At 66.6% G+C, this 57,671-nt stretch carries 48 protein-coding genes and 1 tRNA gene (2 of these 49 running past the window's edge); 11 read left to right on the forward strand and 38 right to left on the reverse strand.

Features of this window, described 5'->3' with window-relative positions:
• From AC1RJ5_RS05575 to AC1RJ5_RS05630, 12 genes are all read right to left on the reverse strand, one after another.
• Positions 1-1,636, reverse strand: partial view of a glycoside hydrolase family 2 protein gene (locus AC1RJ5_RS05575; protein WP_493112156.1) — the 5' portion only. Its footprint begins 359 nt before the window's first position; 1,636 of the gene's 1,995 nt are visible here — the first part of the coding sequence; it begins with the start codon at positions 1,634-1,636; its stop codon lies off the left edge, out of view.
• An 11-nt stretch (positions 1,637-1,647) separates the two neighbouring features.
• Positions 1,648-3,933, reverse strand: a complete 2,286-nt coding sequence (locus AC1RJ5_RS05580) for a GH92 family glycosyl hydrolase (protein WP_493112158.1) — start codon at positions 3,931-3,933, stop codon at positions 1,648-1,650.
• A 165-nt stretch (positions 3,934-4,098) separates the two neighbouring features.
• Complete coding sequence (locus AC1RJ5_RS05585; protein ID WP_493112160.1) at positions 4,099-4,419, reverse strand: hypothetical protein; 321 nt, start codon at positions 4,417-4,419, stop codon at positions 4,099-4,101.
• Positions 4,420-4,494: 75 nt separating this feature from the next.
• Positions 4,495-6,171: a GMC family oxidoreductase gene (locus tag AC1RJ5_RS05590; RefSeq protein WP_493112162.1), complete on the reverse strand. Its 1,677-nt coding sequence runs from the start codon at positions 6,169-6,171 to the stop codon at positions 4,495-4,497.
• Between the two features lie 22 nt (positions 6,172-6,193).
• Positions 6,194-7,039 carry a sugar phosphate isomerase/epimerase family protein gene (locus tag AC1RJ5_RS05595; protein WP_493112164.1) on the reverse strand — a complete coding sequence of 282 codons (846 nt, stop codon included), beginning with the start codon at positions 7,037-7,039 and terminating at the stop codon, positions 6,194-6,196.
• Positions 7,036-7,605, reverse strand: coding sequence for a gluconate 2-dehydrogenase subunit 3 family protein (locus tag AC1RJ5_RS05600; RefSeq protein WP_493112166.1), 570 nt, complete (start codon positions 7,603-7,605; stop codon positions 7,036-7,038). Before AC1RJ5_RS05600 ends, AC1RJ5_RS05595 begins: the two co-directional genes overlap by 4 nt.
• Positions 7,602-8,423 (reverse strand): 3-keto-disaccharide hydrolase, encoded by an 822-nt coding sequence (locus AC1RJ5_RS05605; RefSeq protein ID WP_493112168.1) that lies wholly within the window; start codon positions 8,421-8,423, stop codon positions 7,602-7,604. Before AC1RJ5_RS05605 ends, AC1RJ5_RS05600 begins: the two co-directional genes overlap by 4 nt.
• The gene (locus tag AC1RJ5_RS05610; RefSeq protein WP_269574751.1) at positions 8,420-9,358 is read right to left on the reverse strand and encodes a hydroxypyruvate isomerase family protein; all 939 of its coding nucleotides are present in this window, start codon (positions 9,356-9,358) and stop codon (positions 8,420-8,422) included. Before AC1RJ5_RS05610 ends, AC1RJ5_RS05605 begins: the two co-directional genes overlap by 4 nt.
• Positions 9,355-9,747: a c-type cytochrome gene (locus tag AC1RJ5_RS05615; protein ID WP_269574750.1), complete on the reverse strand. Its 393-nt coding sequence runs from the start codon at positions 9,745-9,747 to the stop codon at positions 9,355-9,357. Before AC1RJ5_RS05615 ends, AC1RJ5_RS05610 begins: the two co-directional genes overlap by 4 nt.
• Positions 9,744-10,892, reverse strand: coding sequence for a Gfo/Idh/MocA family protein (locus AC1RJ5_RS05620; protein ID WP_493112171.1), 1,149 nt, complete (start codon positions 10,890-10,892; stop codon positions 9,744-9,746). The genes AC1RJ5_RS05615 and AC1RJ5_RS05620 overlap by 4 nt, the downstream gene beginning before the upstream one ends.
• Positions 10,893-10,926: 34 nt before the next feature.
• Positions 10,927-11,991, reverse strand: coding sequence for a sugar phosphate isomerase/epimerase family protein (locus tag AC1RJ5_RS05625; RefSeq protein ID WP_493112173.1), 1,065 nt, complete (start codon positions 11,989-11,991; stop codon positions 10,927-10,929).
• The gene (locus AC1RJ5_RS05630) at positions 11,988-13,181 is read right to left on the reverse strand and encodes an MFS transporter (RefSeq protein WP_493112175.1); all 1,194 of its coding nucleotides are present in this window, start codon (positions 13,179-13,181) and stop codon (positions 11,988-11,990) included. Before AC1RJ5_RS05630 ends, AC1RJ5_RS05625 begins: the two co-directional genes overlap by 4 nt.
• 185 nt (positions 13,182-13,366) lie before the next feature.
• Between AC1RJ5_RS05630 and AC1RJ5_RS05635 the strand changes: the two genes are divergently transcribed.
• A complete protein-coding gene (locus tag AC1RJ5_RS05635) occupies positions 13,367-14,365 on the forward strand; it encodes a LacI family DNA-binding transcriptional regulator (protein WP_342249474.1) in 999 nt (332 codons plus the stop codon).
• A 9-nt stretch (positions 14,366-14,374) separates the two neighbouring features.
• On the opposite strand, the gene AC1RJ5_RS05640 is transcribed toward AC1RJ5_RS05635, so the two are convergent.
• The 6 genes from AC1RJ5_RS05640 to AC1RJ5_RS05665 form a co-directional block, all read right to left on the reverse strand.
• Positions 14,375-15,319, reverse strand: a complete 945-nt coding sequence (locus AC1RJ5_RS05640) for a DMT family transporter (RefSeq protein WP_493112177.1) — start codon at positions 15,317-15,319, stop codon at positions 14,375-14,377.
• Positions 15,320-15,389: 70 nt separating this feature from the next.
• Positions 15,390-16,340, reverse strand: a complete 951-nt coding sequence (locus tag AC1RJ5_RS05645; RefSeq protein ID WP_269574744.1) for an alpha/beta hydrolase — start codon at positions 16,338-16,340, stop codon at positions 15,390-15,392.
• Positions 16,340-17,461 (reverse strand): hypothetical protein, encoded by a 1,122-nt coding sequence (locus AC1RJ5_RS05650; RefSeq protein WP_493112180.1) that lies wholly within the window; start codon positions 17,459-17,461, stop codon positions 16,340-16,342. Before AC1RJ5_RS05650 ends, AC1RJ5_RS05645 begins: the two co-directional genes overlap by 1 nt.
• A 52-nt stretch (positions 17,462-17,513) precedes the next feature.
• Positions 17,514-18,650 (reverse strand): hypothetical protein, encoded by a 1,137-nt coding sequence (locus AC1RJ5_RS05655; protein ID WP_493112182.1) that lies wholly within the window; start codon positions 18,648-18,650, stop codon positions 17,514-17,516.
• A complete protein-coding gene (locus AC1RJ5_RS05660) occupies positions 18,647-21,565 on the reverse strand; it encodes a glycosyl hydrolase 115 family protein (RefSeq protein WP_493112184.1) in 2,919 nt (972 codons plus the stop codon). Before AC1RJ5_RS05660 ends, AC1RJ5_RS05655 begins: the two co-directional genes overlap by 4 nt.
• Positions 21,566-21,608: 43 nt before the next feature.
• Positions 21,609-22,670, reverse strand: coding sequence for a family 43 glycosylhydrolase (locus AC1RJ5_RS05665; RefSeq protein ID WP_269574740.1), 1,062 nt, complete (start codon positions 22,668-22,670; stop codon positions 21,609-21,611).
• A 97-nt stretch (positions 22,671-22,767) separates the two neighbouring features.
• Between AC1RJ5_RS05665 and AC1RJ5_RS05670 the strand changes: the two genes are divergently transcribed.
• The 4 genes from AC1RJ5_RS05670 to AC1RJ5_RS05685 all read left to right on the forward strand — a co-directional run bounded on the left by AC1RJ5_RS05670 (position 22,768) and on the right by AC1RJ5_RS05685 (position 28,531).
• A complete protein-coding gene (locus AC1RJ5_RS05670) occupies positions 22,768-23,610 on the forward strand; it encodes a FadR/GntR family transcriptional regulator (RefSeq protein WP_493112186.1) in 843 nt (280 codons plus the stop codon).
• A 135-nt stretch (positions 23,611-23,745) separates the two neighbouring features.
• Positions 23,746-26,496, forward strand: a complete 2,751-nt coding sequence (locus AC1RJ5_RS05675; RefSeq protein ID WP_342249468.1) for a TonB-dependent receptor — start codon at positions 23,746-23,748, stop codon at positions 26,494-26,496.
• Positions 26,497-26,756: 260 nt separating this feature from the next.
• The gene (locus tag AC1RJ5_RS05680; RefSeq protein WP_493112188.1) at positions 26,757-27,884 is read left to right on the forward strand and encodes a sialidase family protein; all 1,128 of its coding nucleotides are present in this window, start codon (positions 26,757-26,759) and stop codon (positions 27,882-27,884) included.
• An 80-nt stretch (positions 27,885-27,964) separates the two neighbouring features.
• A complete protein-coding gene (locus tag AC1RJ5_RS05685) occupies positions 27,965-28,531 on the forward strand; it encodes a hypothetical protein (protein WP_493112190.1) in 567 nt (188 codons plus the stop codon).
• Between the two features lie 69 nt (positions 28,532-28,600).
• On the opposite strand, the gene AC1RJ5_RS05690 is transcribed toward AC1RJ5_RS05685, so the two are convergent.
• From AC1RJ5_RS05690 to AC1RJ5_RS05710, 5 genes are all read right to left on the reverse strand, one after another.
• Positions 28,601-29,767 carry an SGNH/GDSL hydrolase family protein gene (locus AC1RJ5_RS05690; RefSeq protein ID WP_269574735.1) on the reverse strand — a complete coding sequence of 389 codons (1,167 nt, stop codon included), beginning with the start codon at positions 29,765-29,767 and terminating at the stop codon, positions 28,601-28,603.
• 47 nt (positions 29,768-29,814) lie between these two features.
• Positions 29,815-30,852 carry a glycoside hydrolase family 43 protein gene (locus AC1RJ5_RS05695; protein WP_493112193.1) on the reverse strand — a complete coding sequence of 346 codons (1,038 nt, stop codon included), beginning with the start codon at positions 30,850-30,852 and terminating at the stop codon, positions 29,815-29,817.
• 94 nt (positions 30,853-30,946) lie between these two features.
• Positions 30,947-31,576, reverse strand: a complete 630-nt coding sequence (locus AC1RJ5_RS05700) for a 2-dehydro-3-deoxy-6-phosphogalactonate aldolase (RefSeq protein WP_269574734.1) — start codon at positions 31,574-31,576, stop codon at positions 30,947-30,949.
• Complete coding sequence (locus AC1RJ5_RS05705) at positions 31,573-32,442, reverse strand: 2-dehydro-3-deoxygalactonokinase (RefSeq protein ID WP_269576591.1); 870 nt, start codon at positions 32,440-32,442, stop codon at positions 31,573-31,575. The genes AC1RJ5_RS05700 and AC1RJ5_RS05705 overlap by 4 nt, the downstream gene beginning before the upstream one ends.
• On the reverse strand, positions 32,433-34,118 hold the full coding sequence (locus tag AC1RJ5_RS05710) for a sodium/sugar symporter (RefSeq protein WP_493112195.1): 1,686 nt from the start codon (positions 34,116-34,118) through the stop codon (positions 32,433-32,435). Before AC1RJ5_RS05710 ends, AC1RJ5_RS05705 begins: the two co-directional genes overlap by 10 nt.
• Before the next feature lie 155 nt (positions 34,119-34,273).
• Between AC1RJ5_RS05710 and AC1RJ5_RS05715 the strand changes: the two genes are divergently transcribed.
• The gene (locus AC1RJ5_RS05715; protein ID WP_269574732.1) at positions 34,274-35,011 is read left to right on the forward strand and encodes a FadR/GntR family transcriptional regulator; all 738 of its coding nucleotides are present in this window, start codon (positions 34,274-34,276) and stop codon (positions 35,009-35,011) included.
• 3 nt (positions 35,012-35,014) lie between these two features.
• Here the strand turns inward: AC1RJ5_RS05715 and AC1RJ5_RS05720 are convergent, their stop codons facing one another.
• The 5 genes from AC1RJ5_RS05720 to AC1RJ5_RS05740 all read right to left on the reverse strand — a co-directional run bounded on the left by AC1RJ5_RS05720 (position 35,015) and on the right by AC1RJ5_RS05740 (position 41,046).
• Positions 35,015-35,941, reverse strand: coding sequence for a family 43 glycosylhydrolase (locus tag AC1RJ5_RS05720; RefSeq protein WP_493112198.1), 927 nt, complete (start codon positions 35,939-35,941; stop codon positions 35,015-35,017).
• Entirely contained in the window at positions 35,941-37,080 is a 1,140-nt protein-coding gene (locus AC1RJ5_RS05725; protein ID WP_269574730.1) for a cellulase family glycosylhydrolase, read from the reverse strand. The genes AC1RJ5_RS05720 and AC1RJ5_RS05725 overlap by 1 nt, the downstream gene beginning before the upstream one ends.
• A 143-nt stretch (positions 37,081-37,223) precedes the next feature.
• A complete protein-coding gene (locus AC1RJ5_RS05730; RefSeq protein ID WP_269574729.1) occupies positions 37,224-38,378 on the reverse strand; it encodes an aldose epimerase family protein in 1,155 nt (384 codons plus the stop codon).
• Positions 38,379-38,389: 11 nt separating this feature from the next.
• The gene (locus AC1RJ5_RS05735; RefSeq protein ID WP_493112201.1) at positions 38,390-39,244 is read right to left on the reverse strand and encodes an SMP-30/gluconolactonase/LRE family protein; all 855 of its coding nucleotides are present in this window, start codon (positions 39,242-39,244) and stop codon (positions 38,390-38,392) included.
• The gene (locus AC1RJ5_RS05740; RefSeq protein ID WP_269574727.1) at positions 39,244-41,046 is read right to left on the reverse strand and encodes an IlvD/Edd family dehydratase; all 1,803 of its coding nucleotides are present in this window, start codon (positions 41,044-41,046) and stop codon (positions 39,244-39,246) included. The genes AC1RJ5_RS05735 and AC1RJ5_RS05740 overlap by 1 nt, the downstream gene beginning before the upstream one ends.
• 120 nt (positions 41,047-41,166) lie before the next feature.
• On the opposite strand from AC1RJ5_RS05740, the gene AC1RJ5_RS05745 reads away from it, so the two are divergent.
• Entirely contained in the window at positions 41,167-42,087 is a 921-nt protein-coding gene (locus AC1RJ5_RS05745; protein WP_493112203.1) for a Gfo/Idh/MocA family protein, read from the forward strand.
• Positions 42,088-42,185: 98 nt separating this feature from the next.
• On the opposite strand, the gene AC1RJ5_RS05750 is transcribed toward AC1RJ5_RS05745, so the two are convergent.
• Together AC1RJ5_RS05750 and AC1RJ5_RS05755 are read right to left on the reverse strand one after the other, a co-directional pair.
• Positions 42,186-44,048, reverse strand: coding sequence for a family 43 glycosylhydrolase (locus tag AC1RJ5_RS05750; RefSeq protein ID WP_269574725.1), 1,863 nt, complete (start codon positions 44,046-44,048; stop codon positions 42,186-42,188).
• Positions 44,049-44,149: 101 nt separating this feature from the next.
• A complete protein-coding gene (locus AC1RJ5_RS05755; RefSeq protein WP_493112205.1) occupies positions 44,150-46,939 on the reverse strand; it encodes a TonB-dependent receptor in 2,790 nt (929 codons plus the stop codon).
• 398 nt (positions 46,940-47,337) lie between these two features.
• Between AC1RJ5_RS05755 and AC1RJ5_RS05760 the strand changes: the two genes are divergently transcribed.
• Positions 47,338-48,909 carry a sulfatase family protein gene (locus tag AC1RJ5_RS05760; RefSeq protein ID WP_493112207.1) on the forward strand — a complete coding sequence of 524 codons (1,572 nt, stop codon included), beginning with the start codon at positions 47,338-47,340 and terminating at the stop codon, positions 48,907-48,909.
• 61 nt (positions 48,910-48,970) lie between these two features.
• The gene (locus tag AC1RJ5_RS05765) at positions 48,971-50,098 is read left to right on the forward strand and encodes a hypothetical protein (RefSeq protein WP_342249455.1); all 1,128 of its coding nucleotides are present in this window, start codon (positions 48,971-48,973) and stop codon (positions 50,096-50,098) included.
• Between the two features lie 80 nt (positions 50,099-50,178).
• Here the strand turns inward: AC1RJ5_RS05765 and AC1RJ5_RS05770 are convergent, their stop codons facing one another.
• A complete protein-coding gene (locus tag AC1RJ5_RS05770; protein WP_493112209.1) occupies positions 50,179-51,936 on the reverse strand; it encodes an arylsulfatase in 1,758 nt (585 codons plus the stop codon).
• 150 nt (positions 51,937-52,086) lie between these two features.
• Here AC1RJ5_RS05770 and AC1RJ5_RS05775 point away from each other — a divergent pair, with 150 nt between their 5' ends.
• Positions 52,087-52,362 (forward strand): HU family DNA-binding protein, encoded by a 276-nt coding sequence (locus tag AC1RJ5_RS05775; protein ID WP_269574720.1) that lies wholly within the window; start codon positions 52,087-52,089, stop codon positions 52,360-52,362.
• Between the two features lie 66 nt (positions 52,363-52,428).
• Here the strand turns inward: AC1RJ5_RS05775 and AC1RJ5_RS05780 are convergent, their stop codons facing one another.
• The 7 genes from AC1RJ5_RS05780 to AC1RJ5_RS05810 all read right to left on the reverse strand — a co-directional run bounded on the left by AC1RJ5_RS05780 (position 52,429) and on the right by AC1RJ5_RS05810 (position 57,406).
• Positions 52,429-53,034, reverse strand: coding sequence for an NADPH-dependent FMN reductase (locus tag AC1RJ5_RS05780; protein WP_493114653.1), 606 nt, complete (start codon positions 53,032-53,034; stop codon positions 52,429-52,431).
• A gap of 130 nt (positions 53,035-53,164) precedes the next feature.
• A tRNA-Arg gene (locus AC1RJ5_RS05785) sits at positions 53,165-53,241 on the reverse strand.
• 43 nt (positions 53,242-53,284) lie between these two features.
• Positions 53,285-54,772, reverse strand: a complete 1,488-nt coding sequence (locus AC1RJ5_RS05790) for an ABC transporter permease (protein WP_269574718.1) — start codon at positions 54,770-54,772, stop codon at positions 53,285-53,287.
• The gene (locus AC1RJ5_RS05795) at positions 54,772-55,680 is read right to left on the reverse strand and encodes an ABC transporter ATP-binding protein (RefSeq protein ID WP_342249451.1); all 909 of its coding nucleotides are present in this window, start codon (positions 55,678-55,680) and stop codon (positions 54,772-54,774) included. The genes AC1RJ5_RS05790 and AC1RJ5_RS05795 overlap by 1 nt, the downstream gene beginning before the upstream one ends.
• Positions 55,681-55,861: 181 nt before the next feature.
• Positions 55,862-56,323: a DUF1178 family protein gene (locus AC1RJ5_RS05800; protein WP_342249450.1), complete on the reverse strand. Its 462-nt coding sequence runs from the start codon at positions 56,321-56,323 to the stop codon at positions 55,862-55,864.
• Between the two features lie 11 nt (positions 56,324-56,334).
• Complete coding sequence (grxC, locus tag AC1RJ5_RS05805) at positions 56,335-56,592, reverse strand: glutaredoxin 3 (protein ID WP_269574715.1); 258 nt, start codon at positions 56,590-56,592, stop codon at positions 56,335-56,337.
• Between the two features lie 34 nt (positions 56,593-56,626).
• Positions 56,627-57,406: a ComF family protein gene (locus AC1RJ5_RS05810; RefSeq protein WP_493112213.1), complete on the reverse strand. Its 780-nt coding sequence runs from the start codon at positions 57,404-57,406 to the stop codon at positions 56,627-56,629.
• Positions 57,407-57,415: 9 nt separating this feature from the next.
• On the opposite strand from AC1RJ5_RS05810, the gene AC1RJ5_RS05815 reads away from it, so the two are divergent.
• A protein-coding gene (locus AC1RJ5_RS05815) for a class I SAM-dependent methyltransferase (protein ID WP_342249449.1) crosses the window boundary here: on the forward strand, positions 57,416-57,671 show its start. The gene runs 590 nt beyond the window's last position; only the first 256 of its 846 coding nucleotides appear in the window; it begins with the start codon at positions 57,416-57,418; its stop codon lies off the right edge, out of view.

Consider the following 57,671-nt stretch of genomic DNA (forward strand, 5'->3'; position numbering starts at 1 on the left):
CGCTATGGCGTGCCGGCGTGTGCGGCACGTCCTCATAGGTGTGGATGTCGAACACGTCGGAATCGCGGCCCGCCACGTCCAGCCAGCCGCTGTCCGAATTGACCAGCCGGCTCGGGTCCATCCCGCGCACGAACCTGGTGAGCGTGGCGGAGTCATATTGCCCCCACCCCTCGTTGTTGACGACCCACAGGACGATCGAGGGGAAGGCACGCAGGTCGCCGATCATGTGCGACAGCTCGAACTGCTGCTGCGCCATCACTTCGGACGACAATACCGCCTGGCTCTGGCTGGTGCCGGCGAGGAACTGATCCTCGCCGCCGCCCGAGGGCATGTCCTGCCAGATCAGCATGCCCATGCGATCGGCGTCGTAGTAATAGCGGTCCGGCTCGACCTTGATGTGCTTGCGGACCATGTTGAAGCCCGCCTTCTTCAGAAACTCCAGGTCGTAGCGCATCGCGGTTTCGGAAGGCGGGGTCAGCAGCCCGTCCGGCCACCAGCCCTGGTCGAGCACGCCATTGTGGAAATAGGGCCTGTTGTTGAGCAGCAGCGCCGGCTGGCCATGTACCCTGCCCGGCCCGACCGAGACCTTGCGCATCGCGAAATAGGCCTTGGCGATGTCGCGCGCGGCGCCTTCCACCTGCGCGGCGGCATAGGCCTGCCCCTCGCCCACGGTGAAGCGCGAGTCATAGGCGGCGCGGTCGCGCTCCTTCCGGTCGGCATAGGGATCGCGCACCGTCACCAGCTCGGCAACCAGGTCGTAGAGGAACGGGTCCTCGGGCGACCACAGATGCGCGTCGGGGATGGCGATGCTGGCATGGCGATTGGCGCGGATGATCGTCGAGCCGATCGTCTTGCCCTGCGAGCGCACGCTCAGGCGCACCGCGTCGGTGTCGCTCGCCCAGGCCGAAAGCGCGACATCGACTTCCACCGTGCCGCGATCGATGTCCGGCGTCGCGCGCACATCGGCGATGTGCAGCGCGGGCACCGGCTCGAGCCATACGGTCTGCCAGATGCCGCTGACCGGCGTGTACCAGATGCCGTCCGGGTTCAGCAGCTGCTTGCCACGCGGCTGGCTGCCGGCGCTGGTCGGGTCGGCGACCTGCACGACCAGCTCGTTCGCCCCGGGCTTCAGATACGGAGTGATGTCGAAGCCGAAGCGGCTCGACCCGCCCTTGTGCGCACCGACGACCGCGCCGTTCACCCAGACATGCGCCTCGAAATCGACCGCGCCGAAATTGAGCATCACATTCTGCCCGGCCCAGTCGGCGGGCACGGTGAAGCTGCGGCGATACCAGACCCGGTCCTCGGGCTGCACCTTGCGCGCCACGCCCGACAGGCGGGATTCGACGGCGAAGGGCACCAGGATCTTGCCGTCCATCTGGGTCGGCTGCGGCATCGGCGCCGCCGCCCCGGTGATGGCATAGTCCCACTGGCCATTGAGGTTCAGCCACTTCTCGCGCTCGAGCTGCGGGCGCGGATAGCTGCGCCAGGCATTCTCCGGCGTCACATCGCGGCCCCAGCGGGTAATCATCGCACCGCCGGTATAGGTCGCATCCGCGTGGGCAGCTGGCGCCTGCTGGGCCAGTGCCTCGGTCGCGGCACCCGACAGCAACAGGGCGAGCATCATGGTACGCATCGTCAAACTCCTCAGTGCCGGCTCAGCGAAGGCGGCGCATCGGCCGGGCTGCTGCCCCAGGCCGGGTTGGGCTTCGCGCCCATGGTCAGTTCCAGCACGGCGCCGTTCGCGATGTCGGCGTGGCGGAACCACGGCTTGGTCCAGCTTTTGCCGTTCAGCGTGGCGGACTGGATGTAGAGGTTCGTCGCCGAATTGTTCTTCGCGACGATCTCGAGCGTCTTGCCATTGCCCATCCTGAGCGTGGCGCGATCGAAGATCGGGCTGCCGAGCACATAGACGTCGCTCGCCGGATCGACCGTGTAGAAGCCCAGCGCGCTCAGCACATACCAGGACGAAGTCGCACCCTGGTCGTCCATCCCCGGATAGCCATAGCCGGCGGCGTCGCTGCCATAGAGGTCGCGCAGGATGCGGCGCGACAGCGCCTGGGTCTTCCAGGGCTGGCCGCTCCAGGCATAGAGATAGGGGGCCTGCTGGTCCGGCTGGTTGCCCTGCACATATTGGCCGATCACGCCGGTGCAGTCGCGGCAGATGCCCGTGGGGTTGTAGGGCCTGGTGAAGAATTCATCGAGCTTGGCGTTGAACGCGGCCCGGCCACCCAGCGCGGTGATCAACCCCTGCACGTCCTGCGGCACCAGCCACAGGGTCGACCAGCCCGACGCCTCCTTCATCATGTGGTTGTAATAGGGCTCGGCCGGATCGAAGGGTGTGAACCACTTGCCGTCCTCGGTCCGCCCGCGGACAAAGCCGATCGAGCGGTCGAACACGTTGCGCCAGTTGCCCGCGCGCTTGCGGAACAGCGTGGCATCCTGCGGCTTGCCCAGTCGCTCGGCCATATCGGCGAGCGCGGCGTCGTCCCAGGCATATTCGAGCGTCTTGGCAGCACCCGCCTTGCCGTCCGCATGGGGCGGACTCGGGTTGCGGTCCGGCACCACGTCCGAGATCCAGCCGCGCGCCATATATTCGTCGAGGAAGTGGCGCGGCCCCTTGGGATCCAGCGCATTCTTGCGGAGATACTCGTACGCTGCCGCATAGTCGAACGCGATGCCACGCCGCATCGCGCCGAGATAGAGGAACACCGCATTGTCGCCGTGGAACGAGGTGTTCATGAACCCGCGCTCGCGGGCCATGTCGAGCTCGGACTGCATCACGTCGCGGGTCAGTTCGGGCTCGAGCAGCTCGAGCAGCACGATCTGGTTGCGGCCGGTATCCCAGAAGGGCACCGGGCCGTAGCGGTCATAGCTGGCGACCTGAGTCTTGCCGTTCGTATCGGTGAAATGCTCGCCCTTTCGCGCCACCAGCCGCGGGCTGGCGAAGGACTGGAACAGCGTCGAATAGAACAGCATCCGCTGCTTCTCGGTGCCGCCGCTCACCCGGACGCGGTCGAGGAGCTTCGCCCATTCGGCGCGCGCGGCACCACGGATGCGGTCGAAATTCCAGTCCGGGCTTTCCTGCCGCAGCCGCCGCGTCGCCGCCTCGTAGCTCGGGCCGTACGCGATGCGGACCAGCACCCGCTCGCCGTCGCGCGTGGTGAAATCGGCATAACTGCCGGCGAACGCCCCCTCGATCTGCCGGGCATCGGGCTGCACGTCCTTGTCGCCGATGCCATAGCCGCGGGCATTGCCCGGAGCCTTGCGAAAAGTGCCGAAACGCTTGAAGGGCTTGGAGAATTCCGCGACGAAATAGCGTCCATCGCGCGCATCGTTGTCGTTGCGGTCGCCAATGATGCCGCGCACCGTACGGTCGCCGACCACTTCGACCTGGCCGCCCCGCCCCTGCAGGTTCAGGATCACATGCGCCCGCTCGGTCGCCTGGAAGGTGAACCGCATCAGCGAGGTCGCCTGCGTCGCGGTCAGCTCGACCTTCGTCTTGAAGCTGTCGAGGAACACCGAATAATAGCCCGGCGCCGCGACTTCATGCGCCTTGTCGTACCAGGCCTCGGTATAGACCGGCGGCACCGTCCAGTCGCCGACGATCGGCATCAGCATCGGCGTGGCGCGCGCACCATAGGTAGGGCCGCCGCCACCGGTGAAACCGATCATCGTGGGATTGGTGTAATAGTATGGGGTCGCTACGCCCCAGGGATAGCTCAGCTCGACATTCGAATTGACCGGTGCGGCCTCGACTGCACTGTGCGGCAGGCGCGCACCGGGTGAAGTCAGGCCGGAATAGAGTGGTTCGCCTGCGGGCGGCGCGTTGCCGATGAACTCGGGATTGTCCAGCGGCGCCGTACCCACCAGCGGGTTGGCGATGTCCACGGGGGCCTGCCCCGCATCCGCACGTCCGGAATCCTGCGCCATCCCCGATGACCCGATGGCCAGCAGCGATGCCGCTCCGGCCAATGCGGCGAAACGCGTTACACGGCGATGTACGAGATTGCCGATCGCGCGGCGACGTGCGCGATCCCCGGCCCGCAGAACGGAAGGCCCCATCTATCCTCTCCAAGAGAACGGCATCTCCACCGTTCATTGCGTTCCGCCTTTGCGGCGGTAACGAGTCGGAACTTCGATTAAATAAATCATTTTGTCAAATGAACTCGCGCACTCGAGGCGCAGGCCGACGCGCCCAGTTGTCCGCCTGCGCCAATTCTCCTGATAAATCAGATCGATGCCCCGCGGTGCCTCGACGGACATTTTGCCGCTGGTTTTCGGGTCGGCGAAAATCGGATTTCGACCGCTTCTTGCAGGATCGAATGGCGCGAAGCACTCGTCGCGGAAGGACACGCGCGAGATTCGGCGCGGCCGGCCTGGCCGCAAGCCAAAACGATCCGTGCCGGCACGCTCCATGGAAGCGCACCGGCACGGATCAACTAGATTGGCAGACCTCTCCCGGCCCTCAATGCGAGCCGGAAGGAAGCAGCCTCACCCGCTCGCGAGTTGCTTGACGGCGTGATCCGCCGCCCGCGCCGTGAGCGCCATGAAGGTCAGCGAGGGGTTCACGCAGGATACGGATGCCATCTGAGCGCCGTCGGTGACGTAGAGATTCTCGGCGTCGTGCGCCTGGCTCCACTTGTTCAGGACCGAGGAACGCGGATCGGCGCCCATACGCGCGCCACCCATCTCGTGGATGGCGTCGCCGGGGACGTGCTCGTCCTCATAGCTCTTGACGTTGGTCAGCCCCGCGGCCTTGAGCATCGCCTCGCCCTGTGTCCGCGCGTCCGCCATCATCCGCAGCTCATTCTCGCGGAAGCGCACGTCGAAGCGCATCAGCGGCACCCCGAAGCGATCGACCTTGTCGGGATGCAGCGAGACGTGATTGTCCTCATAGGGCAGGCATTCGCCGAACGCGCCCATGCCGAACTTCCACCCGCCATATTTGCGCATCCCGTGCTTCATCGACGCGCCGAAGCCCACCGGCGGCGACGGCTCGCGCCGCGCGCTGCCCTGATAGCCATAGCCGCGCTTGAAGCCGACGCCCTCGTCCCCGCCATTGTTGCGGAAGCGGGGAATATAGACCCCGCCGGGCCGCCGGCCATATTCGATGAACTCTTCCATCCCCGGGATGTCGCCATCGATCGACACCCGGAAGATGTGGTCCATCACATATTTGCCGAGCGTCCCGCTGCTGTCGAAATGGCTACGCCCGCTGCCCGCTGGCCGCGAGTTGAGCAGGATCTGGTTCGATGCCATCGCCGAGGCGCAGAGGAAGACCAGCCCGGCATTGACCACTTCCGCCTGCCCGGTCTTCGCGTCGATGAACCGGACCCCGGTGACGCGCTTCTTCGCGGCGTCATATTCGAGGTTGGTCACCACCGCATCGGCACGCAGCGTCAGCCGCCCGGTCGCCCGCGCCGCCGGCAGCGTCACCGCCTGGGTCGAGAAATAGGCGCCGAACGAGCAGCCATTGCCGCATTGGTTGCGGAACTGGCACTTGGTCCGGTTCTGATCGGGCTTGTCCTCGGTCATGTTGGACAGGCGCGTGTTGATCAGCTTGCGCCCCGGAAACTCGCTCTCCAGCCGCTGCTTGAGCCATTTCTCCGCGATGTTCATCGGCATCGGCGGCTGGAATTCGCTGTCCGGCAGATAGGGCAGGTTCTCGCGCGATCCGGACACGCCGATATATTTCTCGACATAGCTGTACCAGGGCGCGAGGTCGTCATAGCGGATCGGCCAGTCGCCATCGATCCCGTCACGCTTGTTCGCCTCGAAATCGGCCGGACTCCAGCGGAAGGTCCACCGCCCCCAGATCAGCGATTTGCCGCCGACCGCACCGGGCCGGATCCAGTAGAATTTGCTGCCTTCGTCAAAGGCATAGGGGTTCAGCCGGTCGTCATTGTAGAAGGCCCGGTTGCTCGGCTGCACATAGCCGTGCTTGGCGATGAAATAGTCGCTGTCGCGCAGGCCCGGCGGCATCATGTTGCGCGCCGGCACCTCGAACGCCGGCTTGCCGTCATAGGTATAGCCTTCCCCGTGCTCGACCATCACGCCCCGGTCGAGCATGAGGACGCGCAGTCCCTTTTCGGTAAGCTCCTTGGCGGCGAACCCGCCGCTTACGCCGGAACCGATGACGATCGCATCGAACCTGTTGGTCGAAGCCATGTTCTTCCCTCCCGAACCCTGATCAGAAACGCAGCGCGCGCAGCGTCTGGAAGCTGGTGGTGATGTCGGGCAGATAGGGCGCCGGCGCCTGATCATTCTCGACATAGAAATGCTGGACGCCGGCGCTGCCCTTCCGCTTGAAGAGCGCGGCGAAATCGATCGTCCCCTGCCCCACTGCGGTCATGCTGCGATCGGCACGCATGTCCTTCACATGATAGGCATAGAGCCGCTTCGACAGGCGATCGATCAGCGCGCCGGGATCCTCGCCGGCATGCGCCGCCCAGTAGAGATCGAGCTCGACCTTCACGAGCGCCGGATCAGTCTCCTTGAGGAACCGCTCGTACAGGCTGATGCCGCCCGGCTTCGTGGTGAACTCGAAATCATGGTTGTGATAGGCGAAGCCGAGCCCGGCTTTCTTCAGGTCCTTGGCGAAGCGATTGAAGTTCGGCAGCGCCGCACTCCAGCCCTGCTCGGTGCGGTGCTCGTCGGTCATGTAGGGCAGCACCACCGTGCCGGCGCCGAGCGTCTTCGCCATCGCCACCGACTTGTCGAACTGCCCGAGCAGCGCGTCATAGCCGATGTGCAGCGACGGCGACTTTAGGCCGAGCCGGTCCATCGTCCTGCGCAGCAGCGCATGATCCATGGTGTCATAGCCGCCACCGCCAAACTCGACCTCGCGATAGCCGATCCGCGCGACCTGCTCGAGCGTGCCGACCGGGTCCTTCTGGAAGATCTCGCGGACCGTATAGAGCTGGAGGCCGATCGCCTTCAATTGCGCGGCGGATGCCCGTGCGATCGCGAAGTCGGCAAGCGAAAGTGCTGCGACGCCGCCCGCGCCGGCGAGCAGATTCCTGCGGCTGATCATCATGCGGAATACACCTTGTTGACCTGAGAATAGGGAAACGCGCCGTTATACTCGCCCGGCACCGGCAGATATTCGCGCTCCTGCGTGATGCCGACTTCGGACGTGTAGTAGCCGGCGATGACGAGCTGCCGGAACGCTTCGAAGAACACGCCGCCCGAGGGCAGCTGGCCGTTCATCGCGAGGGTGAGCAGCGCGTCCTGCTGCTCCGCCGTCGCCTGCGCGCCGGACACCTTGTAATCCTGCTGGCTGCGCGCCTCGATCGCGTCGAGCCCGGCGAGGATCGGCACCCGGTCGGTCGGCCGCGCCCAGTCCGCCAGCATCTTCTCGATGAACGCCGGAACGCCTGCCGCGATCGCGCCCGGCGTATCCGTGGCCGGCAGGATGCGCTCGCTGAGCGCGGTCATCAGCGCGCGCTGCGCGGGCGTGAACACCGCCACGCTCGGCGGCCCCTCGCTGATCACCGGGATGTTCGAAGCCTTGCCCGCACCGGCGGCGCGGGCGAGCGGCGCGAAGGTCGCCGCGCCGAACATGGCGACGACCCCGGCAAGCGCGGTTCTCCGGTCGATCACTTCGCGCCTCCCGGCAGGTCCTGCGCGATCGCCGCCTCGGGCAGCGGGCGCACCCAGATGTTGCGGTACGAGACCGGCGAACCGTGATCCTGCAGCTGCAGCGGCGCCGCATCACCATGCGCCTGGTAGCTGGCGACCTTGCGCCAGATCGTCGTGCCGAGCAGCGCCTGGTGGTTCTGCACCACCACGCCGTTCAGGAGCGCAGTGACATAGGCCGGGCGCACCAGCTTGCCGTCCGCCGCGAAGCGCGGCCGCTCGAAGATGATGTCGTAGCTCTGCCACTCGCGGGGCTTGCGCGCGGCATTCACCAGCGGTGGCTTCCAGCCATAGACCGCGCCGACCGTGCCATCGGCATAGGTCGGGTTCTGATAGCCATCGAGGATCTGCACCTCGTAGCGCTGCATGAACCAGACGCCACTGTTGCCGCGATCCTGCGAATTGCCCTTGGGCGGATTGGGCGAGCGAAACTCGAGATGGAGCTGGACGTCGCCGAAGCTCTGCTTCGAGACGAGGTTGCTCTCCTTCGCGCCCTCCGCGCGCGCCGGCACCGTCATCACGCCGCCCGCGACCTGCCAGGGCGCCGTCTCGGCCTGCCAGGCATCAGGTGCCAGCACGATCGCGTCGGAAGGCGCGCCGCCCGGTGCCGCCGCCGGCGTGGTCACCGTCGGCGCGGGCCGGTCGGCATCATGGACGAGCCATTTGCCGTCCGGCAGCTGCGGCGTGTCCTTGAAGCCGGGCTTCTCCTGCGCGAAGGCGAATGCGCCCGTGATCGCGATCAAGCCGGCGGCAACGCATCCCGCCATGCGCATGCGCGTCATAGTCCCTCTCCCTGTGTATCGATCTTGCGATAGGCCGCGATCAGCCGGTCCTCGCCGGCCCGGCCCTTCACCGAATTGCCATGCTCCATGCCGATCACGCCGTCATAGCGCCGCGCGCGGAGCCAACGGACGATCGAGGCATAGTTGATCTCGCCCGACCCCGGCTCGTTGCGGCCCGGATTGTCGCCGAACTGCAGATAACCGATCTCGCTCCAGCACATCTCCAGCGCCGGGATCAGGTTCCCCGACTGGATCTGCTCGTGATAGAGGTCCGCCAGGATCTTCACCGCCGGACTGTTCACCCCGCGCGCGACGGCGAAGCCCTGCGCGATCGTCTGCATGTAGACGCCCGGATGGTTGGTCCGCGTATTCAGCGGCTCCATCACCATCGCGATCCCGTGCGGGGCGACGATGTCGCCGGCCTTGCGCATCACGTCGATGACCCGCGCGGTCTGGATGTCGAGCGGCACCTTCTGATCGAGGAAGCCGGTGACCACCGTCATGCGCGTGGCGTTGAGCCGCTTGGCGACGTCGATCGAGGTGCGGATATCGGCAAGGAACGCCTCGCGCTCGGCATCGTCACTGCCGCCGAGCAGCGGCCGCGACTGCGCCCATTTCGGCATGCTGGCGACGAAGACGCCCATCTTCATGCCGCGCTGGGCGAAGACCTTGGCCATCTTCTCCTGCTCGGCCACCGGGCGACTGCGCGCCTCATTGTCCTCCCAGGCCCTGAAGCCCTGGTCGGCGGCATAGGCGATCTGCTCGAACAGACCGCCGCGGCTGGCGAAGCTGCCCTCGTGCGGCGCATAGCCGAGCGAGAAATAGGCGGCGTTCGAGCCTTGCCCGCCCGTACTTCCGCCCATCGCCATCGCCGAGGATGCAGCACCCACGGCCCCGGCCGCGAGCACCGTCCGGCGGGTGACCGCGCCGGTCACTTGCCGCTCCCGGCCTTCAGGAAGGCGATGATCGCGGCACGCTTGGCCGGATCGGGCATGCCGATCGGCATCCGCGAGCCGGGGACCTTCTTGCCCGGCCCGGCGAGATACTCATCGAGCGTCTTCTCGTCCCAGCGCAGCTTCGAGTTCTTCATCGCCGGCGAATAGTTGAAGCCCGGCGTCGCACCCGCAGTCCGCCCGACCACGCCGTAGAGATTGGGCCCGACGCCGTTCCTGCCGCCCTTTTCCACCGTATGGCAGGCGCGGCAGGCATTGAATGCTGGCGGCGGCGCGGTGGGGGCCGCGGTCTGCGCGACAGTGGGTACGCTGACGAAGAACTGGGCCGCCCCAGCGGCACTCAACGCTCCCAGGCACACGAGAAGCTTCATTCTTTCTCTCCCGGATCAACCATTGTCCATTTCGCGTCCGACGCCGCATTGGCGACGACCGCCTCGATGAAACGCATTGTTCGAAGTCCATCGGCGACGCCGGGAAACCAGCGGTCGCCATCGCCTCGGATCGCAGCGGCAAAGGCACGATAGAGGTTGGCAAAGGCCTCGACATAACCCTCGGGATGGCCCGAGGGCGTGCGCAGCAGCGCTGCCGTGCTGTCCTGCAGGCCCGGCCCGCCGGCGCGCACGATCTCCGCCGGCCGGTCGAGCCAGCGCAGGGTCAGCGTGTTCGGCTCCATCTGCGCCCATTCCAGCCCGCCCTGCTCGCCATGGATGCGCAGCTTGAGCCCATTCTCCTCGCCGGCCGCGACCTGGCTCGCCTTGAGCGTGCCGCGCGCACCGCCCGTAAAGCGCAGCAGCGCGCTGACATCGTCGTCGAGCCGGCGGCCCGGCACATGGGTAGTCAGCTCGGCGGACACGGAGTCCACCCGCAGCCCCGAGACATGCTCGGCGAGCTGGAAGGCATGCGTGCCGATATCGCCCAGGCAGCCGCCGAGCCCGGCGCGCGCCGGATCGGTGCGCCACTCCGCCTGCTTGTTGCCCTGCTCGTCGATCGGCCGGCTGAGCCAGCCCTGGAGATACTCGACCTGGACCAGCCGGATCGCGCCAAGATCGCCCCGCGCGATCCGCGCCCGCGCCTCCTCGACCAGCGGATAGCCGCTATAGGTGAAGGCGAGCGCGAAATGGCGTCCACTGGCCTTGGCCGCCGCGCCGATCGCCTCGGCCTCCGCGACGCTCATCGCCATCGGCTTCTCGCAGAAGACGTGGAAGCCCGCCTCCAGCGCCGCGATCGCCATCGGGGCATGGAGATGGTTGGGCGTCACGACGGCAACCGCGTCGATCCGCTCGCCCTCGGGCAGCGCCCGTTCGCCCGCCAGCATCGCATCGAACGAGGCATAGACGCGCTGCGGCACCAGGCCGAGCGCGTCGCCGGTCCGCTGGTTGCGCCCCGCATCGGTGCTGAACGCACCCGCGACGAGCTGCCAGTCGCCGTCGAGCGCCGCCGCCATGCGATGGACCGCGCCGATAAAGGCACCCTCCCCGCCGCCAACCATGCCGAGCCGAAGCGCGTGTCGAACCATGGAACGCCTATTCCCTCAACCGACGAGTTCGAGTTCAGTCCTGCTGCGGCGAAAGCCCCAGCAGCGCACGGATCGCCGCCCGATCGACTCCGCTCGCGGCGAAGTCGTCAAAGGGCCGGTCGGTCACGTGGATGATGTGGTCGCGGATGAACGGGGCGCCCTCGCGCGCGCCGTCCTCGGATCGCTTGAGCGCGCACTCCCATTCGAGCACCGCCCAGCCGGCGTAGCCATATTGCGCCATCTTGCTGAAGATGCCGACGAAATCGACCTGACCGTCGCCCAGCGAGCGGAAGCGGCCGGCGCGGTTCACCCAGCTCTCATAGCCGCCATAGACGCCGGTGCGCCCGGTCGGGTTGAACTCGGCATCCTTGACGTGGAAGCACGAGATCCGGTCGTGATAGCGGTCGATGAAGTCGAGATAGTCGAGCTGCTGCAGCACATAGTGCGACGGATCGAACAGGATCCGCGCGCGCGGATGATTGTCCACCGCCTCCAGGAACCGCTCCCAGGTCGCGCCGTCATGGATGTCTTCGCCGGGATGGATCTCATAGGCGCAGTCGACGCCCGCTTCCTCGAACACGTCGAGGATCGGGGTCCAGCGCCGGGCGAGCTCGGCAAACGCTTCCTCGACCAGCCCCGCGGGCCGCTGCGGCCAGGGATAGACATAGGGCCAGGCGAGCGCGCCCGAGAAGGTCGCATGCGCATTCAGCCCGAGATTGGCGCTCGCCTTGGCCGCGAGCTTGACCTGCTCGACCGCCCAGGCCTGGCGCTCGGCCGGCTTGCCGTGCAGCTCGGCCGGCGCGAAGCCGTCGAACAGCTGGTCATAGGCCGGATGCACCGCGACGAGCTGGCCCTGCAGGTGCGTCGAAAGCTCGGTCGGCTCGACGCCGAACCTGGCGAGCCTGCCGCGCAGGTCGTCGCAATAGGCCTTGCTCTCGGCGGCGAGCTTCAGGTCGATCAGCCGCGGATCGCAGGGGATCTGGACGCCGACATAGCCGAGCCCGCCGGCCCATTCCGCGAGACCATCGAGCGTGTCGAACGGTGCGCTGTCCCCCAGAAACTGGGCGAGGAAGATCGCGGGGCCCTTCATCGCGTTCATGCCGAGGTCTCCGTCCGGCTGTCGTCGCGGAAGAAGAGCTGGAACAGCACCGCGATGACCGCGGCGGCGATCGCCGGATACCACCACATCTGGTGCCAGTCGGCGATGGTCGAAGCCTCGGGCAGCTGCGCGTAGAGCAGCCCGCCGATCTGCGAGCCGAGCAGCATGCCGACGCCGTAGGTGAACAGGGTCAGCATGCCCTGCGCCTGCGCGTTGACGCCCTTGGGCGAGGCGATGGTGCCGGTATAGATCGCACCGGCGACGAAGAAGAAGTCGTAACACACGCCGTGCAGCGCCACGCCAAGATAGATCGCCCAGAGCGAGCTGCCGCCGTCACCGATCGCGAACAGCGCATAGCGCAGCGCCCAGGCGATCATGCCGACCAGCAGCAGTGGCTTCACGCCGAAGCGGCGATACAGCCAGGGCATGGAGAACATGAACACCAGCTCGGACATCTGCCCGATCGCCATGGTGCCGCCGACATTCTCGATCCCCGCCACGCCGAGATAGGCCGAGGCATAGGCATAGTACATCGCGAGCGGGACCGAGATCAGCGTCGCCGCCAGGATGAAGATCAGATAGGAGCGCTGCCGCATCAGGCCGAACGCCTCGACGCACAGCACCTGGCGAACCAGGCTCTCGTCACGCGGCGCATCGGGCGCGACATTGGGAAGCGTCAGGCTGTACAGGCCGAGCGCGATCGATACGACCGCCGCGACGCGGAAGATCTCGGGGCTGGCCGACAGGCCGACCCAGCCGATGATCAGGCCCGCGACGATCCAGCCGAGCGTGCCGAAGGCGCGGACGAAGGGGAAGCGGTCCGCGCGCTCGCCGAAGCTCTTCAGCGCGATCGTGTTCGCAAGGCCGACGGTCGGCATGTAGAGGATCATGTAGCCGAGCAGCACCCAGACGAAGGTGGTGCCGTTCTCCGGCGTCACCAGCGCGGGCATCACCAGCAGGATCGCGCCGCCGACCAGATGCAGGATCACCATCAGCGCCCTGGGGCTCAGATAGCGCGTCGCCGCCATGCCGAGCAGGAAGGAACCGGCGATCGAGGCGATCGGACCTACCGAGAAGGCGTTGGCGATGAGGCTGCCGATGCCGACGGTCTGCATGACCAGGCCGAGCGTGACGTTCCACGCCCCCCAGACGAAAAACTGCATGAACATGAGCGCGCTAAGACGCCCCATGAGCGGCCCCGATACCGGGCGCTGCGATGCCGCAAGCGCGTCATTGCCCAAAGTGGCCACGAAGCCCCTCTCCCATTTTTTGCTGCAGTTTTCCTGCTTGTCGGGACTCAGGCTACGCAGGTCAAAAGCCGATGTAAAGGATTACATTACTCGACATGTCGCTGTAACGAGTTACATCAATGTCAATGCCGACCATCATCCAGGTCGCCGCGATGGCGGGCGTCTCCACGGCCACCGTGTCGCGCGTCCTGAGCCACCCGGACCGCGTCGCCGAGCCGACCCGCCTGCGCGTGCTCGAGGTGGTCGAGTCGCTCGGCTACAAGCCGAACGTCGCCGCCCGGACGCTGCGCACGCTCCGCGCCGCCAAGATCCTCGTCACCGTCCCCGACATTTCCAACCCCTTCTTCGCCAGCGTGATCCGCGGCGCGGAGGAAGCGGCGCGCGATGCCGGCTATGCGGTCGTCGTCGGCGACACGCGGCACGATCCTTCGATCGAGGATCAATATGCCGCCATGCTCTCCAGCCGCGAGGTCGACGGCCTGATCTTCCTCGGACACCGCCTGCCGGACAATCTGCGCCCGCTGATGTCGAAGCAGGGCGCCCGCGCACCCGTGGTCAATGGCTGCGAGTACAGCCCCGATATCGGCGTGCCGAGCGTGCATATCGACAATGCCGCCGCCGGCTGCGACGCGCTCGAGCATCTCATCGCGCTCGGGCATCGCGACATCGGCGTCATTACCGGCCCGCATGTCAGCCCGATCAGCCGCGATCGCCTCGCCGGCGCGATGCAGGCGGCGAAGCGCCATGGCCTTGCCGACCGGCTGCGGGTCCGTGTCGGCGACTATTCCGCCCAGTCCGCCGCCGACCATGTGCCGGACCTGATCGCACAGGGCGTGACCGGGCTGTTCTGCTTCAGCGACGAAATGGCGATGGGTGCGATCAGCGCGATCCGCCAGGCCGGCCGCATCTGCCCCGACGACATCTCGGTCGTCGGCTTCGACGATCTGCCGCTCGCCCGCTTCTTCCAGCCCGGCCTCACCACCATCGCCCAGCCGAAGGGGGATATCGGGCAGCAGGCGGTCGAGCTGCTCGTCGACATATTGCGCGGCGACGACAGTCCGGTGAGCCAGATCACCCTGCCCCACGAACTCATCATCCGATCCAGCACCAAGCGGCTCGGCTAGCGGCGCGGGCTATGGGCTTGCGGTCGCCTGCCGGCTGCGCCGCCCCGCCATCGCCGGGATCAGGATCCCCGCCAGGATGATAGCCATCCCGGCAAGGTGATATCCGTGCAGCGCCTCGCCCAGCAGCGGCACCGCCAGCAGCGCGCCGAACAGCGGCTGCAGGCTGATCACCTGCCCCGCCGCGCCCGCACCAAGCTCGCCCACCGCCTTGTTGTACAGGAAATAGGCCACCACCGAGGGCAGCACCGCGACATAGGCATAGGCCCCCAGCACGCGCGGCGTGAAGTGCAGCGGGAAGCTCCGCAGCTCCGCGATCGCGAACGGCAGCATCGCCAGCACGCCGATCGCGAAGGTCAGCGCGAGGAAGCTCAGCGGATCGATCGGAGGCCGCAGGCGCAACAGGGCGGTGTAGAGCGACCAGGCGAGGACGGCGCACGGCACCAGGACATCACCGATGTTGAAGCTGAGCGACAGCAGCGCAGCGGGGTCGGCCTTGAGGATGATCGTCAGCACCCCGATCGCGGCGATCGAGACGCCGGCGATCTGCGCGGCGCGCGGCCGTGCCTTGAACAACAGCCCGTCGAAACAGAGCACCAGCGCCGGTATCGCCGCCTGGATCAGCAGTCCGTTGGTGGCGGTCGTGTAGCGCAGGCCCGAATAGAGCAGCGCGTTGAACGCGCCGATGCCGATCAGCCCGAGCAGAAGGATCTTCCCCCAATGCTGCCGCACCACCGGCCAGTCGGCGATCACGCGCCGCCAGGCGAAGGGCGCGACCACCAGCAGGGCGCCGGACCAGCGCCCGAGCGCCAGGGCAAAGGGCGGGATCTCGGCATGTACGGCACGGGCGACCATCGAATTGCCCGCCCAGAGCAGCATCACGAGCGTCAGCATCGCATACAGGGCGCGGACTCGGGCGGGGCTCGGGCGATCCGGAGCGGTACTGGACGGGCGCATGGCCCATCCTCCTATTTCCAGATCCCCGCCCAGGCCACCGCCTTCTCACGCACGCTCCGTGCCCGGCGGCTCACATCCCGTGGTTGCGGGCAAAGCGCTCGAACAATGCCGGCCAGGGATGGTCCCTGCCCGCTTCCTTGAGCGGCAGGCCGTGGCCACCCTTCTCGAAGATGTGCAGTTCGGACGGGATCCTGGCGGCTTGCAGCGCCGCGAACATCGCCAGGCTGTTGCCCGGGCTGACCACCGGATCGTCTGCGGCATGCGCGACCAGGGTCGGTGGCATGTCCGCCGGCAGGCCGTTCTCCGCCGAGAAGCGTGCGATCCGCGCCGGGCTGGCGTCGCTCCCCAGCAGCTCGCGCTTCGAGGCGGCATGCGCCACGGGGTCGGCCATGGTGATCACCGGGAAGAACAGCCCGGCGACGATGGGGCGCGCCGATTGCGCATCGGCATCGTCGACCGGGTCATAGGTCCTGAGCGCCGCGCGGCTGGCGAGCCGGGCAGTGAGATGGCCGCCCGCCGAGAAACCCATCGCCGCGACCCGGGCCGGGTCGATCCGCCACTTGCCCGCCCGCGCCCGGATCAGCCGCATCGCGCGCTGCGCGTCCTGCAGCGACACGTCCGGCCCCGCCGCCCAGCCGTCGCGCGGCAGGCGGTAGAGCAGCTCGAACACGGTGAAGCCCCGCGCGGCGAAGGCACGGGCGATCCCCGATCCCTCGCGTCCCACCGCCACCCGGGCATAGCCACCGCCGGGGACATAGAGGATCGCGCCGCCATTGGGCTGGGCCGCGGGCACGACATTGAGCATCGGCGTCGCGACATGCGGCCAGGCGATGTCGTCGGCCGGCCCATTGACCGAGCGCCGGACCGTCTCGTCGCGCACCGTGAGCCCCTCCCCGCCCGGCGGCGATCCCGGCCAGATCGGAAAGCGCTCGATCGGTGCCGCCGCCACCGCGCCAAGCGGCAATGTCGCGACCAGCGCCGATCCGGCGATCAGGGTTCGGCGAGTGAGATCCACGTCCATTACTTCTGCAGCGCCTTGAAGTCGTCGATCCACGCATAGTTGAACGCCGCGCTGCCGTCCGGATTGCGCTTGGCGGAGCGCCGGACGACGACGCTGTTCAGCTGCCAGGCAGCCGCGCCCGGGCTGAGCTTGTCCGCCGGCGCGGCGCCCTGCGTGAACGCGATGGTCGCAACCGCGAGCCGGCCGGTATCGCGGAAGACCTGCATCTGGTTCGCCACGAAATGCTTGCGGCTCTCCAGCCAGGGGCTCTGCGACAGGAACTCGTCCCACTGCGCCTTGGAGAAGGGCGTCTCCAGCGACGCCTTGACGATCTGCCAGTTCTGCGCGGTCCGCGGCGCGCCATATTTCTCGGCGAACGCCTTGGGGATCGCGCCCTGCATGTTCTCCGTCCAGGTCTTCACCAGCGAGAAGTCGGTGACGACGAACTTCTGCTCGGGGCGCATGCGCGGCAGGATGTATTTCAGATAGGCCTTCGAGTCCTCGACTTCGGCGACATGCGTCTGGATCGCCACCCCCTCGATCTCCGGGGTCGCCTTCACGAAGCTCATCCAGCGCTCGACCACCTTGCTCCGTTCGGCCGGCATCTCCAGCCGGACCAGCGCGCCCATGTAGAGGCGCGTCCGGCAGTTCGCGGCGCAGGTCTTCGCACGGTGTGCGATCACCTGCCGCGCGACCGCCTCGTAATAGGCGTTGAAGCTCTCGTCCCGGTTCTTCTCGGGAACCTCGAGGAAGGGATCGTTGCCGATCACCAGCACATCGACCTTGCCCGTCACCAGCCCCAGCACCGCATCCAGCCGCGCCACGTCCTTCAGATACGCATCGCTCCCCACCTGCGGCGGGATGGTGCCGACATAGCCGAACTTGAGCGACAGCACGGTGCTGTATCCCCGCTCCGAAGCCTCGAGGATCTTGTTGAGCACGCCATTGCTGCCGACGCCGCGGTCGAGCTGCGGCAAGGGCAGCGACATCCGCACCCATTTCGCGCCGGACTTCTCCAGGTCGCGATAGTCGAGCTCGCCGAACTGGTCGTTGTAGCTGGCACCGAGCGCGCCCTGGGCATGCGCCGCATCGGCGGTGGCGGCGCCCAGCAGCGCGGCGCCGATCATCAGGACCTTCAACATGTTGCCTCCCCCTTTTGCGATGATGTCGATAAGCCGCGCGATCTGCGGTCGGTTATTGCAGCGCCCTGAAATCCTCGATCCAGGCATAGTTGAACGCGGCGCTGCCATCCGGATTGGGCCGGACGGTGCGCGCGGCGAAGACGCAGTTGAGCAGCCAGGGCGTGGTGGCCGGGCCGAAATTGCGGCTCATCGAGCTGCCCTGCCTGAACCCGTAATTGGCGACCGCCAGCCGGCCGGAATTGCGGAAGATCGCCATCTGGTTGCGCAGATAATGCTTCCGGCTCTCGAACCACGGGCTCTGTGCCAGGAACGCATCCCATTCCGCCTTGGGGAACGGACTCTCAAGCGCCGCCTTGATCACCTGCCAGTTCTTCGTCTCGCGTGGCAGGTGCCGGGCATCGGCGAAGCCCTGCGGGATCGCCGCCTGCATGTTCTGCTCCCACCAGCGGACGATCGAGAATTCCGTGGCGAGGAACTTCTGGTCGGGGCGCATCCGCGCGACGACATAGTCGACAAAGACCTGCGAGCCCTCGATCGCCGGCAGATGCGGATGGATGTCGACCCCGTCGATCTCCGGCGTCGCCTTGACGAACGCCATCCAGCGCTCGGTCGAGGGCGTCCGGTTGATCTCCAGGTCGAGCCGGTTGAGCGCGCCCATGTACAGCCGCGTCCTGCACGCCCTGGCGCAATGCGCCTTCCGGTACGCGATCGCCCGGTTCGCCATCGCCTCGTAATAGGCGTTGAGGTCGAGGTCGCGGTCCTCGCGACGGCTCTCGATATAGGGCTCGTTGCCGATCACCAGGATATCGACCTTGCCCATCACCAGCGGCAGCACCTGGTCGAGCCACGCCATTTCCCGCGCCATCCCGGCGCTGCCCGGCTTCGGGAAGTCCTGCCGGTTGCGCGGGAACTTCAGCGAGAGGATCGTGCCATAGCCGTGCCTGGCCACGTCGAGGATCGTCCGGACCGCGCCATGCTCTGCGGCCGGGCTCCGCTCCAACTCGGGCATGGTGAGGAACAGCCGGACCCAGTGCGCGCCGGCCTTGTCGAGGTCGCGATAGTCCACGTCCTCGAAATGCTCGTTGTAGTTCGCGCCCAGCGCACCCTGCGCCTGCGCCTGCGCCTGCGCCGCGCCCGTGCCGAGCAGAACCGCGCCGAGCGCAAGCAGCCCCTTGGTCCGGCGGCTCATTTCGCAATGGTCTCCGGCGGCGCGAGATAGGCGGTGGCAAGGCCGCCCAGGTCGAGGATCAGCGAGTCGAGCACCACCCCCGGATCGAGCGCATAGATGCGCAGGCGATGCTCGCCCGCCCCCAACGCCGGCCAGCTGGTGACCGAGGTGATCGCATTGCGCTCCACCCCGTCACTCCAGTCGCGCTTGGCCTCGGCATCGACCAGCTGGGTCGGGCCGCCATCGATCGAGACCGCGTAGCGCAGCTTGTTCTCGGCATTGAGCGCGAAGCTCGGCATCAGCGTGGCGCGCAGCTTCGCGTCGCCGGCATGCGTCACCCGGAAGCGATATTCGGCATAGGGCGCCCCGGCCGGATCCGCCGCGCTGGCCAGCGCGACGCTGCTCTGCAGCGCCTGTCCCGATCGCCCAAGCCCCGGCACCGCCTGCCAGCCGAGTCCGCCGACCGGCTGGAGCTTCGCATAACGCTGCGCCGAGAAGGCGATGATGCCATTGTCCTCGACCAGCATGCCCCTGGGCGCCGCGACATTGCGGGCCGAGACCGCGATGCTGCGGCTGGCGCCGGCGGCGGAAATTGTCACGCTGCCGCTAGCGGTCTCGCCGGCCTTGAGCTCGCGCCAGTCGATCGACACCCACAGCCGCTGGTCGCCGCCCGGCTGGTCCTCGCGCTCGATCCGGATCCAGGGCGCCGAGGCCGTGGCGGACACGTCGAGCGTACCGGTGCCGGTGTTGAACGCATCGATGAAGTGGCGCGCATCGGTCGCCCGCTCGAACACCGGGAGCCGGTCGGCAGGAGCCGAGGCGGTACGCCAGCGCTGCACGCGCAGGCTGGCATCCGCGGCATCGGCGGCCCTGGCGGGATGCTCCGCCCAGGCATCGATCGATCCCTCGACCGCGACGCCCAGCCCCGGCGTAGCGGACGGCGTCACCCGGCCGAGCGGCGGCATGTTGAACACCGCCTGCATGCGCGGTTCGTCGCTCATGAAGTGCGACCATTGGCCGCCACCCACGGCGTTGTACGCCTCGGTCGCCTGCTTGATCCGCTTATAGGCATCGACCGCGGCATCGGCGTGGAGATTGGCGCTGGCCCGGCCCTGATGCGCGTAGAGGAAGCTGCGATCGGCGTTCAGCATCTTCACGTTCATCATCGCGCTGCCGCGCACCGGATAGAGGACGAGATGGTAGAAGCCGTCGCGCTTCTCCGCCGGCAGCTTCGCGGCGATCGCCTCGGCGCGCTTGTCGAGATCGCGGAACTCGGCGGTGCGCCTGCCCGCCTCGTCGCCATAGGCGACCGGCGAGAACTCGGTCGGCCGCGGCGCGGTCTCGGCGTCGTTCCAGCCCATATGCTCGGGCTTGCGGTCATAGTTGAGCCGGTAGAAATCGCCGAGCAGCGCGGCGATCGCATCGGCCTGTTCGGGCCCGAAATTCCCGGTCGCCCAGCGCTTCAGCCAGCCCTGCTGGCCCAGCTTCGCGGTGCCGTCATAGTCATAGGCCAGGTCGAGGAAATAGTTCAGGCCCTTCTCGCCCGGCTTGATGTCGCCGACATTGAGCACCCAGAGGCGGCGGGAATTGGTGGCATAGGCCTTACCCATCTCCTCGCCGATCAGCGCGGGCGGCGTGGTGTCGAGCCACAGATAGTCGTTGGGCACCCCCCAATAGGAGATGTGGTAATAGACGCCGCCGCCGCCGGGGCGCTGCTGCTCCGCCTTGGTCGAGAGCTGGCGGATATAGCCGTAATTGTCGTCCACCCAGGCGAGGGTGACGTCGTCGGGCACCTTCATGCCCTTGCGGTAGATGTCGAGCACTTCCTTGTAGGGCACGAAGATCTGGGGGACCTTTGTGGGGTCCTGCCCCACTTCGCTGAGCAGGCCGCGCTGGTCGCTCACCACCTTCTCGAGCAGCCGGACGCCGTCGAAGCCCTTGTTCATCTCCGCCGGGCTGTCGTGGATGCCGCGCATGCCGACGGTGTAGACATTCTCATACTGGTGGTTGGCCTTCACCCGGTCACGCCAGTAGTCGAGGATGTTCCTTCCGTTCTTGGCGTAGTTGAATTCGCCGCGCTGCTCGAAATTCCATTCGGCGACATTGTCGCGCAGCATCGGCTCGGCATGGCTGGCGCCCATCACGATCGCATAGCGGTCCGCCATCTCGGCATTGCCCGCGACCTGGTTGAACGCCGAACTGACCTTGTGCATCGCCGGCCACAGGAAATTGGCGCGCAACCGCAGCAGCAGTTCGAATACATGCGCATAGGTCGTCGGCCCCATGTCGCCCGTCGGGTCGATCCGGGTCGCCCAGGGGCGGATCGACCAGTCCTCGTCATTGATGAACAGGCCGCGATAGCGGACCGAGGGCGAGCCCTGGACGACTGTGCCGGCGTTCAGCCGCACGCTGCTGCGCCGGGCCGGGGTCACATTGGCCCACCACACCCAGGGCGAGACGCCGATCTGCTCGGACAGGCGGAAGATGCCATAGGCGGTGCCGCGCCGGTCCGCCCCGATCACGACCAGCGCGCGATCGACCCCGGGCACCGGCTTGTCGACCAGCGCGATCGTATAGGCCTCGCTCTGGCCCGCCACCTCGTCGACCGCGATGCGCTTGTCGGCGATCAGCCTGTCGATCACCGGCGAGCCGCCGATCGTCCCCGCCAGGATCGCCAGGCGCCCGCTCGGCGCCGCTTCGGAAACCTGCGGCTTCACGCCCGACACACGCTCGACATCGCCGGCAAAGGCACGCGCCGCGATCCCGACCACCGGGGCGTCGCCAGCGCTCACGAAGATCGTCGGCGCCGCGCCCTCCGCGACCAGGTCGAACGATGCGGATGCGGCGGGCGCCTGCTGCGCCAGCGCCTCGGCCGGGGCCAGGCCGGGGACCGTGGCGGCAAGGCTCAGCGCGGCCAGGATGCGGACAAGGGCCAATTCTACTCTCCTGTTCTTATAGTTGTGCGCGGCGTGGCCGGGGTTACTTCAGATACGGACCTTTGGCGTTCCAGCCGATCTCGGTGGCGGCCAGCGTCCAGCTCTTCCCGCGATCGTTGTTGCCCTGGAAGAACAGGAAGGTGCGGTTGCCGAACTGGAAGATGCCGGGATGGCCCGATTCCGAAGCGTTCCAGCTGCCCTTCGGGCCGTTGGCGAGGAACGGCTTGTCGGAAAGCCGCTTCCACTTCACGCCGTCGGTGCTCACCGCGACGCCGATCTGCTGGGGCTCGTTGTTGTAGCCGCCGGCGTAGAACATGTAGAGCTTGCCGCCGCGGCGGATGACGCTCGGCGCCTCGATGCAGTTGCGCTCCCAGGCGAGCTCGGGCTCCAGGATCGACTTGTCGTTGTTGAGGTTGGTGAAGTCGCCCCTTGTGAACTTCGAGCCGATCGGCGCGCTCGCCACCCCGACCTTCTGCACTTTGAATTCGGGATCGCGCGTGGCGTAATAGAGCATCAGCCTGTTGCCCTGGACGAATGCCTCGGCATCGATCGCCCGGCCGACGCTCCACTTGGCGGTGGCGGGATCGGGATGGAAGACCGGGTTGCCGGGATCGCGCTCGAACACGATGCCGTCCGACGACCAGGCATGGTTGATCGCGTCCTTCTCGCGATTGCCATAGGTCTGGTAGAACAGGTGGACCTTCCCGCCGATCACCACGGCGCCCGGCGCCGCGATGCCGTTCGCCTCGACCTGCTGCTTCGGCAGGATCTCGCCCACCTTGGTCCAGGTCTTGAGGTCGCGGCTCTCGGCGATGCCGATCGCCAGCCCCTTGGGGAAGTCCTTCACCCCCACCGGATTCTCGCGCGGCGCGGGCACCGTATAATACATCAGGAAGCGCCCGCCGAAGCGGATGACCGAGGGGTCCTTGGCCCAGGGCGTGCCCAGCCTGCTGGTGTCCGAATAGGTCGCGACGAGCTTCGCCTCCCGAACCGCCGGATCCTGCTTCGGCGCCTGCTGTGAAAGCGCGGCGAATGGCGCCGCCAGCATCGCCGCGAACCCCGCGCCCGCCAGGAAAACATGCACTCGGCGCTTTTCGGTACCCATTCGGTCCCCTCCTTGTTTTGGTCAGGCCAATATAGTAACATTTATCTGACCAATCTACCGAAATCGTGCACCGATCGGATGTCGGGAAAAAGGGGGAGTGCTGGATGCCGCGAAATTTCACCCGGGCGACCAGGCCGTGAACGCCCGCGCGAGCTTCGCGGTCGCCCCGCCGGGCCCTGGCTTCGCGGGGCTGCCAAGGGGAGGCGCGCCCGATCGCCCGCAGCTGGGACACAGCCTCACTTTCGGGCTGCTCCACGCGATCGGCGGGGCGATCGCCGCCGGCGATTATGACGACAAGCCCTTCCCGCCCGAGGCTGAGCTGGCCAGGCATTACGGCACCAGCCTCTCGGTGACGCGCGAAGCGGTGAAGATGCTCACCGCCAAGGGCCTGCTGGCGAGTCGCCCGCGCCTGGGCACGAACGTGCAGCCCCTCTCCTGCTGGAGCCTGCTCGACACCGACGTGCTGCGCTGGCTCCTCCAGCGGCGCCATGCGGCGGACGCGCTGGGCCAGTTCAACCAGCTGCGCGTGGCGATCGAGCCGGCGGCGGCGGAGTTCGCGGCGCGCTTTGCCTGGCCGCGCGGCGTGCAGCGCATCTCCGACGCGCTCGAGCACATGCTGCTCTGCGAACGGCGCGACGAGGATCCGATCGACGCCCGGATCGCCTTTCACGGCGCGGTCCTCCAGGCCGCGCGCAATCCCTTCTACGCCCAGTTCCAGGACGCCGTGGAAGCCGCGCTGCGCATCGCGAACCGGATGCGGCGCAGGGCCGGCGATCCGGCCGACGAACTGGCCGCCTATGCGGCGGTCCGCGGCGCCATCGCCAGCGGCGACTGGGAGCGGGCGCGCGCGGCGATGCACGGCATCGTCACGGGCATTTCCGCCCCCGGCGACATGATCGACCAATTCGAGTCGACGGGCCCCGCGGCGGGGAGATTCTGAATCTACGCCCGACATGAAGGACTTGCGCCAATTCAGGTCAGGCCTCCGGCTGGATATTGTCAGGCCAATTCTTATATGATAATTCGGATAGATAAGCCCCGAGTAAGAAACTCGGACGATATGGGAGGGGAAAGAATGAATCGTCGCAATAATCGGTTGCTGATCGGCGCGTCCGCGCTCGCGCTTACCGCGCTGCCGGGCATCGCCGTCGCGCAGACCGCGGAGCAGCCCGCGGCCAGCGTCCCGGAAGCCGGGCAGGATACCGAGATCGATCCCAACGAGATCATCGTGAGCGGCTTCCGCCGCAGCCTCGAGACCGCGCAGGCTATCAAGAAGGACTCGGACGACATCGTCGATTCGCTCGTGGCCGAGGACATCGGCAAGCTGCCCGATTCCACCGGCGCGGAATCGCTCGCGCGCATCACCGGCGTGCAGGTCGACCGGCTGAACGGCGAGGCCGGCGGCGTCCGCCTGCGCGGCCTGCCCGACATCACCACCACCTATAACGGCCGCGAGATCTTCACCGCCGAGGGCCGCAACGTCGCGCTGCAGGACTTCCCGGCCGCCTCGGTCTCGCGCTTCGACGTGTTCAAGACCGCGGGCGCCAACCTGGTTGAGGCGGGCATCGCCGGCGAGATCGACGTCAAGTCGAACAAGCCGTTCAACTTCAAGGGCAGCCGCATCGTCGGCGGCATCACCGGACTGCACTGGCGCCAGTCGCAGGAGTTCGGCATCGACGCCAACCTGCTGATCAGCAACCGCTGGGAGACCGGCATCGGCGAGATCGGCCTGCTGGTCGAGGGCAGCTACACCGACAACAAGTTCGTCGATTCCTACCGCGACAACAACACCCAGATCCTGCGCCATGCGGCGAACGTCGTGGTCGGCGGCGTCGCGAACTATCCCAATGTCCGTTACCCGACCCGCGTCTCCTTCCAGTATCCGAGCTCGAACCGCTTCCGCCCCTCGGCCTCGGCGGCGCTCCAGTGGCGCCCGAGCCAGAGCTTGGAATTCTACGCCGACTTCCTCTTTCAGGGCTTCCGCGCCGCCGGCGAGTCGAGCGCGCTGCACTTCGACACGGGCAGCAACGCGCCGCTCTACGACGTGACCATGTGCGAGGGCAGCACCGACCTGGTCTGCCAGATGACCATGCGCGGCGCCGGCAACGGCATCACCGGCTACCAGGTCGCCCAGTGGAACAAGACCGACACCTATCAGGGCGGCACCGGCTTCATCTGGAAGGTGCCCGGCGGCGGCCGCATCACCGGCGACGTCGCGCTCACCGATTCGCGAAACTGGAACCGCAACATGCAGTTCAACATCTTCACGAATTCGCTGGGCACCCGCGTCTTCAACTTCGACGACCAGTCGGGCGGCGGCGGCGCCTCGGCCTATGTGACCGACATCAACCTGGCCGATCCCGCCTCGTGGCGCATGCTGAACTTCGCGGAGAACGGCGCGGACAACCATGGCCGCAGCTTCCAGGGGCGGCTCGACGCCGACCTGCCGATCGACTTCGCGATCTTCGACCGGCTCCAGGCCGGCGTCCGCTACAGCAACCGCGACGCCGATTCCTACAATGACCCGGCCGAGAACCGCACGCCGACCCTGGGCGCGACCGATCCGCGCATCCAGTATGTCAACCTGCCGCTCGACTTCGAGATGTCGATGATCGGCTTCCGCGGCGATCCGACCACCCATCCCCGCACCTGGATCACGCCGACCCGGCAGAGCATCATCCACAATGCGGACTATCTCCGCATGCTGGTCGGCCAGCCGGCCGGCTATCCGAAGCTGGACTGGGTCTACAGCGCCAACGAGAAGGCCTATGCCGCCTATCTCCAGACGCACTACAAGTTCCCGATCGGATCGATGGAGCTAGACGGCCAGCTCGGCCTGCGCGTCGTCCGCACCACCAACGACATTAGCGGCACGCTCAAGATCGGCTCGGGCGCCGGCACGCCCTACGCGAAGACCAACGAGTATCTCGACTATCTGCCCAATGTCAGCGCCCGGCTGAAGCTGTCGCGCACGCTGCAGGCACGCATGTCCTTCACCAAGACGCGCACCCGCCCCGGCTTCGGCTCGCTGAACCCGACGCTGACCGTCAACGCCACCCTGGCCTGCGACAACAGCGTCACCCCGCCGGTGTGCAACTATCGCACCGCGAGCGGCGGCAACCCCGACCTGCAACCGGTCGAATCCACCAACTACGACGCCTCGCTCGAATATTATTTCTCGCGCTCGGGCTCGGCGACCGTCCAGGTATTCCGCCGCGACATCATCGGCTTCATCAACAACGCCACCGTCTTCCTCAACGACCCCGAGCTCGGCCCGCTGCGCGTCGACCGGCCGGAGAACGGGCAGAAGGGCTATATCCAGGGCATCGAAGCGGGCTTCCGCACCTTCTTCAAGATCCCGTCGCTGCCGCAATGGATGCAGAATTTCGGCGTGCTGGCGAACTACACCTATCTCGACCACGGCTCGGAACTGTCGCCCAGCGCCGCCGCCACGCTTCCCGGCATCCAGCCGCTCAGCGGCGTGTCGTCGCACCTCGCCAACGCGCAGTTCTTCTATGACAGCAAGCCGCTGTCGCTGCGCCTCTCGTACAATTACCGTTCGAGCTTCCAGACCTATGGCGTGGTGACCGATCCGGCGGTGACCACCCAGCTCACCCTGCCCACGGTCGAGAAGGGCCGCGGCACGCTCGACTTCTCGGGCTCGCTCAACCCGACGGACAATGTCTCGCTGAACTTCTCCATCGCGAACCTGCTCGGCTCGCAGCAGCGTACCTACCGTGCGTTCAACGCGAAGGGCGACACCTACGCCGCGCAGGTCCGCTATCTCGAGACCGTCTATCGCATGGGCGTCCGCTTCCGCTTCTGAGAACCGACTCCCCGTCGGTAACTTTGGCGCCGCATGGGGCCTCCTCCATGCGGCGTCCTTTCCAGAAACCCGAACCCCGCCCGGAGCCCTGCGCTTCCGGCGCAGCGGGCCCGCGCGCCCGGCACGAGAATGAGGTGACCAGACCCAGGTGATTTCAAGGACAGGCGCCAGGCCCCCGCTCCTGCCGCCCCGATGTGAACAGCGGGAAACAGGAGAGCGATATGATTAGGCGATCACAGAATCAGCACATCCATAAGCGCATGCTCGGCCGCACCACGCGGCTCCTCGCCGGCCTGGCCCTGGTCGGCATGACCACCGTCGTCGCCCAGGCCCAGACCCTGCTCGCCGCGAACTCGCGCTATCCCCGCATCCGCCTGCTCCCCAGCGGAGAGCTCGTCGCGTCGGTCCTCTCGTTCACCGGCGACGATCACATCAAGATCTTCTCGAGCACCGACAGCGGCGCCAGCTTCACCCAGGTCGGCACGATCAACGATCCGGAATTCCAGACGCTGAAGGCAAGCAGCCCCAGCCTGTTCCGCGTGCCGCAGACGATCGGCTCGCTCACTGCCGGCACGCTGATCCTCGGCGTCGTGGTCGATACCCAGAAGACCGCGACCAGCCTCGCCAAGATCAACATCTACAAGAGCACCGACAACGGCCGGAACTGGAGCTTCGTGTCGATCGCCGTCCAGTCGGCCAACAGCCAGGGCCTGTGGGAGCCCGATTTCTCGATGGCCACCGACGGTGCGATCGTGATGCACTATGCGGACGAGAGCAGCCCCTGCTGCAGCCAGAAGATCGCCCGCCGCCGCACCTATGACGGCGTCCACTGGATCGACCAGACCAACGACGTCCAGCTGTCCAACAGCAATACCGACGCCACCTGGCCGCTGCGCCCCGGCATGCCGGTCGTGTCGAACCTGGCCGACGGCACGCGGCTGATGACCTATGAGATCTGCGGCCAGGCCGCGCCGCTCAACTGCGCGAGCTATTACCGCACCTCCACCGATGGCTGGAACTATGGCCCGGTCAACGTGATGGGCACGCGGATGAAGGACTCGCTCGACCGGTTCTTCTCGAACACCCCGGTCAACAAGGTGCTGCCGGACGGCTCGATCCTGTGGATCGGCCAGTATATGCGCGTCGCCGACGGTTCGCCCTCGGGTCTGAACGGCACCGTGATGTTCAAGAGCGCGAGCGGCAATCCGAACGGCCCCTGGACCACGCTGGCCGCGCCGGTCACGCTGCCGGCGCCGGTCACCAATGGCTGCGAGGGCTTCTCGCCCGGCCTGCAATGGGTGGGCACCGGCGCGACCTTTGTCGAGCTGCAGACCCGCAACGTGAACGGCGTGTGCAACGTCTATTTCGCGAGCGGCCCGAGCAACTGAGGCCCGCAAATCGGGACCGGCCGCCGCCCGACGGCGGCCGGTCCCCTGTCGCATCCCGATCCATCGCGGGAGGAGCAATCATGCCTGGCCTGACGAACGAGACGCGCGGCCGCCGCTGGATAGGGGGTGCGGCACTTGCACTCCCTGTCGGGGTCGCGCTTGCCTGGATGGCGTGGCCGTCCGACCCCCCATCCCGCGAAGCCGGGGTGGTGACGATCGCGGCCGGCGCCGCGCAGCCGGCAGCCGCGCCCCTTCCGGCGCCACCCACCACGAAACGCCCGCCGCTCACCCCGCAGCGCAATTCGGAGCTGGCCGACGCGAACCAGTATCTCGTCACCCGCGAGGCCCGGGATCGCGCCTGGGCAAGCCGCAGCGAGACCCGGCTTCTCGCCTTCATGCGCGGCCTCGCCCATGTCGACACCCGCTCGCTCACCGCCCGGTGCACGACCAGCCTGTGCGAAGTCTCGGGCCTGGCCGAGGAAGATCCCGGCGGGTCGATGAACCCGGCCTGGGAAACGCTGGAGCGCGACACCGCCAGCGCCAGTCTCGAGGCCGCAGGGCTGGAACGCGACGCCACGACCTTCGGCACCGGGCGTGTGCGCGAAGCCTTTGTGGTCTATTTCCGCCGCGTGGTCTCGCCAACATGATTGCGGCCGCCGGCACGGGGATCTCCCGGTGCCGGCGGCCGCGTGCCTCCCCTTGCGGGAACGCGAAGCCTATTTGAACAGCTTGAGCGGGATCGCCTCGCCCATCTTCGTCTCGCCCGCACCATTCGGGTGGAGATTGTCCCCGCCCTGCAGCGCCGCGGCGAGCCGCTTCGGATTGGCCGGGTCGGCGACGACCTTCTCCATGTCGACCACCGCGTCGAACGTTCCCGAGGTGCGGATCCAGTCATTGACCTCGCTCCGCAGCGCCTCGCCCGCCGGGGTCTGGTAGCCCGCGCCCTCGAACGGCAGGATCGTCATGCCGATCACCTTGATGCCATGCGCATGCGCGCGCTGGACGAGCTGGCGGAAGCCAGACTTCAGGTCATCGGCGCTGACCACCGGGCCATTGTTGCGGCCCGATCCGCCGATGTCGTTGATCCCCTCCAGCACCACGACATGCGTCACACCCGGCAGCGCCAGCACGTCGCGGTCGAAGCGCGCGAGCGCATTGGGGCCGGCACCGCTCGACAGGATGCGGTTGCCCGAGATCGCCTGGGTCACCACGACATGCGGCATCCCCGCCGCGGCGATCCGCCGGCCGAGCACATCGCCCCAGCGGCACGCCGGCACCGCGTCGTTCGCGCAGCCGGTATTGTCGGTGATCGAGTCGCCATAGGCGACGATCACCGGGCGCTGCTTCGCGCCCAGCACATCCACCTCGGCGAGCAGCGGGCGCGGGCCCGACTGGAGGAGCGGCGTGAAGTCCTTGTCGGTAAAGTCGCCCGACGGCGAGATCGCGGTCTTCGCCCCGCCCGCGCCGTGCACCGTGTCGATATCGACCTTGTCGGGCATGTAGAGCGACACTTCGATCAGGTCGAACGCCTTGACCGGCAGTGCCACCGGATCGCTCACCAGCGGCGCGCCGTTGCGCAGCTGGCCCTGGCCCTGCCCGTCAAAGGTGACGCGCACCGGCTTGCCGCCAGCGATCCGCACGCTCGCCGCGCCGATCCGCATCGCCGGGCCATAGTCGTTCGCCAGCCGGATGCGGACCTTGCTGCCCGCCGCGCCGACGCGCACCTGCATGCGCAGCGTGGCATTCTCCACCGAAACGCGCTGTGCGGGCTGGTTCGCCTGCCACATGCTGGCCGTCCAGGCCGGCGTCCAGCCGTCCGGTCCCGGCTGCGCCCCTGCGGGGGCCGCGATCAGGAAAGCGGCAATCAAGGCTCCACGTGACATCCAGTGCATAGGTCCCCTCCAGGCTATTGACGGTTATCGTATCCTAATCAGCGTGTTCCCGACGGCACCTTTTGCGGCGCGCCCTCGGGCACCGGCAGGCCGAAATCGGGACGGCCATCCGCCGTCCAGCCGAACTTCTGGATGTGCGGTGCACGCTTCAGCGTACACTTCATCCCCGCCGCGGCATTGGCGTGGTAGATGATCCAGTTCTCCTTGCCGTCGGGCGACTTGAAGAAGCCGTTATGGCCGGTTGCGAACACACCATTCCCCTTGTGCAGCACCGGCGTCGGCGACTTGCTCCAGGCCTTGGGATCGAGCGGGTTGGCGCCGGGCGCCGCGCGCAGCAGGCCGAGCGCATAATCGTCGGACCAGCAGGGGCTCGCCGAATAGGTCAGGAACAGGTCGCCCTTGGGCCCCAGCAGGAACTCCGGCCCTTCCAGGATCTGGCGCCCGTCGAGCCGCTCCCAGGGCTGGTCGGGCATGGCGATCACCTGCTCCTTGCCCTTGAGCGTCCAGGGGTTCGCCATCTCGGCGATCGCCAGGCCGCTGTCCGGGCCCAGATAGGGCGAATAGACGAAGTAGCGCTTGCCGCGATATTCGAAGCTGGTGCCGTCGATCCCGGCATGGGCGGTGTTGATCCGCCCGCGGTCGATCCAGGTGCCGCTGAGCGGATCGGACGCTTTGTTCTCCAATGCGAACACGGCCCGGTGGGCGTCGTCGCCGAAGCCGCTCGCGGTGGCGGTATAGTAGAGGAACCAGCTCTTGCCGATACGGTGCAGCTCGGGCGCCCAGATCAGATGGGCGTTCGGCCCCTCCTTGGGCGGCGTCCAGACCTGCTTCTGCTCCGCATGGGCCAGGTCCGCGATGTTCCGCGTCCGGTACAGCGTGATGCCCGTCCGCTGGGTGTGCATGTAGTAATAGGTGCCGTCGACCTGGGTGATCCAGGGATCGGGGCCCGACGGGAGCAGCGGATTGGTGTAGGTGCCAGCTTCCGCGGCCGGAACCGTCTGCGCGGTTACACTTCCGGAGCCGAGGCACAGGGCAGCGGCGATCACTGCCCCGCTCCAGAGGTCACGCTTCTTCAAGGCTTCTCTCCCATTTATATGAGATGACTTATCATATAATTTAGGGCGCAAAACAAGCCTCAGCGCGCAACCTTTGCCACGGTCCGCGTCCGGTTCAGTCCGCGAGCGCGGCGATGAAGGCGCGGGCATTGGCGCCCACCTGCTCGGCGGTCATGCCGGGCTTGTAGAGCGCCGAGCCCAGCCCGAAGCCGGGGGCTCCGGCGGCCCGCCACGGGGCCATGGTATCGGGCGCGATCCCGCCCACCGGCAGCACCCGCGCGTCCTTGGGCAGCACCGCCCGCATCGCCTTGAGAACATTGGGGCTCGCCGCCTCGGCCGGGAACAGCTTGAGCGCCGTGGCGCCGGTCTCCAGCGCGGCAAAGGCCTCGCTCATCGTGAAGATTCCGGGAAGCGACACCAGCCCCCGGGCGGCGCTGGCGGCGATGACCTTGAGGTTGGCGTTGGGCGAGATAATCATCGTGCCCCCGGCCGCCTCGACCGCGGCCACCTGCGCCTCGGTCAGCACCGTGCCGGCGCCGATCTGGGCACGGCCCGCGAAGCGCTTGGCCAGCCGCGCGATGCTGTCGAGCGGCTCGGGCGAGTTCATCGGCACTTCGATCAGGGTAAATCCAGCCGAAACAAGCGCTTCGCCGATCTCCTCGACCTCGTCGGGCTTCACGCCGCGCAGGATGGCGACCAGCGGGCAACGGCTGAAGGCGGCGTCGAAGGCGGCGATATGGCTCACATGATACTCCCGATTGCGATGATGCCGGCCACGAAGGCGGCGTGACTGTCGACCCGCACGGCGCGGCGCCCATGCACCTCGATCGCGGCGGCATAGAGCCCTCCCAGCACGGGGTCGGCGAGGATGTGGACCGTGTCATGCCCCACCCGCTCCAGCCTTGCCGCGACGTCGCTGCCGATCAGCAGCCCGCTGGCGAAGCTCGCCGCGTCGGTGTCCTCGCGCTCGCCCAGCAGCTTGGCCGCGCGGATGCCGAACAGCGAGGCGGCAAGGTCGCGCTTGCGCCCCTCCTCCACCCCGTCGAGGAACGCCTGGCCCAGCGTCACTTCCTCGGTAAGTTGCGAGGAAAGCAGGCCATATTTGCGCAGCATGGCGAACAGCTCGCCGGTCATCGCGGTGGTGAATCCGGCGATCCGGCCGCCTTCCATCAGCGCCCATTTGCAGTGCGTCCCCGGCTGGGCGAGCAGCGCGTCGTGCGGCACCAGCCCGGCCGCGACGGCGCCCAGCAGCTGCACTTCCTCGCCCCGCATCACGTCCGCCGGCCCCGTCACCGAGACGCCGGGGACGATCGCCGTGCGGGCGTCGATCCGCAGCAGGTTGGCCGCCAGGTCCTCGACCCCGGCGGGCGCGGGCACATAGGGCGCCGCCTGCCAGCCGATGTTCGACCCGACCATCCCGGCCATCAGCATCGGCAGGTCGCCGAACCGCTCCCGGATGCCCGCCGCCTCGGCCGCGAAGTCGCTGACCGAGGTGACGCCGCGGTCGTCGCGCTCGGTGCGCACGACCTGGCCGCCCTCGACCAGGAAGACGCGCCGGTTGGTCGTCCCCCAGTCGATGGCGAGGAAGGTGCCGGAGAAGCTCACCACCAGACCGAGTACAGCGCGATGAGGATCAGGATCACGCCGATGCCGGCGATGTTGAACACGTTCGGCGTCTTGAAGCTCACGCCCTCCATGGTCACGCGATTGGCGTTGCCGCTACCCTTGAACACCAGGCTGACGACCACTGCCAGCCCCAGGCTGACGAAGAAGACCACCATCATCCGGTTCATGAACGGCATGCCCGTCAGCCCCAGGACATCCTGGAAAGCCGCGACACTGGTACCCACCACGTTCACCGGGATTTGCATGCCAAGGAAGTCATGCGGCGCGGCCCAGTTGACCCACATGAACCAGGACATGAACACCGACATGATCGCCGCGGTAATCGCGCCATTCTCGGTCGCCGGCTTCCAGAACAGGCCGAGCAGGAAGATCACGGTGATGCCGGGCGTGAAGAAGCCGGAGAATTCCTGGATGAACTGGAAGGCCTGGTCCGACTGGCCGATCAGCGGCCGGGCGGCGAGGATCGCGATCACCACAGCGGCGGCCGCGACGATACGGCCGACGAGAACGAGATGCTTCTCCTGCCCGGTCTTGCCCTCGCCATTCTCGCCGCGCGTGTTGATCCCGCGCGCCTTGGCGTAAAGATCCAGCGTGAAGATGGTGCCGATCGAATTGATCTTGGAGGCGGTCGACGCGATGATCGCCGCGACCAGCGCCGCGAAGACCAGGCCGAGCAGGCCCGGCGGCAGCAGCTTGAGCATCGTCGGATAGGCCTCGTCACCCACCGCGAGGTTCGGCGCCAGCATCACCGCGGCGATGCCCGGCAGCACGATGATCACCGGCATCAGCAGCTTGAGGTACGCGGCGAGCGTGATGCCCTTCTGTGCCTCACCCAGGTTCTTCGCGGCCAGTGCGCGCTGGATGATGTACTGGTTGAAGCCCCAATAGCTCAGGTTCGCGATCCACATGCCGCCGACGAGCACGGCGATGCCGGGCAGATCCTTGTAATAGGGGTTGTCGGGCGAGAGGATCATGTCGAACTTCTCGGGATGCGCGTTCATCAGCGTGCTGAAGCCGGCGACAATGCCCTGCCCGCCACCGATCTGGTCGAGCGTCAGGTACGAGACGATCAGGCCGCCCATCACCAGCAGCGTCACCTGGACGATGTCGGTCAGCGCCACCGCCTTGAGGCCGCCATAGAGCTGGTAGAGCAGCGCGAACAGGCCCAGCGCGATCAGCGCCGCGTTCTGGTCGATCCCCGCCACCTTGTGCACCGCGATCGAGCCCAGCCAGATGATCGAGGTCAGGTTCACGAACACATAGAGCGCGAGCCAGAACACCGCCATCAGCACCGGCAGCACCTTGCCATAACGCTGCTCGAGGAACTGCGGCATCGTGTAGATCTGGTTCTTGAGGAAGATCGGCAGGAAATACTTGCCGACGATCAGCAGCGTGAGCGCCGCCATCCACTCATAGGAAGCGATCGCCAGGCCGATCTTGTAGCCCGAGCCCGCCATGCCGACGATCTGCTCGGCCGAGATGTTCGCCGCGATCAGCGACGCGCCGATCGCCCACCAGGGCAGCGATTTGGAGGCGAGGAAATAGTCGGACGTGTCCTTGGCGTGGCCCGCCTTTTCACGGCTGACCCACTGCGCCAGGCCGAATATGCCGATGGCGTATATGATGACCACGATCAGGTCGATCTGCGACAGGCTCGTCACGCTATCCCTCCCTTAGGTACCGCGCGCTCAAACGGGGCGGTCGAATGGTTCATTTATCTTATTAATTGGGCTTGTCTAGCCACGCGTTTGGGATACAGCTAGAAATCAGAGGGCAAGCGACGACCGTCGCCTCGACAGAAAAGGAATACCCGCGCGTGGCAACGTCTCTATCCAAGTCGTCAGACGAACTCCGTCCGCAGCTTGGCCGCAACCTCACCTATGGCCTGCTCGACCGGCTGGGCCGCGCGATTGTTACCGGCCATTATGAGAACAAGCCCTTCCCGACCGAGGCCGAGCTGACCACCCAGCACGGTGTCAGCCGTTCGGTGACGCGCGAAGCGGTCAAGATGCTCACGGCCAAGGGCCTGCTGAGCGCCCGTCCGCGCCAGGGCACGGTGGTCGAGCCGACCTCGTCCTGGAACCTGTTCGACACCGACGTGCTGCGCTGGCTGCTCGAGCGGCAATTCTCGGTCGAGCTGCTCAAGCAGTTCAACCAGCTGCGCGTCGCGATCGAGCCCGAAGCCGCCGCGCTCGCCGCGCGTTTCGCCAGCAATGCCGATATCGAGGCGATCGGCGAAGGCCTTGCCCGCATGGAAGCCGCCGAGAAGGGCATGGACGACACGCTGGAGGCCGACATCGCCTTCCACGTCTCGATCCTGCGCGCCTCGGGCAACCCCTTCTACGTCCAGTTCCGCGACGTGGTGGGCACGGCGCTGCGCACCTCGATCCGCTTCACCAACCGCGTGAAGGGGCGCACCGCCAATGTCGCGGATCACGGCCGCGTGCTCGAGGCGATCCAGGCACGCGACCCCAATTCCGCGCGCACCGCGATGCGGGCGCTGATCTCCGACGTGCTCGAGCTGATCGACGCCCACGAGAACACGCCGGCCTGATCCTCAGTCCATCCGGATCGGCAGGATCGATCCGTCCTTGCCGAACGTCACCGACGTGATCGCCACCCGGCGCGAGCCGGTATAGGGGCCGTCATGCGGCTGCCCTTCCCAGCGGTGATAGGCGATGTACCAGCGCCCGTCTTTGGGATCGCGCAGAAACGCATGGTGGCCCGGCCCCTTGTACCTGGCGTCGCTCGCCAGGATCGCCCCGCGATACTTCCACGGCCCCATCGGCGACCTCGCCGTGGCGTAATGGACCGAATAGGTCGTGTCGCGGAAATTGCCCGAGGAATAGGACAGGTAATAGGTGCCCTTGCGCTCGAACATGAACGCGCCTTCGGTGAAGTGCGCGGGCGTCTGCACCTTCACCTCATGGTCGATCGTGACCATGTCGGGCTTGAGCTCCCACACGCGCAGCGTCGCCCCGGCGCTGCCGCCGGCATAGAGGTAGCTCCGGCCCGTCCGCGGATCGGTGAACACCGCCGGATCGATCGCCTCGAAGCCGTGCCCGCCATCGTTCACCAGCGGCTTGCCGCTGTCCTTGCAGGGACCCGCCGGACCTTCGCACACCGCCACGCCGATGCGGCTCGGCGTCGGGTTCTGCGGGCCGATCGAGTAGTAGAGATAATAGCGGCCGTTCGCGCGGACCATGTCCGGCGCCCACAGGCGATGCTCGGGCGCCTTGTCGTCGTTGATCCACGGGATCATCGAATGGTCGAGAAGGACCGGGCCCTTTTCCCACTTCTGCATGTCGAGCGAATGCCAGGCGACCAGCGTCTTCCCGCCAAAGGTCGGGTAGAGCCAATATTGCCCCTCCGCGACTTCGAAGTCCGGATCGGCGCCGTCGAAGAAGGACGGCGCGTCCTGGGCATGCGCGGGCAGCGCGGCGAGGACGAGCCCCGCCAGCGCCCCGGCAATCCCCCGCCGCATCACTTGGCGATCGGCGTGGCCGGAACCACGCCCTTCGGTGCCGTCGCCATGCGCTTGATCAGATCGACCTCGGCCTGGCGATAGGGCCTGCCGTCGAGATAGAGGATGTCGTGGAACCAGATGGTCGGCTCCTCATAGGTATAGGGCTTCTTCCAGCTGTCCCAGGGCAGCCGCGTCTGCATCTTCCCGTCGACGAAACCCCAATTGTACATCGCGATGTTGAGCCGCTTGGCGATCGGCAGCGAGCCTTCGAAGGTCGAGCCGTTGCCGCGGGCCATATATTCGGTGCACCAGACCGGACGGCCATAGCTGAGCATCTGCCTGGCCCGCTCCTCGAACTTCTCCGGCCAGCTATAGTCGTGGAAGCTCAGCACGTCGGATTCGGCGATCTGGATCTTCTCGACCGCATCGAGCTTGCTCTGGTCGTCCCAGTGGTTGCCGATCCACACGCCCGAGGTGAGCGGCTGGATCGGATCGGCCGAGCGCGCCGCCGCGAACATCCGCGGCAGCAAGGTCGCGACATATTTCTTCTTGTCGACCGTCGGCTTGTAGTTGCCGCCGCCGCCATTGTTCGGCTCGTTCCAGATGTCCCAGCCGATCACCCGCTCGTCCCTGGCGAAGGTCGTCACCAGGTCCTTCACATAGGCTTCGAGCTTGCCGTACTGCGACACGTCCTTCAGCCGCGCCTCGCCCGGCGACTGGACCGAGCCCGAATTGTGCACGCCCGGGATCGGCGGATGCTGCGGCCCGGCGACCGGGTTCGGATCCCAGCAGCTGTCGAAGAAGATCCACAGGGTCTTGATCTTGTGCTTCGCCGCGATCGTCATGAATTCGTCCATCCGGCGCTTCAGCCCGGCGGCATCGGTTTCCCACAGCAGGTGGTGCAGGTTCACCCGCATCACGTTCATCCCCATCGCCTCGGCCCAGCCGAGCTCCAGGTCGATGCGCTTGGGATCCCAGGTCTCGGCCTGGAACATCTCGAGCTGGTTGATCGCGGTCGCCGGCGTGTAGTTGGCGCCGACCTGCCAGGGCTGCCTGGCGTGCCAGGCATTCGCCTGCGCCGCGGTCCACTGATCGCGGGCAAGCGCCGGCGTCGCCGCCAGCATCGTGCTGGCGACCAGGAAAAGGATAGGCTTCATTGCAGCTCCCCTTGGTTCTGTAGTTTCTTCCGGATTACTTCGTCATCCCCGCGCAGGCGGGGATCCATTGCCGCTGAAGGCAGTGAGACTCACATTGGCGAGCCCGAATGGATCCCCGCCTACGCGGGGATGACGATGAAAATTCAGCGCTTCGCCGCCTGCCCCGTGGTCAGGCGATAGGTCATCACGTTGTGATAGGTCTGGCCCGGCTCCAGCCGGGCACTGGTGAAGCCCTTCTGGTTGGGCGAGTCCGGGAAGAGCTGCGGCTCCATCACGAAGCCGTCACCCTCGCGGTACACCTTCTTGGCCTTGCCGTGCGAAGTGCCGTCCAGGAAGTTGCCCGAATAGAATTGCAGGCCCGGCTGGTTCGACCACAGCTCGAAGCCGCGGCCCGATGCCGGATCCTGGACCCTGGCCATCAGATGCTGGTCCTTGGTCACTTCGCGGCCGATCACCCAGTTATGGTCGTAGCCGCGCGCCCAGATGATCTGCTGGTCGCTGGCGTCGCGCACCCGGTCGCCGATCGCGCGCGGAGTGCGGAAGTCGAACACCGTGCCGGCCACCGAGCGGAACTCGCCGGTCGGGATCGCGCCGTCGTCCGTCGGCAGATAGGTCTGCGCCGGGATCGTCACGACATGCCCCATCGCGCCGTTCGACGAGCCTTCGCCCGACAGGTTCCAGCAGCCATGGTTGGTCAGGTTGACGATCGTCGTCTTGTCGGTGGTCGCCCGATAGTCGATCGTCAGCTGGTTCTGCTCGTCGAGCGAATAGGTCGCGTCGACGGTCAGCGTGCCGGGATAGCCCATGTCGCCGTCCGGGCTGACATAGCGCAGCGTGACCGAGGCGGTCGGGCCGTCCTTCACCGAAGTGATGGTCCACAACACCTTGTCGAAGCCGGTGGTGCCGCCGTGCAGCGCGTTCTTCCCGTTGTTGATCGGGGTCTGGTAGGTCTGGCCGTCGAGCGTGAACTTGCCCGCCGCCAGGCGGTTGCCGAAGCGGCCGACGATCGGGCCGAAATATTGCGGCTTGGCCAGATACTGTTCGAGATTGTCATAGCCGAGCGCGATATCGGCCTTCTTGCCGTTGCGATCGGGCATGATGAGCGACTGGATCGTCGCGCCCCAGCCGATGATGTTCGCCGAAACGCCCTTGCCGTTGGTCAGCGTCACCGATTCAACCGTGCGCCCGTCGGGCAGCTTGCCGAAGGTGCCGCGCTTGGCGGTCGCCGCCTCGGCATTCGAAACCAACGCACAGGCAAAGGCAGCGCCCAGCAGCAACGCGCTCTTGTTCAGCGTCATCCCTCTTCTCCTCAACCGCGATAGAGTTGGGTCGCCAGGCCGCGGCAGCCGGGATCGACCTCGAACAATGCGCCGCCATGGGGCTCGTCCACCCCATCGCCCGCTGATGTAACGAACATGCGGTCGAGCGCCTCGCCCGCAAAGGTGCAACTGGTGATCTGGCTCGCCGGCAGCGCGATGCTGCGCATCCGCTCGCCTTCGGGCGAGAAGCGCGTGACGCAGCCTGCGCCCCAGCAGCCGACCCACAAACAGCCCTCGGCATCGAAGGTCATGCCGTCGGGATTGCCCCATTCGGGCTGGAACGCGATGAACGGCGTGCGCGGCCCCAGCGACCCGTCGTCGTTGATGTCGAAGCGGAAGATCGTCGCCAGCGCGGTGTCGGTGTGCAGCAGGAAGCTGCCATCGGCGGCGATCGCCGGGCCGTTGGCGATCGTATAGGGCCCGTCAACGCGCGTCACTGTGCCGTCGGTATCGAGCCGGTAGAAGCTTCCGGTCGGATCGCTGCAGTTGATCGACATGGTGCCGGCCCAGATGCGGCCCTGCGCATCGGCCTTGGCATCGTTGATCCGGTTCTCGACCCGGTCCGGCTCGGGATTGACGAGCAGGCGTGTGGCGCCGGTTTCGGGATTGAAGCGAAGCACGCGGCGCCCCAGCCCGATGACGAACCCGCCCCGCTCGCGCTCGATTGCCCAGCCGAGATAGTCGTCGAACACCCAGGCACTGATCGTACCGGTTCCAAGCGACAGCCGGTTGAGCCGGCGAGAAAGGATGTCCGTCCAGTAGAGCGCGTTCTCGCGCGCCGACCAGAGCGGCCCCTCGCCCAGCACATCGCGGCGGTCACGCTCGACGATGCGGACCAGGCTCATCAGTGGCTGTCCCGCGGCACGCCGTATTTCTGGGCGATGCGCTGATACTTCACCGCATTCTCGAACACCGCGCCGCCATCGAACTGGCCGACCAGGCTGCGATGGATTTCCTGCCACGGGGTCTGCGCTTCGGGCACATAATCGATGGCGAGCGCAGCGCGGCGCGCGGCGAGTTCGGCCTCGTCCACCAGCATGTCGGCAGTGCGGTTCTTCAGGTCGATACGGATACGGTCGCCGGTCTTCACCAGTGCCAGGCCACCGCCGACGGCCGCTTCCGGCGCGGCGTTGAGGATCGAAGGCGAGCCGCTGGTGCCCGACTGGCGGCCATCGCCCAGGCAGGGCAGCGCATGCACCCCGGCGCGGATCAGCGCGACCGGCGGGCGCATGTTCACCACTTCGGCGCCGCCCGGATAGCCGACCGGCCCTGCCCCGCGCATGATCAGAATCGAATGGTCATCGGCACCCAGCGCCGGATCGTCGATCCGCCTGTGGTAGTCCTCGGGCCCGTCGAACACGATCGCCGTGCCTTCGAACGCATCGGGATTTTCGGGATCGGAGAGATAGCGGTTGCGGAACTCCTCGGAGAGCACCGAGAGTTTCATCACCGCATTGTCGAACAGATTGCCCGAAAGCACGGTCAGGCCCGCGGCCTGCTTCAGCGGCGCATCGAGCGGGAAGATCACATCGGCATCTTCCACCGTCGCGGCACCGACATTCTCCCCGATCGTCTTGCCGTTGACGGTCAGCGCGCTGCCGTCGATCAGCCCGGCGCGGAGCAGCTGCCCCATCACCGCGGGCACGCCACCGGCGCGGTAGAAGTCCTCGCCCAGATACTTGCCCGCCGGCTGCAGGTTCACCAGCAGCGGGATATCGGCGCCATGCTCTTCCCAATCGGCCAGGCTCAGCTCGACGCCGATATGGCGGGCGATCGCGTTGAGGTGGATCGGCGCGTTGGTCGAGCCGCCGATCGCCGAGTTCACCCGGATCGCGTTGAGGAAGGCCTGGCGGGTCAGCACGTCCGAAGGCTTGCGATCGGCATGCACCATTTCGACGATCTGCACGCCGGTATGATAGGCGCATTCGGCGCGGTCGCGGTATGGCGCCGGGATCGCCGCCGAGCCGGGCAGCGACATGCCCAGCGCCTCGGTCAGCGAGTTCATCGTCGTCGCGGTGCCCATGGTGTTGCACCAGCCGGTCGACGGCGCCGAGCTGGCGACCAGCTCGATGAAGCCCTTGTAATCGATCTCTCCGGCCGCGAGCATCTCGCGCGCCTTCCACACGATCGTGCCCGAGCCGGTGCGCTCGCCCTTGAACCAGCCGTTGAGCATCGGGCCGACCGACAGCGCGATTGCCGGGATGTTCACCGTGGCGGCGGCCATCAGGCAGGCCGGGGTGGTCTTGTCGCAGCCGATCGTCATGACGACGCCGTCCATCGGATAGCCGAAGATCGCCTCGACCAGGCTGAGATACTGGAGATTGCGGTCGAGCCCCGCGGTCGGGCGCTTGCCGGTTTCCTGGATCGGGTGGGTCGGGAATTCGAGCGCGATGCCGCCGGCGTCGCGGATGCCCTCGCGCACGCGCTTGGCGAGCTCGAGATGGTGACGGTTGCACGGGGTCAGGTCGCTGCCGGTCTGGGCGATGCCGATGATCGGCCGGCCCGATTGCAGCTCCTCCAGGCTGATGCCGAAGTTCAGGTAACGCTCGACATAGAGCGCGGTCATGTCGGGGTTGGAGGGATCGTCGAACCAGGCGCGCGACCGCAGATTCGGGCGCTCACCCTCGACTTTACCACCGCCGGACATACAAAACCCTCTTCCTGAAAAACGCAGCCGTTCACTGGCGCGTTCGCACGCAACGGCGCACTTGATAGAGCGGATCACGGCGGATAGGAAGCATATATATCGTATAAAAGGGAGTTAGGGGTGGATCGCTTTAAGCTCGGCCTGGTTGGCATTGGGAAAATCGCGCGGGATCAGCATCTTCCGGCCGTCGCCAGGAACGACCGCTTTACACTGGCGGCAATCGCCAGCCGTCATGGCCAGGTCGATGGCGTGCCGAATTATCCCGATACCGCGGCGATGATCGCGGGGACCGAACTCGATGCGGTCTCCTTCTGCACCCCGCCCGAGGGGCGCTACGAGCTGGCGCGGATCGCGATCGAGGCCGGCAAGCATGTGATGCTCGAGAAGCCGCCGGCGGCAACGCTTTCGGAGATCGAGGCGCTGGCCGATTTCGCCCGCTCGCGGAACGTGACGCTGTTCACCAGCTGGCATTCGCGTGAAGCCGCCGGCGTCGGCCCCGCCCGCAACTGGCTGTCGCGCCGCGAGATCAAGGCCGTGCGTATCCACTGGCGCGAGGATATCCGCCGCTGGCACCCGGGCCAGGAATGGATCCTTGCCGCCGGCGGCTTCGGCGTGTTCGATCCGGGCATCAACGCCCTGTCGATTGCCACGGCGATCCTCCCCGCCCCGCTGTTCGTCGAGGCTGCGACGATGGACGTGCCCGCCGGCCGCGCCGGGCCGCTCGCCGCCGAGCTGCAGCTGCGCTGCGGCGGTGCGAAGGGCTATGCCTCGTTCGACTTCCTCCAGACCGGTCCGCAGACCTGGGATATCGAAGTCGATACCGATGCCGGCACGCTCCGCCTGTCGCTGGGCGGCAGCGTGCTCCAGCTGCCGGGCGAGGCCGAGTGCACCGAGCCGGACCAGGAATATCCGCGCCTCTACGCCCGTTTTGCCGAGCTGCTCGCGACCGGCGGCAGCGATGTCGACCTCCGTCCGATGCGCCTCGTGGCGGACGCCTTCCTGCTGGCCGAGCGTCGCGAGACCGAGGCGTTCGCGTTCTAGGCCCTTATCGTCATCCCGGCGAAAGCCGGGATCTCATGCGGCGCTTTCCCCGCACCGCGCCTCCGCTTGCAATGTAGGAATCCCCACCTCAGAAAAGATCAGCGCTCGATCGGGGGCACGCGGATGCTGTCCTCGCCGATCAGGATCGGCACCAGTCCGAAATGGCGGCGCCAGGGCGCGGTCGTGTCGTTGCCGAACATGGTGTACCAGAAATGGCCCCCGGCATCGCGGAAGGCGGTGCCGTGGCCGCCATGCGGTACGGCGAGGCGGCGCTTGGTGTACGGGCCGAACAGCGACTTGGAGGTGCCGTACATCATGTCATAGGTGCCGTCGGTGCGCAGCGGTCCGTTCCATTCGGCGCCGGTCAGGAAATAGGTATCGCCGACTTTTATGAGCCCGTTGCCCTCGTAACCGACATTTTCCCCGTCGGTATCGACCAGCCGCCTCACCGGCCCTTCGAATCCCTCCCGTGTCGCGCCGAGCTTGCCGATTTTGCCACCACCCCAAAGCAGGTAGAAGCCACTCTCGTCCTCGAACGGAAAGGCATCGATACCCTCGACGAAGTAGCTCGAGCGGGTGTTGACGTAAGGACCGATGGCCTTGCCGCTGGTCGATTTGAACAGCCAGGACTTGCCCCCTACCCCGCGCTCCATCACCGAGAAGGCGAGGTAATAGGTCTTGTCCCGGGCCGACCAGTGGATCTCCGGCGCCCAGAGCTCGGCGACATCCTTGAACGTGTAGCCCAGCCCCTTCCAGTCGAAGATCATCTTGGAAGGAGACCAACTCTTCAGGTCGGTGGAGCGATACAGGGTAACCCCACCTTCGGGATACTGGAAGCCGAAGCCCTTCTGCGTCCCGACCAGATAATAGGCCCCATCCCCACCCATCATCACGGAAGGGTCCCGCATCATCTCGGTTGTCACCAACGGCCGCCGATCCGCCACGGCACTATTCTCGGTCAGCACCGAAGCAGCCTGACGGATGCGGCCATCCTCGGCGCGCTCCAGGGGAACAAGGCCGACCTGCTCGCAGAACATCGCGAAATCATCCTCGCAGCGCGGATTGTAGCTGGCGACGAGCCTGCCGTCCCTGGTGCGCACGACATTGCCCTGCCCCGCATGCGGTACGGCGAGCATGCGCTTGCTGAACGGGCCATAGGGCGACGGACCGGTCGCCATGTAGAGATCGTCGGTGGCGGTGCGCATCCGGCCCGTCACTTCGCTGGCGGTGATCACATATTGGTCACCGTCCTTGAACATCGAGGCGCCGGCCTTGCCGACCCGCAACCTTACCGGCCAGTCCTTGCCCGCCGGCGGATCGACCTTGAACAGCGCGGGATCGGGCTTGAGGAAGCGCGGCGCGTCGGCGAGCTTCGAGACGTCGGCGGCCACCTTGGCGATCATGCCGCCGTTCCACAGCAGATAGCTGGTGCCATCGGTGTCGATGAAGGACGACACGTCGGCCACGTCACTCACCAGGCACGGGCTCTCGGTGAACCCACCCTTGAGATTGGCGAGAGAACCGCGGGCGATATGCGCGCAGCCATTGTCGTCGGCGAAGGCAAGCTGGACCAGGTCACCACGGATCTGGATGTCCGGCGCGACATAGCGATGCCCGGCACCGTGGACGACCCCGAGCGCGGTCCAGTTCTTGCCATCATCGGCCGAGGACCAGAGCTGGATACCATCGCGGCGACCGTCGCGGATCACCGTGCCGGTGACGAACCAGCGCCCGTCCGCGGCCTGGGCCACCGAGGCATCGGTGATCGCATGCGCGGCGAAGAAGGACTTCACCGGCATCGCGTCCGCCGCCGGCATCACCGTGGCGTTCCGGTCCTGCGAGGGGTGGTCAATGAAGATGTCATCCGCCGGTGGACGGTTGGCCGGTACCGCCTGCTGGGCAAGCACCTGTACCGGGATCAGCGAAGTCGCGGCGAGCGCCGCGGCCAGGAAATGCTTCACGATGTCATCCTCGTGTCCGTCAAAACAAAGGGCGGCGGCGCTCGGGAAAATCCTTCCGTCGCGACGCCGCCCATTAGGTCAGGCTTACGGCGCCCCGGCGATCAGAACCGGAAGCGGATGCCCGCACGATAGACGCTCTCCAGGAAGCGCGTCTGCCATGCATAGGCCTGGCCCGCCGCATTGAACGTGCGGTAGTTGCGGTAGGCGCCGCCGGCCAGGTTGTTGACGTTGAAGCTCAAGGTGATGTTGTCGGTCGGCTGGAGCGTCGCGGCAAAGTCCATCGTGCCGCGGGCATCGACCGTGATCGGCAGCGTCGGGCCCAGCGGCGCCGGGTTGCCCAGCGCCGGATCGGCGACCTGGCCATAGCTGTCGATGAAGTCGCTGCGCCAATTATACGACAGACGGAGCGAGAGTACCTTGTTCTCGTACCAGGCCGAGGTGTTGATGGTGTGCTTCGACGTACCGGCGATGCGCTGCAGGCCAGGCAGCGTCGCCGCAAGGCTCGGCGCCAGCACCGACTTCGCGTCGAGATAGGTGTAATTCACCATTCCGCCGAAGTTGCTCATCCAGTCCGGCAGCCACGGCGCGCGCAGGAAGCTGCGGACGCCCGCCTCGATGCCCTTGATCCGGCCCGCACCGCCATTTTGCGGCTGACTCATGCGCAGGCGGCCGAACTCGGCATCCGCCACGTCGGTGGTGAACGTGTTGATGAAGCCGTTCACGTCCTTGTAGAACCCGCCGACCGTAAGCGCGCCGCTGCGGCTGAAGTAATATTCGACCGACGCGTCATAGTTCTTCGAGGTGGTCGGCTTCAGGTCGGGATTGCCCGAGCTGGCCGAGCGGATGCAGTCGGCCCCGTTCGGATCGGCGCAGGTGTTGCCGGTCGGCAGCGCACCGATCGTGATCGTCGGGTTGAGCTGGCCGAAGCCGGGGCGCGTCCGCGTCTCGGTGTACGCGATGCGCATCTGCAGCTTCGGGTCGAGCTTGATCCGCATGCTGACGTTCGGAAGGAAGTCGCTGTTGCTCGACGAAGTCGAGATCGGCGTAACCGTGGTCACCGCCGTGGCACCGGTACCGGTGGTCGAGCGGCGCAGGCCGTTGATCGCGACATCCGCCTGGGTGGCGCGCACGCCGATCAGGCCGTCGAACGGCACGCCCGCAATCTCGAACGCATACCGCGCCTGGACATAGCCGGTGTAGAGCTTCTCGTTGCTCGTGTAGACCGGCGAACCCCAGGTCGGATCCCCCTTGGCCAGCGTGGTGGTCACGCCGTTGACGGTGAGCGTAGTCATCGAACGCAGCGTATCGAGATTGGCGATCAGGCTCTCCCGCGTCGGCGAGAGCCAGGTGCGGATCGACGCCGCGCTGTCGTTGCGGAAGCCGCCCGCCGCCGGCTGGATGTTCAGCATCGACGCCAGCACCGAATAGGTCTGGCCCGCGGGCGCCGCATAGGTCGACTGGGCATAGCTGTACGAATCCGCGTCGCGGTTCGAGAAGCGCAGGCCCGCCTGCAGGTTGGTCAGGATGAAGTTGTCGAGCTTGTAGTCGAGGTCCAGGCGCCCCTGCCAGCTCTGGCCATGGCCGCGGTTGCCGCTCTGAGTCAGGCCGGTCCAGCGATAATTGCCGAGATTGTAGAGGTCGTAGTTGATCAGGTTGACGGTGCCGCCGCCCACGCCCTCGGACGTGTCGAACTCGAAGTGGCGCGCCGGCGACGAGGTCAGCGTGTAGTTGAACGCGACGTTGCGGTTGATGAACGTCGACTCGGTATAAGCAACGTCACCGGTCAGCTTGAGCCGGCCATTTTTCCAGATGAAGCCGCCGCCGGCCTGATAGGTGTCGGTCGACTGGTCGTTGATCTGCTGCGCGCCGGTCGGCGCCGCACCGGTGCCCACCGCTGCGTCGAAGCTCGCGGCCTGGTTGGTGCCCGGGATCAACGTGATGTTGGTCAGCGTGGCGAGATCCCCCGACACGACCTGGAGGTTGTGGCCGTCGCCGCGTCCGCGATAGCCCTGGTACAGGCCGTCGAGATAGATTTCGAGCGTGCTGCTCGGCCGCCACTGGAACGCCGCATCGACATTCGGGCGCCAGCGCGTCGCCGAGGCATAGTCGGTGTTGACGAAGTTCGGGTAGCGCAGCTGCGGATAGCCGGTGATGTTCGTGCGGTTGCGGATGTCCTGCGCGACCGCTCGCGAGGAATCGATGTATTTGGTGTCGGCGTAGGACCCCTCGATCACGAAGCCCATCTCGCCAATGCCGGTCTTCCAGCGCGTGCTGGCCAGCCCATTGGCCTCGATGCCCAGGCGCTGCGACTGATACCAGTGCACGCCACCGAGATAACCGGTGACGCGGGTACCCTTGAAATCGAACGGCTTGCGCGACTTCACGTCGACCAGGCCGGCCAGCCCCGCCTCGAGCAGATCGGCGCTGGCCGACTTGTAGACGTCGATGCGGGCAATGCTGTTCGACGGGAAGTCCTGCAGCTGGACGAAGCGGCCTTCCGCGGTGAACACTTCGCGACCGTTATAGGTGGTGGCGAGATCCGGCAGGCCGCGGATGCGCACGCCCTGCGCCACGCCGGCATCGCGGGTCACGGTGACGCCGGGGATGCGCGCCAGCGATTCCGAGGCCGTGACGTCAGGCAGCTTGCCGATATCCTCGGCGACGACCGAATCGATGATCTGGTCGGAGTCCTGCTTCACGGACTGGGCGGACTCGAGGCTGCGGCGGATACCGCTGACGACGATCTGGTTCGTGGCCGGATCTTCCTGCTCTTGCACGCCGATCTCGGCGGTGTCCGGCGTGCTGTCCTGCGCCATCGCGGTGACCGGCATCGCCGCCAGGGCCACGGCGGAGCTGGTTGCGAACAGGAAATAACGATTTAGATTAATCACTTATGCCTCCCCATTATCATTCTTTTTCAAACTTATCTATCTGAATTATCATACCAGAATCTATATGACAAGCCGACCCATTTCGGACTGAAACTTCCGCATGATCTCAGCAGGTTGCATTGGCTGGCCGCGTCGCCCTGGCTAAGACGACTCCCCAAGGCTATCGGGTTCGTACGCCGAAAGACACGCAAACACCGGCCCGCGCGATTGACGCGCGCCCTTGGCTCGGTGCCCGCGAGCACGAGTTCGCGCTTCGCTTATGCCAGCGTGGAGAGACCAATCTGCCGGCCCCGCTCCGCTCGCCCAAGCAAGCTTTCCTTCCGATGCGACAATTTGCTTGTGATCTGATAAATCCTATCCATAGATAGGCGACAGAACGAATATTGGGAGGATAGAAGATGAAGGCAGCAATGACGCGTCGCGGCATGTTGCTGGCCGGTGCCGCGGCACTGGCCATGCCGGGGGCCGCCCTCGCAGGCCCGAGCCGGCCGAACATCATCATCCTCTATGCCGACGACCTCGGCTATGGCGACCTGAGCTGCTACGGATCGAAGACGATCCACACACCGAACATCGATAGGCTGGCTGCGGGGGGCACGCGCTTTCTCAACGGCCATTCGCCCTCCGCCACCTGCACGCCGTCGCGCTACGCGCTGCTGACCGGTGACTATGCGTGGCGCGCCTCGGGCGTGCAGATCCTGCCGGGCGACGCGCCGGCGCTGATCCGGCCGGGCAAGTTCACCTTGCCGACGATGTTGCGGAACGCCGGCTACACCACCGGGCTGGTCGGCAAGTGGCACCTCGGCCTGGGCGACGGCAAGGTCGACTGGAACGGCGCCATCGCCCCCAGCCCGCTCGACATCGGCTTCGACTATGGCTTCTACATGCCGGCAACGCTTGATCGGGTGCCGACCGTGCTAATCGAGAACCGGCACGTGGTGAACCTCGACCCCGCCGACCCGATCGAAGTGAATTATCACGACAAGATCGGCGACGAGCCCACCGGCTTCGACCATCCCGAGATGCTCAAGTTCGGCGCCGATCCCGAGCATTCGAACACCATCGTCAACGGCATCAGCCGCATCGGCTACATGACCGGCGGCAAGAAGGCGCGCTGGAAGGACGAGGAGCTGAGCGACGTGCTGCTCGGCAAGGCCGTGGAGTTCATGCGCGCGCGGAAGGACAAGCCCTTCTTCCTCTATTACGCCGTCAACGAACCGCATGTGCCGCGCGCGCCGCATCCGCGCTTCGTCGGCAAGTCGGGCATGGGCCCGCGCGGGGACTCGATCCTCCAGCTCGACTGGACCGTGGGCGAGCTGATGCGCCAGCTCGAGACGCTCGGCATCGCCGACAACACGCTGGTGGTGTTCAGCAGCGACAATGGCCCGATCCTGTTCGACGGCTATCAGGACAAGGCCGTCGAACTGGCAGGCAAGCACCGGCCGGCCGACCCGTTCACCAGCGGCAAGTACAGCATCTACGAAGGCGGCACCCGCGTACCGATGATCTGCTGGTGGCCGGGACATGTCCGCGCCGGCAAGGTCTCGGCCGCAATCGTCGATCATGTCGACCTGCTCGCCTCGCTGGCCAGGCTCGTCGGCGGCGCCTTCCCCCGGGATGCCGCGGTGGACAGCTTCGACATGCTAGCTCCCCTGCTCGGCCAGACCGATCGCGGGCGCGATCATGTGGTCGAGGACACCAAGCTGATGGTCACCACCGGTACCAAGGTGGCGGGCAGCGGCGCGCGCATCTTCGCGATCCGCGCCGGCGGCTGGAAGCTGATCCGCGCCAGCGTGGAACCACACGAGTTCCACGGCAACCGGATCGGCACCCTGCCCGTCCACCAGCTCTACAACGTCGCCAACGACCCCGCCGAAAAGGTCAATCTCGCCGCGAAGGAGCCGCAGCGCACCGCGCGCATGGCCGCCTGGCTCGACAAGATCGAACGCGACGGCCGCAGCCGCCCCTGAGCGGACGACAATTACCAGCCAACTGCCCCATGCGAGGGCGAAGACAGGGAAGAGGGAAATCATGCGTAAGCTTCTGGCAATCGGCGCCGCGGCGCTGCTCGGCCTGCCCGGCGCGGCACTGGCCCAAGGCGCGCTCGGCGCGAACTACAATGAGCATTTCGAGGACGTCGATTATCGCGACCTCCAGAAGAGCGACACGCAGTGGGTCCGCATCTTCCTGCCGATGTTCCAGCTCGATCGCGGGCCCGCCGCCGATCACGGCGCGGTCAAGACGATCCTCGACGTCTCCAGTCACGGCTACAAGACCGTGCTGACGCTCAAATTCCCCTATAACCGCGTCGCCTTCCCCAAGGCCGACAGCGAGACCTTCAAGAAGGACCTTGCCCGACTGGAGGCGGTGCTGCCGCTGGTGATGGGCAAGGTCGACATCCTGGTGATCGGCAACGAGCCCTTCATCGAGAGCCGCCAGCAGGACTGGAACCCCAATTTCAACGCCTATTACGAGGCGCTGGCGAAGGCCGCGATCCAGTATCGGACGGAACATTGCGGCGGCAGCGCCTGCAAGACCCATCTCTACATGGGCGCGCTCAACCAGACCCAGAACCCGGTGTGGCGCAACAAGACCACCGATCGCTGGCTCGAGTTCATCAAGCAGACGCCCGAGCTCGAAGGGCTCGACATCCATCCGCACATCACGATGATCGAGGAGTCCAAGGCGTTCCTCGACTATATCCTGCCGCGGATGCGCTCCGACCAGAAGTTCCTGGTGCTGGAATTCTCGCTGGTCTGGTGGTGGAAGCAGCACCTCAAGGACCCCGTCCCCGCGGCTTTCGCCGCAAAATATGGCGCCCCCGCAAACGCCCAGACCTGGCAGGTCATCAAGGCCGCGCTGGAGACGCCCTTCTCCAAGCCGCAATGGGACGAGTTCCTGTCGCAGAGTCCCTGGTTCGAAAGCCGGAAGCATTATCTCCGGAACCAGATGAAGCTCTTCCGGGACACCGGCCGTCTCGCGGTCGCCACCTATGGCTTCAAGCAAGGCAGCTCGATGGTGAACAATTTCGGGCCGGATTCGACACCCTGGCTGCTCAACAGTGTGTTTGCCGGCCGCACCGTGAAGCCCAATGCGGACGGCAGCTCGGCGTTCAACTATGCCTGGATCGACGACTACAAGGCGCTCCAGAAGAAGTAGCCGCCGACACGAAGGGCGCCGGGACGGATGTCCGGGCGCCCTGGATCTTCGCCATGCGCGGCGGGCGATAACTGCCCGGACTAGTCCGAAAAATTGTCCACCTTATCTGGGGCACCGCCACCGGCACTACCCTCTGCACGCAGCTTCAGATCCACCGACATCGCCCAGTCGCGCCACGCTTTCGCAAGGCGACCGACGATCTCGGGATGCCGGGCGGCCAAATCCTTGGTCTCGGTACGGTCGCTGGCGAGATCGTACAGCGCCCATTGGCGATAGCTTTGATCCGCGCCATGCGGCGCCGGCGAGACGATCTTCCACTGTCCGTCGATCACCGCGCGCGCGCCGTAATGCTCGAAGAAGAAAGGTCTCGGCTTGGGCAGCGCCTTCCCGCTCAGCGCGCCGGCGAAGGACTTGCCGTCCATCGGCGCGCCCTTTTGCGACGGTGCGATGCCCGCCAGTTCGAGCAGGGTCGGCGTGACGTCGACGATATGGGTGCCCTGCGCAACCACCCTGCTCTCGCGCCGCTTCATCCCGGCAGGCCAGCTGATGAAGAAGGGCGTATGGATGCCGCCCTGATAGCTTTCGGCTTTCCACCAGTGGAACGGCGTGTTGGCGGCGCTCGCCCAATGCGCGCCGATTCCGGTCTGGTTGAGCTCGGTGCCGATGCCGCCGGGATATTCGCCATAGCCGACCTTGCGGCCGTCGCGCGTTTCGCTGGGGCGGTCATAGCCCGGACGCACCATGATCTCGGGCGAGGCGCCATTGTCCACCAGGAACATGATGACGGTATTCTCATAGGCGCCGCTGTCCTTGAGCGCCTGGACCACCCGGCCGATGCCCTGGTCCATGACGTCGATCATCGCGGCATGGGTCGCCATCTTGCGGACCTGCTCGGCGCGATGCTCGGGCGTGAGCGCCTCCCACGCGGTCTTTGCGTTCTCGGCATAGTCGTTGTCTAGCGGCGGTAAGGGATCGATCCTGGGATCGACCAGACCCAGCTTCACCTGGCGCGCATAGCGGCGCCTGCGCATCGCATCCCAGCCATCCTCGAAGCGCGGCAGGTATTTCTGGATGACATGCTCGGGCGCCATCAGCGGCCAGTGCGCGGCGGTATAGGCCAGGTACATCATGAAGGGCTTGTCGCCCTTGCCGAGCTTGGTCACCTGCTCGACCGCGTGATCGCTGATCGCATCGGTCAGGTAGAAGTCCTTGGGCACCTCGCGAACCGGCGTGTAGTTCTCGACCAGCGAAAACGGGTCGTAATAATCGCAGACGCCCCAGATGATGCCCCAGTGATAGTCGAATCCCCGCGATACCGGATAGGTGCGCCTGTCCCCGAAATCGCGGTCGAAATGGCCCTGGTGGTTGAGCCATTTGAGATGCTCGGCGGGCGGGGTGAGCGGCTCGGCGGCGGTCAGATGCCATTTGCCGATCATGGTCGTCGCATAGCCCCCGGCGCGCAGTTGCTCCGCCACCGTCGGCGTGTCTAGCGACAGGCTCGTGCCGTTACCCGTCATGTTCACGCGGTGCGGATAGCGCCCGGTGAGCAGGCTCGCCCGCGACGGGCAGCAGCGCGACATGTTGTAGAAATTGTCGAACCGCACCGCTCTGCCGGCTAGGGCGTCGAGATGCGGGGTGTCGGTGTCACCGCCATAGGCGCCAAGGTCCGAATAGCCGATATCGTCGCCCATGATGACGATCATGTTGGGCCGGGTATCGCGGCGCTTCGACCAGGCGAGCCCCTTGCCTGCGCCAAACGCCGCGGCCGCCATCGCGCCGAGCGACAAGCCGCCCTTCAACGTCTGGCGGCGGTTCATCCCTTTCGCTTCGTCAGCCACCGGCCACTCTCCCCCAAGACACCTAATCTTATTAAATCACTTATATAATATAATTTAACCCGGTCAACGCGCCCACAGCCGGGACATTGACCACGCGGCCCCCTCTGCTAAGCGCGCCGCCCTTCTTTCCAAGAGACGAGGAATGTTGAAATGAACCACTCCGACCTGATCGACGCGGTTGCGACCGCAACCGGCCTTACCAAGGCCGAGGCAAAGCAGGCCGTCGACGCGACCGTCAGCGCGATCATCGAAGCGGCCGCCAAGGGCGAAGAGATCTCGCTGAACGGCCTGGGCAAGTTCAAGGTCAAGGACAGCCCCGCACGCGAGGGCCGCAACCCCGCGACCGGCGCGACCATCCAGATCGCCGCGTCGAAGAAGCTGGGCTTCTCGGCCGCCAAGGCGGTGAAGGACAAGCTCAACGGCTAAAATCGACAGGGCCGCCGGCAGCCCCCCTGCCGGCGGCCCCGCACTCACGGTCGAGCGGCCCCGGCCTCAGTTGTTGCCGCCATGCGCGGTGTCCTCCGCGATCAGCTGCCGGCCACGCAGGATCAGGTCGACCCAATCGGCAAACGCGTCCGACAGGCTCGTCACGAGATCCTTGAGCGGCCCGTCCTTCAGCCGGCCGTCTGCATCGAAGCTGTCCGGCTTCACCTGGCCGAGATAGGCCTCGGGCTGTTGCATCATCGGCATGTTGAGGAACACGCAATATTGGCGCAGATGATGGTTCGCGCCGAACCCTCCGATCGCTCCGGGCGACACGGTGATCACCGCCGCCGGCTTCTTGTCCCAGACGCTCTTGCCATAGGGCCGCGAGCCCACATCGATGGCGTTCTTGAGCAGCCCCGGCACGCCCCGATTATATTCGGGTGTCACGAACAGAATCCCGTCCACGCGCCCCGCGCGCTCGCGGAACGCAGTCACCGCCGCTGACGGGTTCGCCTCGTCGTCCTCATTGTAGAGCGGCAGGTCGCCAATCTCGATGAACTCGCATTCAAGCGCGTCGGCGGAGAATGCCGCGATCGACCGGGCCACCTTCCGGTTGATACTGTCTTTGCGCAAGCTTCCGACGATGATCCCAATTCTGTGCCTGCTCGCCATGCTGCGGTCCTTCCCACCAAAGGCCGGCAGGTTGCTGGGCAGACACCCCGCCGACAATCGATGCGTGAACGCCAACGATCGGGATTCGGTCCGCAGAATCGCGAAACCCGCGGAAGTCCGCGGGTTTCGGTGGTGCCCCCGGCGAGATTCGAACTCACGACCTGCGGTTTAGGAAACCGTCGCTCTATCCTGCTGAGCTACGGAGGCACGGGCGCGGTTGGTATCGGGGCCGCGCCCGAGGGTCAACCGGCTAGGCCTCCCGCCGCATCAGGCCGATGATCTCCCCGACACTGCGTCGCCCGCCGCTGAGTAGGCTGGCGCGGAACACGCGGCCGAGCAACCAGATCTCCAGCGCGATGAACAGCGCCAGGGTGACGCCCGACCCGATCATCTCCCAGAAAGGGATGCCGCTGCCCAGCCGCGCCATCACAGTGAACGGAGTATAGAGCGGCACCCAGGTGAGCACCTGAACGCCGATCCCACCCGCACCGTTCACCACCGCCTGCACCAGCAGGGTGAAGGGCATCATGATCAGCAGGATCACCGGCGTCAGATAGCCTTGGGCATCGCGCATCGAATCACTCATCGCGCCGATCACCAGGAACAGCATCGACACCATGAGATAGCCGGCAACGAAGAAATAGAGGATCGCCGCGACGCTGCCGACCGTGGAGACCGGTTCCAGCGCCGGACGGATGATGTCCGCGATCGCGCCATGCGTGGCATAGGCGGCGAAGATGCCGCAGGCCGCCCAGGTGAGGATCATCGACAGACCGATCGCCACAGTCCCGACCAGCTTGCCGTACATCAGCTCGTTGGGCGAAACGCAGGCGAGCACGGTCTCGAGAAGCTTGTTACCGCGCTCCTCCACCGTGCCCTGCAGCATCCAGCTGCCCGACAGCATCAGCGACATCATCAGGATATAGGCGCAGGCGAGCGGCAGGATCGAACGCACCAGAACGCGCTCGCGGCCGCTGCCCTCGGGCGGGGTGGTCACCTGAATCGCCGGAGCGATCGCACCCACGGTCGCGGCGGCGGCCGGCGCGACGCCATTGGCCTGGAGATAGCGGGTGCGCAGGTCCTGGGTCAGCACCGTCTGCAACGTCCCCACGAAGGAAGCGCGCGGACGGCCGTTGGCCCAGAGCCGCACGGCCGGCGAGGCACCGAATTCGCGCGGGATCAGCACGACATAATCGATCGGCTTGGCGCTGGACTTGTCGTCCGGATGGAGGAGCGGCTGGAGCGCCTTGTCGATCTGGCCCGGCGCGGCAGTGGCGATATTGGCCGGGGTCTCGACGATCCGGTAATTGGCCTCGGGTGCCTTGAAGCCCGCGGCGTCTTCCTTCGACACCATGGCGATCTGCTTGCGCGCGCCATCCACGCCGCCCTCGGCGAGGAAGCGGGCGACATCGGCGTCACTGTACCAGCGACCCTGCTGCGCCCAGAGCGCGTTGGGGTTCGCCTTTTGCAGCTCATGCCGGCGGACATAGCGGGCAAGCGCATCGAGAGACGCCCGCTGCTCGTCGAGCATCAGCCGCTGGCGGATCGCCGCCGAGGGCGCGCCGCCGGCCTGGTCGACCAGCATCACCGTCTCGGTGTCGGACTTGTCGATGAAGCGCGATGCGAGCGGCCCCAGCGCAAAGGCGAGCGGCAGGATCAACAGCGTGATCCAGAAGCTCTTGGTCATCGCAATCTGGCGATATTCGCGACCGGCGACGAGGAGGATGTGCTGGAGCATTAGCGTGCCTCCCCGCCGACGATGTGAAGGAAGACCTCGTGCAGGCTCGCCCGGCGCTGCTCGAAGCGGCGCAGCGCGAAGCCGTGCACGGTGCAATGCTCGAGCAGGTCACCCGGATCACCGCCCGGCGCGAGCCGTACCGACCAGTCGCGCCATGCGCCCGCCTCGCCCAGCACCTGCGCATCGATCACGCCCGGCAGCCCCTCGGGCGACAGCTTCGCGGAAAGACGCAGCTCGACAGGAAGCGTGGCACGCGCCTCGTCCTGCGTGCCCTCGAAAAGCTTCCTGCCGCGCGCGAGCAGCAGCAGCCGATCGCAGAGCCGCTCGGCATGCTGCATGACATGAGTGGAGAAGACCACCGCCGCCCCGCCCTTCGCCGCGCGGACGATCTCGTCCTCTAGCAGGCCCTGGTTGACCGGATCGAGGCCCGAGAAGGGCTCGTCGAGGATCAGCAATTGCGGGCGGTTGACCACCGCGGTCGCCAGCTGGACCTTCTGCGCCATGCCCTTGGAGAGCTTGTCGACCGTGGTCTTGGCGAAATCCTGCAGGCCGAAGCGCTCGAGCAGCGCCTTGCCCTCGCCCCGCGCATCCGAGGGCGTCATTCCCTTCAGCCGGCCGAAATAGACGATCGTGTCGAGCGCGGTCATCGAGCGATAAAGGCCGCGCTCCTCGGGCAGGAAGCCCAGCATCGCGCTGTTCGCGCGGCCCGGCGCGCGGCCGAGCACCGAGATGTTCCCCGCGTCGGGGCGCAGGATGTCCAGCACCATGCGCAGCGAGGTCGTCTTGCCCGCGCCATTGCCGCCGAGAAAGCCGAACACCTCCCCGGGCGCCACTGCAAAACTCAGATTGTCGACTGCCGTGAAGTCGCCGAAGCGCTTGATCACGCCCTCCAGGCGCAAAGCATCCATTGCAAGATTCCCCCGATTCCGGGGGAGCTTAGCCAGTGTACCACTGGGCTACAACGGTGAAGGCGGAAAGAGACCGAAGTCCCTCCCCCGTCATCCCCGCGCAGGCGGGAATCCAGAGTCATGAAGGACGTCGCTCTGCCACCCTGGATCCCCGCCTGCGCGGGGATGACGATGCAGCGGATCAGTTGCACGCCTCGGGCGGCACCACCGGCAGTGGCAGCGGCGCGACAGGCACGCCCTCCTCGATCAGCGCCTGCGCCTCGGCAAGGCTGGTCTGGCCGTGGATCGGCGCATGCGGGGCCTCCCCCAGATGCATGGCGCGCGCCTTGTCGGCGAAGGCCGAGCCGACCCATTTCGAGCCCTCCAGCACCTTGGCCTGCATATCGGCGAGCACCGCCATCGCTGCCTTCACTGCCTCGGCCGGAATCCCCGCTTCGCCCGCAGGCACAGGCAGCGACGGCACCGCGACCTGGTTGCCCTTGGCGCCGACATTGGGCGCCATGACGGCCTTCCCAACCTCCGCGCTGCCGCACATCGGGCAGGCGACAAGCCCGGCGGCGCGCTGCTCCTCCCAGGCGCCGCTCGATCCGAACCACGCCTCGAAGACATGGCCGACTTCGCATTTGAGGTCGAAGACGATCATCGCCCGAAGGCTCAGGCGGCGAGCAGCGGATCGAGCCCGCCGCGCGCATCAAGCGCCGCGAGATCATCGGACCCGCCGATATGCTTGCCGTCGATGAACACCTGGGGGACGGTCATCCGGCCGTTCGAGCGTTCGATCATCTCGTTGCGGCGCGGGCCGCCCATCGAGATGTCGATCTCCTCATATTCGGCCTGCTTGCTGTCGAGCAGGGCCTTGGCCCGGGTGCAATAAGGGCAGAACGCCTTGGTGAAGATTTCGATCTTAGCCATTTCACGTCACACCTGTGATCGCGCCCGGCGCTTGTCAATCCGGGCCTTCTCCTGCCTCCAGAACGCGGGCCCAGCACAAAAGGATCACGCGCGCCGCGCCGCCGCGCTTGAGCACTCGTGCACAGGCGTCAGCGGTGGCGCCGCTGGTATGCACGTCGTCGATCAGCACCACCGTCCTGCCCACCAGCCTTTCCCGCGCGCCCGGTGCCAATGAAAAGGCACCCGCGACCGCCCTGGCCCGCGCCCTCGCCCCTAGCCCGCGCAGCACCGGCGTCGCCTTCACCCGACGCAGCAGGTCGGGCGCAAGCGGCACGCCGTGCGCGCGCGAGAGCGACGCGGCGATCAGCCCGGCCTGGTTGTAGCCGCGCGACCAGAGGCGCCAGCGGTGCAGTGGCACCGGCACCAGCAGCGCCGCCTCCTCGGGCATCAGCCGGGCCATCGCCCGCGCCATGGTCGCGGCGCAGGCGAGCCGCCCCGAATATTTGAGCTTGAGCGCGATGGCCCGCGCCACCTCGCCATAGGCGACCGCGGCGCGCACCCCGTCATGCGGCGGCGGATCGGCGAGGCACGGGCCGCACAGCGCGCCCTCCCCCCGATCATGCTCGAACGGCAGGTGACAGGCCGCGCACCAGGGCGGCCCGAGGAAGCGCAGGCTCCCCCAGCAGGCGGCGCAGAAGCGGTGATCCGCCGGGGTGATCGCGCCGCAGCCCGGGCAGCGCGGCGGCAGCGCGAGATCGGCTATCCGGGCGAGTGGACGCAGGAGGATCGCGGGGCCGGCCACACCCGTCTTGTCCCCGGCGACGCACCGGCGCACAAGCGCGCCATGCCCCAGAATGGACCGACTGATTCCGCCGAGATCTTCGACCGCGCCCTGCGCCGCAAGCGCCGTGACCGCGCCGCCCGCCGCTACGAAGGCTTTATCCGCGAGCATATGCTGGAGGGCATCGGCGAGCGCCTGGCCGGGGTGACCCGCGAATTCCACGACGTGCTCGACATGGGCAGCTTTGCCGGCGGCTTCGAGCTGCCCGGTGCCCACATCACCCGGATCGACGCCGGCGCCGCCTTCGCCGTCCAGGCCG

The organism is Sphingomonas sp. GW822-FHT03G08 (genome assembly GCF_058801135.1).

Bases quoted from the DNA above. Each gene is read 5' to 3' on its own strand.
- AC1RJ5_RS05580 (WP_493112158.1), bottom strand. From the start codon at position 3,933: ATGGCGCAGGATTCCGGACGTGCGGATGCGGGGCAGGCCCCCGTGGAC.
- AC1RJ5_RS05585 (WP_493112160.1), bottom strand. From the start codon at position 4,419: ATGGAGCGTGCCGGCACGGATCGTTTTGGCTTGCGGCCAGGCCGGCCG.
- AC1RJ5_RS05590 (WP_493112162.1), bottom strand. From the start codon at position 6,171: ATGGCTTCGACCAACAGGTTCGATGCGATCGTCATCGGTTCCGGCGTA.
- AC1RJ5_RS05595 (WP_493112164.1), bottom strand. From the start codon at position 7,039: ATGATGATCAGCCGCAGGAATCTGCTCGCCGGCGCGGGCGGCGTCGCA.
- AC1RJ5_RS05605 (WP_493112168.1), bottom strand. From the start codon at position 8,423: ATGACGCGCATGCGCATGGCGGGATGCGTTGCCGCCGGCTTGATCGCG.
- AC1RJ5_RS05615 (WP_269574750.1), bottom strand. From the start codon at position 9,747: ATGAAGCTTCTCGTGTGCCTGGGAGCGTTGAGTGCCGCTGGGGCGGCC.
- AC1RJ5_RS05620 (WP_493112171.1), bottom strand. From the start codon at position 10,892: ATGGTTCGACACGCGCTTCGGCTCGGCATGGTTGGCGGCGGGGAGGGT.
- AC1RJ5_RS05625 (WP_493112173.1), bottom strand. From the start codon at position 11,991: ATGAACGCGATGAAGGGCCCCGCGATCTTCCTCGCCCAGTTTCTGGGG.
- AC1RJ5_RS05630 (WP_493112175.1), bottom strand. From the start codon at position 13,181: ATGGGGCGTCTTAGCGCGCTCATGTTCATGCAGTTTTTCGTCTGGGGG.
- AC1RJ5_RS05635 (WP_342249474.1), top strand. From the start codon at position 13,367: ATGCCGACCATCATCCAGGTCGCCGCGATGGCGGGCGTCTCCACGGCC.
- AC1RJ5_RS05640 (WP_493112177.1), bottom strand. From the start codon at position 15,319: ATGCGCCCGTCCAGTACCGCTCCGGATCGCCCGAGCCCCGCCCGAGTC.
- AC1RJ5_RS05645 (WP_269574744.1), bottom strand. From the start codon at position 16,340: ATGGACGTGGATCTCACTCGCCGAACCCTGATCGCCGGATCGGCGCTG.
- AC1RJ5_RS05650 (WP_493112180.1), bottom strand. From the start codon at position 17,461: ATGTTGAAGGTCCTGATGATCGGCGCCGCGCTGCTGGGCGCCGCCACC.
- AC1RJ5_RS05655 (WP_493112182.1), bottom strand. From the start codon at position 18,650: ATGAGCCGCCGGACCAAGGGGCTGCTTGCGCTCGGCGCGGTTCTGCTC.
- AC1RJ5_RS05665 (WP_269574740.1), bottom strand. From the start codon at position 22,670: ATGGGTACCGAAAAGCGCCGAGTGCATGTTTTCCTGGCGGGCGCGGGG.
- AC1RJ5_RS05675 (WP_342249468.1), top strand. From the start codon at position 23,746: ATGAATCGTCGCAATAATCGGTTGCTGATCGGCGCGTCCGCGCTCGCG.
- AC1RJ5_RS05680 (WP_493112188.1), top strand. From the start codon at position 26,757: ATGCTCGGCCGCACCACGCGGCTCCTCGCCGGCCTGGCCCTGGTCGGC.
- AC1RJ5_RS05685 (WP_493112190.1), top strand. From the start codon at position 27,965: ATGCCTGGCCTGACGAACGAGACGCGCGGCCGCCGCTGGATAGGGGGT.
- AC1RJ5_RS05690 (WP_269574735.1), bottom strand. From the start codon at position 29,767: ATGTCACGTGGAGCCTTGATTGCCGCTTTCCTGATCGCGGCCCCCGCA.
- AC1RJ5_RS05720 (WP_493112198.1), bottom strand. From the start codon at position 35,941: ATGCGGCGGGGGATTGCCGGGGCGCTGGCGGGGCTCGTCCTCGCCGCG.
- AC1RJ5_RS05725 (WP_269574730.1), bottom strand. From the start codon at position 37,080: ATGAAGCCTATCCTTTTCCTGGTCGCCAGCACGATGCTGGCGGCGACG.
- AC1RJ5_RS05730 (WP_269574729.1), bottom strand. From the start codon at position 38,378: ATGACGCTGAACAAGAGCGCGTTGCTGCTGGGCGCTGCCTTTGCCTGT.
- AC1RJ5_RS05735 (WP_493112201.1), bottom strand. From the start codon at position 39,244: ATGAGCCTGGTCCGCATCGTCGAGCGTGACCGCCGCGATGTGCTGGGC.
- AC1RJ5_RS05740 (WP_269574727.1), bottom strand. From the start codon at position 41,046: ATGTCCGGCGGTGGTAAAGTCGAGGGTGAGCGCCCGAATCTGCGGTCG.
- AC1RJ5_RS05760 (WP_493112207.1), top strand. From the start codon at position 47,338: ATGAAGGCAGCAATGACGCGTCGCGGCATGTTGCTGGCCGGTGCCGCG.
- AC1RJ5_RS05765 (WP_342249455.1), top strand. From the start codon at position 48,971: ATGCGTAAGCTTCTGGCAATCGGCGCCGCGGCGCTGCTCGGCCTGCCC.
- AC1RJ5_RS05775 (WP_269574720.1), top strand. From the start codon at position 52,087: ATGAACCACTCCGACCTGATCGACGCGGTTGCGACCGCAACCGGCCTT.
- AC1RJ5_RS05780 (WP_493114653.1), bottom strand. From the start codon at position 53,034: ATGGCGAGCAGGCACAGAATTGGGATCATCGTCGGAAGCTTGCGCAAA.
- AC1RJ5_RS05790 (WP_269574718.1), bottom strand. From the start codon at position 54,772: ATGCTCCAGCACATCCTCCTCGTCGCCGGTCGCGAATATCGCCAGATT.
- AC1RJ5_RS05795 (WP_342249451.1), bottom strand. From the start codon at position 55,680: ATGGATGCTTTGCGCCTGGAGGGCGTGATCAAGCGCTTCGGCGACTTC.
- AC1RJ5_RS05800 (WP_342249450.1), bottom strand. From the start codon at position 56,323: ATGATCGTCTTCGACCTCAAATGCGAAGTCGGCCATGTCTTCGAGGCG.
- grxC (WP_269574715.1), bottom strand. From the start codon at position 56,592: ATGGCTAAGATCGAAATCTTCACCAAGGCGTTCTGCCCTTATTGCACC.